Genomic DNA, 57,671 nt, shown 5'->3' on the forward strand with positions numbered 1-57,671 from the left:
GATTGTCGAGCAAGACGCAGTGGTTGAGTGGGCTCTACTAGACTGATTTCATCAGCTTTTACAGCCCTACTCAACTGTGCGGAGGTGGGACGACGAAATCGAATTCTAACGAATTACCGATTTCTGTCCCACTCTCATCTTATTGAATTTTTTTCAACATATTGTCGATATGCTGGATAGATTTTTCGCGTCCTAATAGGTAAATGGTATCTGGCAACTCTGGCCCATGCATTTCACCTGATACAGCGATACGGATTGGCATGAAGAGGTTCTTGCCCTTGATACCTGTTTCTTTTTGGACGGCTTTGATTTGTGGGAAGATGTTTTCTGTCACAAATTCCTCATCTGTCATCGCTTCCAGTTTTGCTTTGAAGGCTTCCAACACCACAGGAACAGTTTCACCAGCCATCACTTCTTTCTCAGCTTCCGTCAACTCTGGGAAATCCGAGAAGAAAAGGTCTGTCAATGGAACGATTTCATCCACTGACTTCATTTGTGGTTTGTAGAGTTCAACCAATTTCTCAGCCTTGTCTGTCAAGCGTCCTGCTTCTTCCAAGAATGGTTTTGCCATTTCAAAGATTGTCTCAAAATCTGCATTCTTGATATATTCATTGCTCATCCAGTCCATCTTTTTCTGGTCAAAGGCAGCTGGAGACTTGCTGAGGCGGTTTTCATCAAAGAGCTCAATCAATTCTTGACGAGAGAAGATTTCATGCTCACCACCAGGATTCCAACCGAGAAGAGCGATGAAGTTAAAGACTGCTTCTGGTAGGTAGCCTTTCTTGCGGTAATCCTCGATGAACTGGAGGGTATTGGTATCGCGTTTTGACAACTTTTTACCAGTTTCAGAGTTGATAATCAAGGTCATGTGACCAAACTCTGGTGCTTCCCAACCAAGTGCTTCATAAACCATGAGCTGCTTAGGTGTGTTGGCAATGTGGTCGTCTCCTCGGATAACGTGAGAGATTTGCATATCGTGGTCATCGATCACAACGGCAAAGTTGTAAGTCGGATAGCCGTCTTTCTTTTGGATAACCCAGTCACCACCAATATTGCCACCTTCAAACTCAATGTCGCCCTTGACCATGTCCGTCCACTTGTAGATACCAGCTTCATTGACAGCCAGACGAACCGTTGGAATGATGCCTGCTGCTTCACGTTCTGCGATGTAAGCTGCTTTTTCTTCTTCGCTCATACCGAGATATTCATTGATGTAGCGTGGTGTTTCACCTGCTGCTTCTTGACGTTCGCGCTCAGCAGCCAATTCTTCTTCTGTAACGTAAGATTTGTAGGCTTTTCCTTCTGCTAGCAATTGGTCAATGTATTTTTGATACAATTCCAAACGCTCTGATTGGCGGTAGTTTTCATGTGTTTCAGGGCTTTCATCCCAGTCCATGCCCAACCAACGAAGGTTTTCAAGCTGTGAACGCTCACCATCTTCGACATGGCGCTTGCGGTCAGTATCTTCAATACGGATGATAAAAGTTCCGCCATGATGACGAGCATAGAGGTAGTTAAAGAGCGCCGTCCGCGCATTTCCGATGTGTAATAGTCCTGTTGGACTTGGTGCATAACGCACTCGAATATCTTTTGTCAATTTTCGATCTCCTATTTGGGAATAGCAGGAATATCTTGCCCCTGCTTTCGTATTCAAACGTTATTATTATATCACATTCTCGACCCAGAATCCGCTGAATCGCATGATTTTTTAAGACAGTCTTTCTTCGAGGACAAAGTCAATTGGCAGCCAAGCTAAGACCTGCTCCATCTGCTTTTCCCAATAATACCACTCATGCGTACCTGGGCTATGGCTGTAAGTAATATCCAAGCCTAATTCTCGCAGATTTTTAACAGCCTCCTGATTTGCCTTGTAGAGAAAATCCTCTTCACCGCACCATGCCCAAAGCTTGGTCTTTTTATCAGATTGCTTGGCTATGCTCTCCAGCGAATGAGGACTGCTGGTCCAATCTTTAAAGTCTCCAAAAACTCCTCGCCAATAGGCTGGTGTTGCTATTTCAACATCATCTGGATGACTATCAAGAAAACTCAAAGCCCCTGAAAGACTAGCCGCGTATGAAAAACGGTTAGACTTGAGAGCCAACTTAAAGGCTCCGTATCCGCCCATGGAAAGACCAGCGATAAAATTCTTCTCTCGCTTGTCAGACATATTGGGGAAAAAGCGCTTGAGGAGCCGTGGCAGCTCTTCAGCGATGGCTTCATAATAGTTAAAACCGTATTGAGTATCGGTGTACCAGCCATTGCTGGTATTCGGCATGACAACAATCAGGTTAGTCGAGCGAACCAGACGTTCAATATTTGAACGCTTGAGCCAGCTATTGTGATTACCGTTCATACCATGAAGCAGATACAAAACAGGAATATCCTTATCATCTGGCTTGTCCACGCGCGACGCATCTGGATAGAGAACATTGACTCCCCACTCCATTTCCAAGGCTTCTGAATAATATTCGATCTGCATCACTGCCATCTTTTTTCTCCTCTTATAAAAACTACTGTTCTTGACTAGGCATCACAACCAGCCACACTCCGAAAGCAAAGCCTGTTCTGCGACCGCCAAAAGATAAGAAAAAGCCGATATTCGACTTTCTCTCTGCAAAATACTGGGAAAGTTGCTCCCTCGAGTGACTCTAGCGAACTTCCATGACAACCGGAAGAATAGCCGGTCGGCGCCTGGTCTGCTCAAAGAGGAACTTAGCCAAACTATCACGAACCGCTCCCTTGAGCTCGCCCCAGTCAAAGCTTTCCTGAGCCAGATAGTCTTCCACTGTCTTATTGATCAGGTCAGTACTCTCCCGCAGGATGTCACGACTCTTCTTGACATAGACAAATCCCCGAGTATGAACCTTGGCTTTGGAAATGATTTTCTTCTCCTTACGGTTGACCGTAAGGGCCACGATGAAGATGCCGTCTTCAGACAGAACCTTGCGGTCACGCAGGACGATATTGCCCACATCACCGATGGCATTTCCATCAATCATGACATCGCCTGCTGACACTGCTCCAGCTGGCACAAAGTCGCCATTTTCGTAGGCCATGATGCTACCACGCTTAGGTATCAAGATGTTTTCTGGTAAAATCCCGACTTCCATAGCTGCCTTGGCATGGGCGTCTAGTCCGCGGTACTCTCCCTGAATCGGGAAGAGGTACTTGGGTTGCAGTAAGTTGAGCATAAGTTGCAAGTCACGCGCATTGGCATGACCAGATACACGCAAGTTTTGGGTAATCAGCTTGACCACGCCACCAGCTTGGTAAATCATGTTTTCCACACGCGCCACAACTGCTTCCTTGGCAATAGATGGCGTTGTAACGATATAAACCAAGTCTCCGTCTTTGATTTCTACATAACGGTGACGACCAATGGACATCTTGCGCAGGCCATTAATAGGCTCACCCATCCGACCCGTCTCCAAGATAATCAGCTCATGGTCCTCAAACTTAGACATTTCCTTAGGCTTGATCAAAAGACGTTCATCCGCCAAGGATAATTTTTTGAGGCGGATAGCTGTACGGACGATATTTTCAATATCAAAGCCTGTCAAAACGACGCGACGACCTGTTTCTGCCGCAGCTTCAAAGACCTGTTGGATCCGAGACAGGTTGCTGGCAACCGCTGCTACGATGACACGCCCATCCCAATCCGAAATCGTGTCTGTAATCTCACGACCAACCTCGCTCTCACTAGCCACTTGCACAGTGCTATCAGCGTTGGCTGAATCACTTAAGAGAGCTAAAACGCCCTCACGACCGATCTCAGCCAAACGGCCGAAATCTGTTGCATAAGATTCGCTGGCAGATTGGTCAAACTTGAAATCTCCTGTATAAACAATATTGCCTTCACGCGTCTTGACAACGATTCCCAGACTCTCTGGAATCGAGTGGGTCGTCCGGAAGAAAGAGACAACCGTTTCGCCAAACTCAATCTCGGTATTTTCATCGATAACATGAAAATCATTGAACTTCTTCACGGCGTCATTGTTTTTTACAAAGAGCTTGGCTAGCTCAATCGTCAACTCCGAACCAAAAACCGGTACCTTGGCTTCTGTCAAAAGATAAGGCAGCGCACCGATGGCATCCGCATGACCGTGGGTCAGAAAGACACCTGCAATTCGGTCTTTATTTTCAAACAAATAATCCATGTTGGGAATGACTACATCTACTCCCAGCTGCTCATTTTCTGGGTATTTGAGCCCAGCATCCAATACAAAAATGGAATCATCCACTTCGGCGACGTAGAGGTTTTTCCCATTCTCGCGCACGCCGCCCAAAGTAATCAGCTTAATAGTGCTTTTACTCATTTTTACTCCTATTCGATTTTAGAATCTCATGTATCAAAGATTCCTTGATTTTATTACTAACGGTCCTTGGCAAACCAAGTCGAATTACAGTTTTGCAAACAAAGTTTGCACATCTTAGTCATTATAGCATTTTTTCACGCTTTTTTCAAAACAAAGGAAACTCATAGAGCAAGCTAGAAATCTAAGAATAGGTATTTGATACAGCAAGTCTCTGGCTACTTCTTCCTTCCTGATTCAAAATGCGGAGAAAGACATCCTCCCAGTTTCATTTTAGAAGACAGCTTTTGGAAACTAGATCTACTCACAAGATAAAAAATAATAGAGGCTGGGACAAAAGTCCTAGCCTCTCAATTGTCTTTGGATTGTCGAGCAAGACGCAGTGGTTGAGTGAGCTCTACTAGGCTGATTTCATCAGCTTTTACAGCCCTACTCAACTGTGCGGAGGTGAGACGACGAAATCGAATTCTAACGAATTACCGATTTCTGTCCCACTCTCACTATTCGAGCGGGATGCCCTAAACTTAATTAAAAGATTAGTTAGGAAACTGCCCTATTATATAGGCTGAATTGGTAGACAAGCTTATTCAAAGCCATTGTTTTGGCTTAATTCTTTGAACCAGTGTCCTGATTTTTTGATAGTTCGTTCTTGGGTTTCCAGATTGAGCTCAATCAAGCCATAGCGGTTCTTATAGCTATTGAGCCAAGACCAACAATCGATAAAGGTCCACATGAGGTAACCTGTACAGTTGGCCCCGTCCTGAATGGCACGATGGAGCTGGCGCAGATGGCCTTTAACAAAGTCAATTCGATAATCGTCTTGGATCATGCCATTTTCACGGAATTTCTCTTCACCCTCGACTCCCATGCCATTTTCCGTCAGGATCCATTCAATATTGCCATAGTTTTCCTTGATATTTTGTGCAATATCGTAAATTCCTTGCTCATAGATTTCCCAGCCACGGTGGGGGTTAATCTTGCGACCAAGCATGACATAAGGCTCATAGAAATGATCTGGCAGAAGCGGCGACTCTGGATGCTTCAAATACTTAGGCGCCGCAACCCGTAGAGGCTGATAATAATTGACACCCAAAAAGTCTACTGTATTTTCCCGAATAGTCTGCAACTGCTCCTCAGTCGTAGTCGGCAAAAGATCGTGCTCGCGCAAAAGATCGACCAGCTCTGCTGGATAATAGCCCAAAACAGATGGATCCAAGAAAGACTTGGCTTGGAAGAGCTCAGCAATACGAGCTGCCTTCAAGTCCGCCGGATGCTGGCTGCGTGGATAAGCTGGTGTCAGGTTTAGGATAATGCCGATTTTGTAGTCTGCTCCAACCTCATGGCAGGCTTTCACTGCTAAAGAGCTAGCTAGCTGGGTATGATAAGCGACCTTGACCGCAGCCTGAGCGTCCACTTTATTAGGATAATGCCCATCATAGAAATAGCCAAACTCAACCGGTACGATAGGCTCGTTAAAGGTCACCCATTGGTCCACCAAGTCACCGTAGCTTTCAAAGCAGAAACGAGCATAGTCTACATAGGCATCAACTGTATCCAAGCTTTCCCAGCCTTCCTGTGCTTCCTGCAAGGCAAAGGGCAGGTCAAAATGATAAAGATTGACAATCAAGCGAATACCCTTGGACTTGATTCTTTCAAAAACCTTGCGATAGAAGTCAACTCCCACTTGATTAACTGGTCCACGACCATCTGGAAAAATCCGTGACCATTGAATAGAAGTCCGAAAGGCCGTGTGGCCTGTTTCGACTAAAAGGTCGATGTCTTGCTCCCAATTTTCATAAAAAGTGGATGCCTTGGCAGGGCCAATTTCGTTATAGAAACGATGGGGTTCTTGGCTAAACCAATAGTCCCAAAGGTTATCTCCCTTTCCATCTCCTGAAATCCGCCCCTCCGTTTGCGGACCCGATGTAGAAGATCCCCAGACGAAACCTTTTGGAAATTGAATCATATTTTATTTACCTCTCGATTTATCTTTACACCTCATTATATAAAGACCTTCTGCCAAAAGAAAGCAACAGTCTATTCAAATTTCTCCACTGATTAAAGACATTTGTGATTGCGAAAACTAAAAGTTCATTTAAAAAACGCAGACAAATTGTCTACGTTTCATCATCTTTACTGATCAATAAACTGTTTTCTCTGTTTCGAAATCAAAGAAATGCGCCTTGTTCAAGTCGAAGCCAAGGTCAATTCCAACACCTGTCTCCAAGTGGTCACGAGCATCTACACGTGCGATGAACTCGCTGTCGCCAACTTGACAGTAAAGGTGAGACTCAGAACCCAAAAGCTCAGAGACAGAAATGGTCGCATGAACCACAGAATCTGGGAAGGTCTCCAAGAAAGCAGCTTCTGTATTGATATCTTCTGGACGAATACCGAAGATCAATTTCTTACCGTCATAGCCCTTCTCACGCAGCACCTTCAGTGTTCCTTCTCACGCAGCACCTTCAGTGTTCCTTCTGGAACCGTCAAACGCAAGCCATTGGCAACAATTTGATTTCCCTCAAGTGTCACAGTGATAAAGTTCATCGCTGGGCTACCGATGAAGCCTGCCACAAATTTATTAACTGGGTGGTTGTAGACTTCTTGTGGGCTACCGATTTGCTCTACTCGACCAATCGTTCCAGTTCCAGCAGGGTTCTTGGTTGCTGACATGATAACAATGCGGTCTGCAAGCGTCATCGCTTCTGTCTGGTCGTGGGTAACGTAAATGGTTGTTGCTCCGATACGGCGGTGGATTTTGGCAATCTCAGCACGCATGGACACACGCAACTTAGCATCCAAGTTAGACAGAGGCTCGTCCATTAGGAAAACCTTTGCATCACGTACGATAGCACGACCCATGGCAACACGCTGACGTTGACCACCTGACAAGTCCGCCGGCTTGCGATCCAAGAATTCTTTCAAACCAAGGATTTCAGCTGCTTCTTGCACCCGTTTGTCGATATCTTCCTTGCTGTACTTGCGCAGTTTCAGTCCGAAAGCCATGTTGTCATAGACCGTCATGTGCGGATAGAGGGCATAGTTCTGGAAGACCATAGCAATATCACGATCTTTCGGTGCCACGTCATTGACCACTTTACCATCAATCGAAGCTGTTCCTTCTGTGATATCCTCAAGACCCGCAATCATACGCAGCGTTGTCGATTTCCCACATCCTGACGGACCAACGAAAACGATAAACTCCTTGTCCTTGATGTCCAAATTAAAGTCTTCAACAGAATAGTGCTCACTGTTTGGATACTTCTTATAAATATTTTTAGATTTAATTCAACCATAAGCTTCTCCTAACTCCTTTACCATATTGTAAGTTCTTTCTGCTTGATTATATCACGAATAGCAGGCCCTCACACTGACTCTTCTATATCTTTTTTTCTACTTTTTTTAGCATTAATATAGAAAAGAAATAAAGGTTCACTCACTTCAGCGATTTCATCACTCAACTTGCTTCCGATAGGCCTTAGGCGACTTGCCACACAGCTTCCGAAAGACTTTGTAGAAATAACCAACATTGCTATATCCAACTGCATAACAAACGTCTTCTATACTGTCATTTTTGGCAAGTAAGAGCTGCTGGGCAGCCTTGATGCGCTGCTTATTTAGCAACTCTGCAAAAGTGGAGTTGGTCTCCCGCTTGATTAGCTGCCCCAAATAAACTGGATTGATGTAGAGTTCCTTGCTGATATCTTTTAGGGATAAGTCTTTTTGATAATCACGACCAATCACCTCCAAGACATTAGCAACATTCTCATTCATTCGATACTGGGCGAACAAATCTGAGAGCTGATCTTTCATATAAGCCAGCAAGTCTGCAAAGGTGTTTGTGCTTTCAATTTTTTTGATAATGGTTGTCATATCATCTGATTTTAAATGTTGAAACAGATGGTAAACATCCATGATAAACTGAATGAACAACTGTTTGGTAATTGAAACTTCAGGCGTATTTTGCAGCACGACATCCTTGAGCAAGTCCAATTCGTCCAAAATCTGACCAATATTTCCTTGTATAATCACGCGATAAATGGGCTCATAGTAGCTAAAGAGCGGATTAGTTTCTTGCAAGCTAACTGTTCCATAAAAAAGACTTTTTTCTAGATTTAGCTTGAAAGCCTGCAGGACTTGTTTATAAGGAGCTGTGAATTCTTCCAGATAGAGCGCTTCTTCCTTTTGCGAGGATAAAAACAAATAGCCTGTCTGTCCCAAAATACTATAAGGAAGCGAAACTAGGCCTTTTTCTTGAGCAGCTGCTCCCAACCAGACACTATCGAAGGATTTGAGATAAGTAGCTATTTCATCTTCGCTTGTCTCTTCTTTAAAAATCAGCTCTAGTTGATTATTGGAAGAACGGTCAAATTCCCTTTCCAATTTTTCTAAGATTGCTGCCAGTTCGACCTTATCGACCGGCTTCACCAGATAATCTGCCACCTGCAAATTGAGGGCGGTTTTGACATATTCAAATTCTTGATAGCCTGAAAGAATGATAAAAGCTGCATTAGGCAGAGAATTCTTCATCTGCTCAATCATCTGCAAGCCATTCATCCCAGGCATATTGACATCGGTAATGACCAAATCCACAGGATTGTCCTTAATATAGGCGAGGGCCGTTTCTGCATCATTAGCTGTAGAAACAACCTGCATATTCCACTTTTCAAAAGGAATCAGCACCTTCAAGCCTTCTGTGATCATGTATTCATCATCGACTAATAATACTCTGTACATCTTTTTTCTATTCATCCTTAATTTCTATAATATAGGTCACTCCTTGGTCCTGTTGCGATTTCAGTCGGATACTGTAACGGTCGCCAAAAAAGAGCAGGAAGCGTTCATGAATATTCCGAATACCAATGGATCTTTGCTGTTCTCGATTCTGGGCATCCATTAGCTCTCGGCTGGTCAGAATGTCTTGGATTTCGGCCAAACGGTCAGCTGGGATGCCTCGACCATTGTCTTGGATCATCAACCTTACAGCGCCGTCTATCTTTTGAGCCTTGACACTGATGACATTATCCTGCCTGCGGTAGTCGATGCCATGGGCAAAGTAATTTTCAATCAGCGGCTGAATACTAAACTTGGGAATCATCATTTCTTCCAAGCCTTCTTCAATTTTGAAGCCATAGGCCACTGATTTGGGGTGCCGAACCATGCAAAGATAGCTATATTTCCGACAAAATTCCAATTCATTTTTCAAACTGCTTCTGGATTCATCTGAGATATTATTTCTCAGCAGACTGCTAAATTCATAGATAATATCTGCCAACTCTTCCTGCCGCTGCATGACTGCATACATCCTGATGAATTCCAAGGTATTGTACATAAAATGAGGATTGATTTGCGCCTGCAAGGCCCTCATATTAGCATCTTTTTGGCTAATCTCCAAACGATAAATATCCCGAATACTCTTGTCCAGACTGTCCAACATGGTATTGGTCGTTGTCGCAATCAGAAGCAACTCCTGCTCCTTGGTCTCTGTCGCAATGCGCTTCTGATTTTCACCATCCGTGATGAGATGAAGCGTATCCACAATATCAACGACCTGTCTCTGGTAATTGAGAAAGATCCTCTGCAAAGCGGCATATAAAACTCCAACCAAAACCAGACCAGAAAAAATAATCAAACCAGTGCTGAAAACCGTCTTCTCTATCACGTAATGCGCAGGCACGGCCGTCTGGATAGTATAATTGTAAATGGTTTCTTTTTTGATCCAGTCGTCTTGGCCAATTCCTTTTGTATCGCCAAAATGCAGGATTTCTTTTTTATAAGGCGAAATAACGCTGAGAGCGAGTGGAACATCGCCCCGCGTATTATCGACAACCTTGTTGAAGACCTCCTCATCAATCCGAATGTAAATCGTTCCAATGACTTGATCGACTGTCTTATCATAAATCGCAATGGGAAAGGCTTCTCGTGCAGGCCTGAATTCTTCAGCTGGAAGCTGCATGCCGCCGCGGGCTTGCCTTGTAGAAACAAAAACGGTTTTGTAATCATTTAAGGCAATATCAATGCCCATGATAAATTCATTTTCAATATAAATATCATTGATATTTTTATGAAGGGATACCTGAACATAAGTCGGTACATCCGCAGATAAGCGCCAACTCGCATACTCAGAGGGACTCATGATAAAGTAGTTATAAATCCCGTCCAACTTTGCTCGATTTTCGACCAAACTTTGAGCTAGCTGATTAGCCCGACGGTTATAATAATCCACTTCGTCAGCCAATCGAGTAGCTGCTCGCTGTGCAATCTGCTTGGTTTCATTATAGCGGCTCTGCCAACCGGAATAGGACAGGATGATACCCAAGCATCCCACAATCGCCACCATAATGACAGCATAGACTTTTAGTAAAGAATGGAGCCAAAATTTCTTCATGATTTTTCTGTTTTCAACTTAGACTGAATGGTTTGGTAAATCGGGTCTAGGACATCACTGATAAAAAAGTGCCAAAGCCCAATAAAAACAAAGAAGAGTAGAGCCGGCATAAAGTAGCTGGCAATCAATAGCAAGATTGTCCCCAATAAAAGTTTCAGCATGGCTGAAATATTGAGAAAAACACCAATCAGAGATAATTTTAAGCTATTTTTATAAGAAAAATCAAAAAAAACCTGCAATTTCAAATAGACTGCATACACTGCTGGCGCCAAAAGCAAAAAGAGCAAATTTGCAATCGTCAACAAGAGATAAAGGATCGTTTGGTGAGGAAGCTGGATGAGGAGATAAATTCCATAAGACAAAAGAGCCTGCACTGCAAACAAGGTCAAGAAAACTTTATTTGTAGCAAGGAAATTTTCCTTAAAGAGAGCCCATGCTTCTTTCCAATGATATTTCTTATAGTCATAGCCATATTGATGAAAGAGGGTCATGAGCACACAGCCCGCTGGAGCAAGCCCAAAAACAAGGCCTCCGCACAGGGCCAATACCCAAAAAATAGCGGACGCAAGCATGGCCATATAAATTCGTTGAAAAATCCACTCAACTAGTCTTCCCATTGTTTTTCCTTTCTGTTCTTTACATTCTGTACATTATAAAATTATAACACATTTCAACCGTTTCCAAAAATTCCTCTCAGTCAAAAGAAGAAAAATCCTCCTCAAAATATGACGAGGAGGATTTATGATTTTGCTTATTTCTTAGCAGCAAGGAATTCGTCGTATTGTTTTTGCATTTCTTTCAATACTTTATCGTATGCTCCTTCAGATTTCAGTTTGTCCATCATCTTAGGAATTTCAACGTCAGGATCAACTGTACCAGTGTTGATAGCAGTATCGTATTCTTTCATTGTGTTAGTGATGCTAGATACTTCTGCTTTAACTGGGTCTACATTGAAGTTAAATCCAAGAGCTGGTGATTCTGGTGCTTCTGCAAGAATCTTCTTAGAATCTTCGATTTGTTGATCTGTTACGTTTTCATTGATGTAAAGGATCCAGTTGTTACCTGTGTTCCAGCCAGACATGTGGGTGTTACCATTGTAGCCTTCCAAAGTACGAACGCGGTTTTCTTTACCTTCAACTTTTTCCCAGTTTTCGCCTTCTGGTCCATATACAAGGCCGTTCAGCAATTCAGGATTAGTGTTAAGCAAAGTCAACAATTCCATTGATTTTTCTTTGTTCTTAGAGTTGTTTGAGATAACGAAGTTCGCTACTTGAGTAGTTTGGCTCTTCTTGTAGTTCTTAGTCAGCTGGCTGATTTCGATCTTACGGTTAGCTACACGAGAAAGCAAGCTGTTACCATAGTCAGCAGGTCCTACTGTTTCTTCACGAACGAACCAAGAATCTTCAGACAATTGATACGCAGTATCGCTAGTTGCTACGTCTTTTGGAATATAGCCAGCTTGATAGTACTTATGGATGGTTCTGAGGCTATCCAAGAAACGAGGAACTTCGTAACGGTTTACAATCTTAGTTGTATCGCCTTCCAAGTCAATAACGAAAGGAAGTCCGTTCGTTACAGGATAATCAAAGTTGTCAGATGGGATAAAGTTCTTACCGATAGCGAAAGGAACAACTTTTGGATCTTTTTCTTTAGCAGCTTTCAAAACTGGTTCCAAATCTTGGTAAGAATGGATATTTGAAATATCGCTGATACCATATTTTTCAAGAAGTGGTCCGTTGAAGGCAAAGTTTTGTGAAGAAGTTACATTGGCATTAACTGGAACAGCATAGATTTTACCGTTGACAGTGTTTCCTTTGATGTAAGCTGGGTCTAAAGAATCGTAAAGTTTTTTACCTTCTTTTTTGTAGAGCTCAGTCAAGTCAGCATAAGCGCCTTTTTGGGCATTGATGACATAATTTTGAGCGAAGGCGATGTCGTAGTTTTCACCTGATGAAGTGATAACGTTCATTTTTTGTTCGTAGTCACCCCAACCGATGTATTCAATATCCAACTTAGCATCAATTTCTTTGCCGATAATCTTGTTAGCATTTTCGAGCAATTTGTCCAAATTGTCTGGTTTGTCACCGATTTGGTACATCTTGATAACTGTCTTACCATCATCAGTTTTTGATGATTTTTGGTTGTCACCAGTAAGACTACCGCAACCTGCTAGAAGTCCTGAGAAAGCTAGGAAGCTAGCAGAAGCTAGGGCATATTTTTTCCAATTTTTCATAGAAAATCTCCTTTTAATTTTTATATACAAATTTAATGATGTGAGTTTTTAGTAGTAAAAACTCTGAGACTAAAGGGGCAAGCTATTCTTTGACGCCTCCGATAGTCAATCCCTTAACAAAGTAACGTTGGAAGAATGGATAGACGCAAGCGATTGGCAAGGTTGCAATTACGACCATAGCCATACGACCAGACTCTTTAGGGAGAGATCCTGTCAAGCCTGCAAGCTGAGCACTCGCTCCCGCACTCTTAGACAAGTAGTCCATATTTTGCTGAATCTTCATCAGCAAATATTGAAGGGGAACTAAATTGTCACTGCGAATGTAGAGTAGGGCGTTAAACCAATCATTCCAATAAGCAAGGGCAGTGAAGAGAGTGATTGTAGCGATACCTGGAAGAGATAGTGGCAAGCAGATTTGGAAGAAAATCCGAGTCTCGCTGGCACCATCAATCTTAGCAGATTCAATAATCGCTTCTGGGATCGTTCTCTTGAAGAAGGTTCTCATCAGAATGATATTGAAAGGACTAAGCAGTAGCGGCAAAATCAAAGCCCACACTGTATCTCCTAAACCAAGCAAGTTGGTCATAACGATGTAAGTAGGGATCATCCCTGCTTGGAATAGCATACTTGCCATTGCAAACAAGGTAAAGAAGCGTTTGAATTTAAAGCTGCGACGTGAGATAGCATAGGCGTAAGTTGTTGTGAAAAAGACATTCAAACTAGTACCTACTACCGTAATCACCACTGTCACAAAGAGTGACTGCAAGAGTTTGTCTTTCAGGCTAAGCAAGAATTCATAGCCCGCCCAGCTAAACTGAGATGGCCAAAAGGCAAAACCATTATGAACCAAACTGCTTTCATCTGTCAGCGAGATGATGATGACAAAGAAGAAAGGCAGAACACAGGAAAGCGAGAAGATGGCAATCAAGATGTTAAAGAAAAAATCGGCTTTTTTACTAAAGGAATGAATTCCCACATTATCGACTTTCTCTTTTTGAATTTTTGGGGATTTCATAAATTCCTCCTTCTAAAAGAGAGCAGATTCTTTATCAATTCTGCGGACAATCAGGTTGCTGACGATAACGAGGATACAGCCAACAATTGATTGATAGAGACCCGCAGCTGACGCCATCCCGATATCACCTGTACCGGTCAATCCACGATAGACATAGGTATCCAAAACGTTGGTTACACTATAGAGCGATCCTGAATCATGCGGAACAGTGTAGAACAAACCGAAGTCCGCGCGGAAGATATTTCCGACTGCTAGAATGGTTAGTACTGTGATAAGAGAAGCCAAAGATGGCAAGGTGATATGACGGATACGCTGCCATTTTGTAGCACCGTCGACCGTTGCTGCCTCATAGTAAGTCGGATCAATTCCCATGATACTTGCATAGTACAAAATACTGCTGTATCCTAAGCCCTTCCAGATACCAATGAAAAGGATGAAGGCTGGCCAGAAAGAGACGACTGTGTAAAAGTTGATATTCGGATTGTGCAGTAAATTGTTCAGCAAGCCCTTGCCAGGGTTCAAGAAAGCATCTACGAAGAAACTAATAATAACCCAAGAAAGGAAATACGGAAACAGCATGGTTGTCTGATAAATCTTCACCATCTTTTTCGAACGAAGTTCGCTAAAGATAATGGCAATTCCGACAGAGAAAATCAATCCTAAAATGATGAAACCGCCATTATAAAGAATGGTATTTCGTGTAATCGTATAGGCATCCTTGGAATTAAACAAGAACTTGAAGTTATTGAAGCCCACCCATTCACTGCTCATAAGGCTATGGATGAATCCTTCGCCGCTTAGTTTGAAATTCTTAAATGCAACGACGTTTCCTAAAACTGGTATATAGAAGAACAAAACAAACCAAATAACTCCTGGTAAGACCATGAGCAAGAAAATAAAGTTTTCTTTTAGTGTTTTGATAACCTTATTCATTCAAATCTCCCTTTCTATTGTTTTGATATCGTTTTCATGTTTCTATTATATGCCTTTTTTTGTTCTCATTTAAACTCCTAATTATAGAAAAACTATACAAATTATTTATCTAATATACAGAAAAAAGTAGAGTAGAGGCATGAAAATTTTGATCAAGCAAAGTGTTTACGTTGTGTAAATCGTTGACGCTGTAGCGATAGTGTGCCATTGGTTGGCTGTTGTCGCTATCAGACCTTGCTCCTTATAAAAGTCATTGAAAGGCAAGATTTCTTGCTCTAATTCTTCTACAGAATCAAGCTGACCAGTCGTATATTGCTGCAGGCGTTCCTGCGCCCGTTTGATCCGCTTGAGCAAACCTCCAAAGCGGATATCAATCGTATCCAGACCGAAAATCTTGTTTTCTTGCTGCCATTGATGGCTGAACTGCTCGGCAAAGTCTTCCACTGTTTGATAGAGCAAAGGCAACTCTTTCTCAGCTAGTTCTGCCAAGCGATCCTTGTCTCCTGCACCATAAGCTTTTTGAATGCCAGATGTGACAGCAATCTTCAAGGCCAAGAGCGCATTCAACTGAGCCTGAGTTTCAAAGAGATAGCTATATTCACCAGCTTTGAGGCTGACTTCTTGCAAGGACTGAGCAGCAGCTTCAAAATGCTGCTTGTCTTCTTCCGGTCGGATATGGCGTTCCAGCAAAGGACATAGAATATCCTGATAGAGGATATAACGATTTGGATTGATACCGCTGAGGTTTTCTGGCAAGCCTGGCAAGAGATTGGCCAAGTCTACTTTCATAAAATCATCAAAGGCAAGACCTGTGCTAACTAAGAAATGCTCGGCTAATTTATCTAAATCATTTCGATAGGCCAGTTCTGCCCAAATCTGCAGGGCAGGCAGGATTGAGAATTGAGAGGTTTCTCCTCCATTATCCCCCCAGCCAGTCACTATCACTTCCTTAACATGATTTTGGCGACAGGCTTTATTGGCTTCGAGAGCTACCAAGCGACTGAAATGGTTGTGCGGTGTAAAGCCAATCCACTTCCAAGCACCGCCAGCAAAGGCAATGTCCTGACTGATTTTGTGATGATTTTGGAAGTTACGGTTGTATTTTTCCTCGCTATCCTGATAGTAATCCCAGTAAACCAAGGTCACACGTTCTTTGAGACGATCCAGAGAAACGCGGGTCTCCTCAGGAATTTCCACATCACGGTCGTACTGGCCATCTGCTGACATGAGCTTGAAGAACATATCGCTCCACATCTGGCAGTGGAAACCGTACTTATCAGCGATATCCAGCACGCGCTCAAGGTGTTGGCACATGAGAAGACTGCGATTTTGGAAACCATGCTGAATCAAATAGCGTCCGAGCCCAACCAAGTGGGCTTCGTCCATCCCGATATTTATCTTACGTGTACGAAGCTGGGACATCGTCTTAAACATGCCTTCGATAAGATCATAGACCTTTTCTTCCCCGATCAGTAAAATATCCTCCACATCTCGAAGTTCCTGCACTTCCTTGACACCCCATTTGACAAAAGCTGACAGATGGGCCAAGGTCTGAATGCAAGGCACGAAGGTCAAATCAAAATCTGCAGCATAGGCCTCAATCTCTTGCAATTCTGCAACAGTGTAGCGACCTCTGAAATAGCCAAAATAGGGCTGGCTTTCGATCTCATAGGTATCTTCCATGTAAAGTTCAAAAGTAGAATACCCCATCAAGGTCAAGACTTCAATCATTTTCTTAGCCGAGTTCAGATTCAAGACGGCGTTGCGAGAGCAGTCGGCCATATAGGCCAAGTCCTCATAAGCCGCTCTTTCCTCGATCTCCACTTCATCCTGCCCTTCTTTAAGGGCGGCAGACAAGAGGGCTAAAGCTCGATAGAGCTGATGAGGCTTATGATAGCTGACTTGATAACGTCCCTGGCAGCCTTCCACCTTGATCGAGACAGCCGAGTTAGGGACAAGACGGACTTCAATCTCACCTAAGTTCAAATATTTTTCTAAGCGGGCAAGAGCCTTTTCTTGCTTGCTTGATAATCCTAAGAATGTGGCCATTGGCCTTCCTCCTGTAACCAGTTTACTAAAGCGCCATAAAGATTGGCTTCCCCCTTATAGGTACACGCTAAAATTTCTGGCACCACCGAATACTCTTCATAGCGATCGACATAATAAGCAATCTCTGAGCGGACACCTTGGATGAAGTCTGGATTTTGACTGATGGAGCCGCCCAAGCTAATCACATCTGGATCAATGAGATACTGGATATTGAGCAAACCTTGTGCAAGATTGCGGTTCATCCGCTCGATGGCTTCTTGGCAAAGGGTGTTTCCTGCCGCAGCTTCTTGGTAAATCCTGCGTCCATCCCAGTCGTTTTGGCCAGATTTTTCAATAACATAACGCACCATGTTTCCAGTTGAGGCAAGTTGCGACCAGTTATTGAGTTTTTCAGCAGGTGATAGGGTTGTCATATAGCCAAACTCCCCACCCAAACTGTGGCGGCCACGATGGAGCTTGCCATTGATAATCATTGCTCCGCCAATTCCAGTGCCGATAACCACACAGGCTGCATTTTCCAGCTCTGGATGGGCCAGAAGTTCACTCAAACCAACACAGTTGGCATCATTTTCTAAGTGAACCGGCAAGCCGTAAGACGCCAGCTTATCATACCAAGAAAAACCATGAACATAAGGAACAGCGCTAATTCCACCAATGACTCCTGTTTCTCGGTCAACCGCCCCGGGCACACTCATGGCAATGCCTTGGTAAGCTCGCTTGGAAAGGCAAGAATCCAGCCAAGTCAGCAAGTCATCTAAATTGTCTGGTGTAGCAAGCTCTTGCTTTTCCCGTATCTCTCCTTCTTTGGACATAGCCGCAAACTTGATACCTGTACCGCCTATGTCAATTGTTGCAATAAGCATCTTTTCTCCTTTCTCTGTTTTCTAGAACTTGCAAGGCAATAGGGCAAGGAACTAAATTTTTAAATATTTAGTCCATTGCCCTAGCCTCCTCTTTTTAATCTTTTTCCAAGAGCTCTGTGCGAATTTCCTGTGGCCCTAAGGTTCCATCCTTTTCTGGAAGCACTTCTTCCAAAAGGTTGACTAGGGTTTGGGAAGCAGTTGTTACTTCTTGCTCTTCTTGGGTCATATTGTAGTAACGAAGTACGATACCTGACTCATCTTCAGCCACTTTCAGGGCTGTCGGGCAGATTTCTGCTAGGTTCAAAGCAGGGTGATCCAAGGCTTGTCCAGCTGCCGCAACACTTCCTTCTTGTTTGGCAATTTGCAGAGCTGTCAATGGTGTTTGAAAGGCTTTGGCCCGACGGTAAGCAGCAAATCGCTCTTGTGGTTGGTGGCATTCTACTGTGTATTCGACTTGGAAATCACGCAAGCACTGCGCTTCTGGCGTTGGGAAGTAGCCCCAGTCGCCCAGCTCACCTGTTGCCCGCAGAATAGTGACCGCAATCGTATCGTCGTCTAAAATCTCGTATTCATTTAGACCCTTATTAGCAACTGTGACTGCTTTTTGGTCATCATAAAGACTGACGAAGGCTTGTTGGTGCTGTGGATTTTCTGGATTTTCCCATGAGGCAGCTGGTTGGTTGTTGCGACGAACCACTTCGTAAATACTGTCTGAATCGTTGGTTTTACTGCTATTGTGAGTCCTGAAGAGAACACGGATGCGGTGATCCTTAGCGGTATTGGTAAAGCGAGTCTTAAAGCGCAATTGCGGACTGTCCGCAAAGACTGTCAGCTCAGTTGTCAAGATCATAGTTGTCAATTCTGACGAACGACCTGCTGAGCGCTTCATAAACTCAACGATGCCCTTTTGTTCCTGATTCAATAGTTCGTCTGCGCTTACTGGCAAGGTCAATTCATGGCTTAATTCCACCTTGGTATAGCGGGCATTGTTTTCCAACACCTTAACGCCAGCCAGTTTTGCATAGATTGGCTCTGTATTTTTTGGTTGGAAGTAAATATACTCATTTCCAATGTCGCCCCGATCTTCAAATCGGAGGAAGTCTTCATAGGCTTCGTGGGTCGTCTTATCATAGACGGTCAAGTCTTCATCAAAGCTGATAGTCACAAATGGAGTGTCAATCACGCCATTGCGGTAGAGGCCTTCATGCTCTTCTTTTGCACCAGGAAGCAATTGGAAAGTTTTCCAAGCCAGAGGGGCTAGATGAATCGGCAAGGTCACGCGCAACTGACGAGCAATATAGGCCTGACGAAAGCGGTCTTTCGGTAGGTCATATTGGAAATTAGCTCCCAAATCCTCGATTTTAGCTTCGACATAACGACCATCCAAATCCTTAACAATCAAGTCTGGAATCGTCAATTCTGCCATTCTTCGATAGGCTTCTGTCGGATGTGCTTCCTTGAAATCACAAGTCGCAAAGGTCACATCCACAGAAACCGTATCAATCTTATCATGGAGCCCAGTATTGACAACGGTGAAGAGCAGGTCACTCTCAGCTTGGCGGCTATCTAGCTCTTGCTTCCATTCTTCCAGCAGGTTGCCTTTGACAAATTCGCCCACTTGGTTGACCTTGGCGAAGCGGATCTCCATTTCGCGGTGAACTTCGTCGACACTGCAGCCACAAATACTATCGTGCGGAGCATTTTGCAAGAGGGTCTTCCAAGCATAAGTCAGCTGGTCTTTGTGATTGTGACCGCCTGTGATAACAGTCAGCGGCTCAACCACCTGCTCTAGCAAATTGCTGTTTTCTTGGAAAGCCTGCTTCAGATAAATGCGGGCTGAAGAGGTATTAGCCAAAGTGTACCAACCATCCGTTTCTTGGCTGGTTAACTCGCCTTGAACTGTAGACAATTCCTCAGGCAGAGCAGCTTCCACAGCTTGCATATAGTCATCAAAAGAACTGTGGACAAAGTTGATTTCTGGATAAAGCTCATTGGCTACTCGGATGGCTTGGCTGAGGTCGCGCTGAACTGGCTGGTGGTCACAGCCATTCATCATTAGCCATTGATTGGTAGAAGCATAGCTCTTCACGTCAGCCAGCTTCTGCTCCCAGAAAACTTTCGCTTCTTCTGGATCTGTTGGGATTTCATTCCCATTGCTGTACCAGTTGGCAAAGAGGATGCCTAGGACTTTACTGCCATCGGCACCTTGCCAGTACATTTCAGAATACTGAGAAGTGAATCGCTCGTCCTCCAAAACTTGGTTGTCAAAGCCGATTGGCTTCACCCCACGACCGAAAGCAGCTATATGAATGCCTGATTGCTGCAAGAGCTGAGGCGCTTGTCCCATATTTCCAAAAGTATCTGGGAAATAACCAATCTGAGTGGACTTGCCCCATTTCTTGCACTCTTGCTGACCAATCAAGGTATTGCGGACATTGGCTTCGCTAGAAATCAAATAATCATCCTGCAAGATATAGAAAGGCCCGATCTTCAGCTTGCCCTCGTCAATATAGCGCTGCAGTTTGTCGCGATTTTCCGGACGGATTTCCAGATAATCATCCAAGACAATGGTTTGCCCGTCTAGGTGGAAGCTTTTGAATTCTGGATCATGTTCAAACAAATCAAAGAGATTGTCAAAAAGCTCGACCAGCTGCATACGGTGGGATTCAAAGGGGAGATACCATTCGCGATCCCAGTGGCTGTGAGAAATGATATGTACAGTAATATTTTCCATTTTTGTTCCTTTATTTATTAATTCTAAACCTCAATTTTAAATCATAATAATCTAATACCAGTTCGCAGAACATCATGTTGGCCCAGCTGAACCATTCACGAGAATATTTGGTTGGGTCGTCCACATGGAAGCTTTCGTGCATGACACCTGTGCCACCATCGCAGGCCACGAGCAAGTCCAAAATTCGACGTTTTTCTTCCTTATCGTGTGTAGTCAAGCCTTGAATGGATAGAGCAATCGGCCAGATATAGCGGTAGAAGGTGTGCGAGCTACCAAGTCCTGCAGCATATTTACCCTCATAATAGTAAGGATTTTCTGGGCTCAGGATGGTGCGGCGTGTCGCTTGGTAGACTTCGTCGTCAATGGAGCAAAAGCCTAGATATGGAGCTGCCAAAAGACTTGGTACATTCGGATCGTCCATAATGCTGGCATTCCCCAGACCGTCTACCTCAAAAGCGTAAATCTTTTCACCCTCGGCATTTTGGGTGTAGGCGTAGTTTTCAATTCCTTCCTTGATTTCCTTTTGCAGGCGCTGCGCATGCGGAACAATCTCCTCAGCACCCTCTAAGTTCAATTTTTCAAAAATTTCTGCCACATAGCCCAAAACAACTGTTGCAAACATATTAGACGGTACCAGATAGCTGTAGATACAAGCATCATCACTCGGACGGAAGGCTGACCAAGTCATGCCTGTCACTGCAAAATCAGGTCCTTTGCCATCATTGACCAAGGTATCTTCCTTGCGATCTGTATCACGGACAAAGCGATAAGAAGACTGGCTATGATCCTGCTCGATCGTCCAAACTCGTAGAATTTCTCTTACTCCAGCAACAAAGGTAGCGTCTAGATGACTCGTTTCCCCAGTTTCTTTCCACAAGAGATAAGCTAGCTGCAGAGGATAGCAGAGAGAGTCCACTTCGTACTTGCGTTCCCAAATCCAACCAGACAACTCTGTATGGTCTGTTTCATGGTGACCTTTCCAGTTGTCAGCGATATTAAAGGCATTGGCATAAGGATCTTTGAGAATTAGCGTCATCTGACGTTTGACCAAGCCAGCAATCGTTTGACGAATTTTTGGATCTTGCTTGGCTACAAAGAGGTAGGGCTTGAGCTGAGCAGTCGAATCCCGTAGCCACATGGCTGGAATGTCGCCTGTCAGCACAAAAGTAGACCCATCCTCTAAAATTTCGACCGTGTTGTCCAAGGTATCCGTATAGCAACGCTCAAAAACAGAGACCCAAGTCGGATGATCTTGAGCTAACTGGGCGATAGACTCCAACCATTTCCCAACAATTTCTTTAGAATAAACCATATTCATTCTCCTTTTTCATACTCGTTTACATTCTCTAGTATAGGCTAAACAGTTTTTAAAATATATACACAAACTAAAGGCCTTTCGATAATATATTTTTGCCTTGTCCGCTGCTTCCTGATTCATGTTATAATCAAGACAAAGCAAGCCGGATTGAAGGAGATTTTCCATGAAAACAATACTAGAAACGATTGATACCCGCTATGGAACAGACAATTCCCATAGCTTTTCCCACGGCAATACCCTACCCTATACAGGGGCACCATTCGGCATGAATTATTTTGTTCCTCAGAGCAGCCATACAGACGGCGCTTGGTTCTTTAAACCAGACTTGCCCATTTTTCAAGGCATTCGTCTGACCCACCAGCCCAGTCCTTGGATTGGGGACTTCTCTTGGCTCTTGCTCACACCTGTCACCGAAAAGATCAGCAAGCCTGATATCTATCACCGCCAGTCGTCATATCGAACGGACGAGAGCATTTTTCATCCACATTATTTAAAAATTCACTCCAACCGTTATCAAGTCCGCACGGAACTGACTCCGACTACTTACGGAGCCTGCTTTCGCCTCACAAGCCAATTGGCCCAGCCTATCAGCCTTATCCTGCACAGCGAGGCTCAGACTCATTTTCATATGCTGGACGCCTACACGCTTATAGGCAGTTTGAAAGAAGAAACCAATCCAGCCAAGCAAGCTCTGACCATGCATGTCTGCCTGCGCTTTGACCAGCCCATTCAAGCCAGTCATGCCCTTGGAGAGGACTTGGTTCTAGACTTTGAGCAGGGACAACTACAATTCGTCCTAGCAACGTCCTTTATCTCGGAAGAACAAGCCGTGACGAATCTGCCCCAAGCTGACTTTGATAGGGTGAAAGAGCAAACCAAACAAGCCTGGGAAAGCTATCTCCACCGATTTGATGTTGTGGAGCAGGAGAAAGTTGACCGCCGCATATTCGACCAGACTCTTTACCGCCTCTTCCTCTTTCCTCAGACCTTTTATGAAATAACTCCTAAAGGACAAGAAATTCATTGGGACTTTACCCATCAAACTGTCCAGTCTGGCAAATTCTATACTAATATCGGTTTTTGGGATGGTTTTCGTACCAATTTTCCTCTACTAGCTCTTATTGCACCAGACATCTATCATGACTTTCTAGAAGGATTTCTGAATTTCTACAAAGAAACGGGCTATCTACCCAAGTGGCTAGCTCCTGATGAACGGGGCATGATGCCAGGCACCTTGATTGACGGTGTTATTGCGGATGCCGCTGCGAAACATCTTATTCCCGATCTAGAACAGGAATTGTTCCAAGCCATGCTAGACACAGCCGAGAAAGAAGATCCTTCCAAACGTTACGGCCGATACGGGGCTAGCGACTACCGAGCCTTGGGCTACCTGCCAACAGATTATCATGAAAGCGTCAGCCACACGCTAGACTATAGTTACAGCGACTTTTGCATTTCCAGCCTAGCCAGCAAACTCCACGAGGAACAAGTAGCCCAGCGATACGGCCAGCAGGCACGCCATTACCAAAACCTTTTTGACTCAGAAACGGGCTATATGCGGGCCAAAGACCGACAAGGACAATTCCGAGCCAACTTTTCTCCTTACAGCTGGGGACGAGATTACGCAGAATGCTCTGCTATTCAAAATACGCTCAGCGTCTTCCATGATATCGAAGGCTTAAAAGAGCTCATGGGCGGTGAGGCAGCCTTTACCGATTATCTGACTAGGCTCTGTCAGGATCAGCCTTATTTTGATGTCAGAGGCTACGGCTACGAAATTCATGAAATGAGCGAGATGGCGAATGCCCACTTTGGCCAGCTAGCCATTTCCAATCAACCTAGTTTTCATATCCCTTATCTTTTCCGCTATAGTGCCAAGCCAGAATATACTAGTCTCCTAATCAAAAGCTTGAGAGAAGAGGCTTTTCAGGCTAGTTGGCAGGCTTTCCCTGGTGACGAAGACAATGGCAGCCTCTCTGCTTGGTATATCTGGAGCGTCTTGGGGCTCTATCCGACCTGTCCTGGCAAGCCTCACTATGACTTAGGTATTCCTCTCTTTGACCATCTGCGTCTCTACCTGCCACAAAGTCAAAAATGGCTTGATATTTACGCTCATGATAACTATCCCCACTTCCAGTTTGTGAAAAAGGCAGAATTAGACGGACGAAGCCAGCAGCGAATTTCCCATGAGGACTTACTGGCTTCTGACAGACTGGACTTCTACCTGTCTTGGTTGCCAAATTCATCCTCTACACAATCATAAAAACAGCAAAAGGAGGCTAGGACAAAAGTCCTAGCCTCTCAATTTTCTTTGGATTTTCGAGCAAGACGCAGTGGTTGGAGTGGGCGTCTATTACGCTGATTTCATCAGCTTTTACAGCCCTACTCAACTGTGCGGAGGTGAGACGACGAAATCGAATTCTAACGAATTACCGATTGCTGTCCCACTCTCTTTTCTCATTCTAACTCCCCTTGACCTCAATCTTGAGTCTGCTTTGACGACCATCCTCTCGGCTGGCGCAAAGGTAAAAATTCAATTCTTGCTGACCCGTAAAAGGCAAGGTTGATAAAGTCAACTCTTTGTCGCTCTCGCCCGAAGCAAAGCTCACATCCCAGATTTGATCCTCATAAGCCGTTCCGTGCGTTCCTGTTCCAGGCTCCGTAACCAGTCGGATCTGCTCCGCCTGTTCCAGCCCATCTAAACGACGCAGACGAATCTGATTTGATTGCCCCCCGATTACTGTGTCCTCTGCTTGTGAAAGCACCAAACCAGAAGGCCTCTTCTCTTCCTCCATGATCGCTGGTGTCCTGTACACGCCCAGCTTACTCAACAGTGGCAAGGCTTGGAAATCCGTCAAAATCAAGCGTAAGTGACGAGCCTCGACCATTTCGCCCAAAAGCAGACGCTTATAGCCAATCGTCTGACCACGGGCAAAGACAGTCCAACCATCCTCTTTCTTCACTTCCAGGATAAAGCCTGCGACCCGTTGCCCTTTGGCAATCGGTTCTCTGATTTCTAGCAGATTAAAAGTGCAGCTGCGACCTAGGTCGATCTCCAAGACATAGGAACCCTCCTCCGAATTCGGAGCCCAGAAGGTCTCCCTTTGGCCGTCCGTCAAATTGCTTGCTGGATAGCCTGCCCTTTCACTGCTACTTGTGACTTCAGCCTCCGCAGCCAAGTCTTGATCGTAAAGGCTAGAGATAACCTGATGAAATTCCTGCAGGCGCTGGACATCGACTTCCGCTAACAAGCCCTCCTTGGTCGGAGGCACATTGAGCAAAAGCGGTGTCCCCCGCCCCACCGAAGCCAGATAAATATCCAACAAATCCGCCAAGGACTTGGGTTGCTGACTTTCATGATAAAACCAACCCGAACGCAGGGAAACGTCTGCTTCTCCAACAGAATAGTGCGTACCGTCTGGATCGCCATGGCAAAGATAGACAGGCGGTGTCTGCTCACTCAGCTTTTCCGGTCGAATCTTCTGCCACAAGGGATCGCCAGCTCGGCCACTTTCATTGCCAATCCAACGCAATTCAGTCGCTTCAGTTGAAAAAATGACAGCGTCCTTTTGATAGTGGCGAATGGTTTCAAACCAAGCGTCAAACTCATAGGAAAGCTTTTGAGCCCCTTCTCCACGCGCCCCATCCATCCAGATTTCGACAAATTTTCCTTTATTGCCATAAAGCGGATTACTCAATATTTCTTCTAATTGCTGTTGATAGTACTCATTGTAGGCTTTTTGAGTATCTACGTGATAGAGCGGACTGTGGGCATCCCAAGGCGACAGATAAAGCCCCAAATCCATATCATACTGACTGGCTGAGCGTGAAATCTCAGCCAGGAGATCACCCTTGCCATCTCTCCACGGACTGGCAGCCACCGTATAGTCTGTATAACGACTTGGATAAAGAACAAAACCATCATGATGTTTGACCACGACAATGACTCGTTTAAAGCCTGTTTCTTTCAGAACCCTGATCCACTGGTCTGTATCTAGTTTAGTCGGATTGAAACGCTTGGGATCTTCTTGACCATTTCCCCATTCCTGCTCGTAAAACGTATTGATACCAAAATGGATAAAAGCTGCCAATTCATCTCGATGATAAGCTAGCTGGGCTTCCGAAGGCAAGGGACCAAAATCCGCAATCTCTTCCATTTTTTTCATAAGTCTCGCTATTCCTCATTTCTTCCTAGTCAATCTCTTCTCTAGCTCCACTATAGCAAAAAAAGAAGACGCTAGCAACGCCTCCTTTCCGATTTCCTAAAAAGCCACTCTTTCTTCTATAATTTGTGGAAGACTGAAAATCCTGACCTAATCCTTGCAAATCGTTTTACTGATATCTCAGAACTTCAAATTCCTTTGAGTGTCTTTAAGATCCCCTAGCATGATAATCTTGACAAACCTTAGTCAAAGACAATCAAGGACTTAATAGTCTTCCGCTCATCCATATCTTTATAGGCTTGGTCAATCTCTTCCAGTTTATAGCTGGAAGTAAAGACGCGGCCTGGATTGATGTCGCCATCAAGGACTGCTTTCAGTAAGAGTTGCTTGTCATAGGTAGTGACAGAGGCTGCACCACCTGCCACTGTGATGTTTTGAGCAAAGGTGGAACCAATCGGATGCTTTTCGCAATGAGGAACACCAACAAAACCTAACCGACCACCATTATGGAGGACACCAAGGGCTTGGTCGACAGACGCTTCCGTTCCGACACATTCAAGCGCAGCATCGGCTCCGCCACCGAGGAGTTCGCGCACCTTGGCAATGCCTTCTTCACCACGCTCTGCAACAACAGCTGTCGCTCCTGATTCAAGCGCCATCTTTTGTCGGTCTTCGTGGCGACTCATGAGCACAATTTGAGAAGCTCCCCGCATCTTAGCCGCGATAACAGCACATTGTCCAACAGCGCCATCCCCGATGACAACTACCTTGTCGCCCGGTTTAACATCTGCCACACGCGCCGCATGGTAGCCTGTTGGCATAACATCAGCCAGCGCCAAGAAGGACTTAAGCATCCCCTCTGAATAATCGGACGGCTGACCCGGAATCTTCACCAAAGCCCAGTTGGCATACTCGAAGCGCATATATTCCGCTTGCACCCCATCTGACCAGTTATTGCCAATATGCCGGTCACAAGTCCCGTCATATCCTGCTCGGCAAGCGTCGCAGTCCCCGCATCCATGGGTAAATGGAGCAATGACAAAATCGCCTGCTTTCACAGTCGTTACTGCATCACCGACCTCTTCGACAATCCCGATCGCCTCGTGACCACTGTTCATGCGCCCAGGCTTCACCTGCTCATTTCGATAACTCCACAGGTCAGAGCCACAGACACAGGTACGAACAATGCGGATAATGGCATCATCTGGATCTAGAATTTGCGGATGATCCATTTCTACTAGTCCAACTTGACCAGCCTTGAGATAAACTGCTGATTTCATTGCATTTCTCCTTGTATTTTTCTAACTATATTATATCACCTTTCAGATAGATAGACGAAGAAAAGCCCAAGGAGCTGTGGGGAAATTTTCTTCTCCAGCAAGTGCTCAATCCCTACTTTATCGCTTTTTAAAAGCTGCTTTCTTGGTCTTTACTAGCTGAAGTCCAAACTCCACTAACAACTGCCCGAATCCATCAAAATGACCTCTAGCTTGACTCGGCTAGAGGTCTGACTTACCTTGCTGATATGGGAGCAATCAGTTTATCCTATTCGGAACTGACTAACAATTGATTGTTGATTATTTAATTTATTAAATTTATTAAATTTTTAATTCCTTTAAGCGCTAATGATTTTCTTTTATCTTAGCATTAGAAATATTAATCACAAAGCAACTATCGGTTAACATCTCGAAGTCTGAAAACCATCTAAAAAGCTTCTACTTTCTATCCCACTGTCATAATCAGATAGGCTAAGCAGGCCTACCCAACGATTTAACCAATAGTCCAGTAAAGCAACGACTTATATGTTACAAATAAATATATCAGCAAAGCAAATCGAATGCGAAATTTAGTTTTTCCTTTCCCTATCTTTACTTATATTATACTCCTTCTAGCAAAAGATTGCAAGCGTTTACACCGTGTAGATTGAAAATATTTTAACTAAAAAGAATGAATATAAAAGTAAAAGAGACCCTAAAAGAGGTCTCCTTTAAACTGTAGATGATTTCTAGCCCCTACTATATATTAGCCTAGGCTTATTTATCATCGTCTTTATGAAGCATGTTTTTTACACCTTCAATAGCGCCTTCAACTGCATCTTTTGCATCTTCAGCAACTTCTTTGACTTTAGAAACAACTTTTTCAGCTGCTCCTTCTTTTTCAAGTTTTTCGTCACCGATTACTTTCCCAACACCTTCTTTGACAGCGCCTTTAGCTTGGTTGAATTTTTCTTCTGTTGACATAACTATGTCCTCCTTTATTTCTTTTTGTTTTAAATTAATGTACGCGAGCTTTTTCATTTGATGAAGCAGCATCTTTAACAGCTTCTACACCTTCACCAACTTTTTCTTGAACGGCTGAAAAACCACCGCTAAGACCAGATTTTGCTTTTTCGAATTGCTCTGAAGCAAATTCTCCTGTTGATTCAGCAACATCTGTCACTCGATCTTGAAGGCTAACTGAGTCAGCTTCATGTTGTTCTTTCGTTTTAATATCAACAACATTGACATTTACTTCAACAACTTCCAAATCAGTCATCTTAGAAACTTCCGCCACAACAACATCTTTAATTTCCTTGTACAAGGCAGGAACATTCTTTTGATATTCCACTACTACGTTCAAGTCAACAGCCACTTGTTCTTTACCAACTTCAACATTAACACCATTCGTTACGTTATCAGTGTTTATCAATTTATCTGCTAAATTAGAGAAGAAGCCACCATCAACAGCTAGCAAACCTGAAACTTTCTCTAAAGAGAGACCAATGATTTTTTTAATGACCTTATCTTCGTAAGTCAATTCACCTTTTACTTCATGAGTTGCTTGCGCAACTTCCTTTTTAGCAACATCTTTGAAATCTTTATTTGTATTTGACATAAGAAACTCCTTATTATTTATTTAATATATTTTTTGTTGTATATAATATCCGATTCCTGCTCCTATGGCAGCGCAAATCAAGACAAATAGCGTCTTAAAGAAGCCAAAGGATAGGATAAAGCAGGCTAGAACACCGCCCGCTAATCCAGATAGGATTAGATATTGATATTTTTTAAACCATTCCATTTTGGTACTTCCTTACTTTACACGACTAGTATTTTTTTCTAGCCTTCGATTTTGGTTTGAAATCTGATACAGATATTTGAAGCTTGACATCATGATTGAGACCGAAGAATTCTGTTAATCCAGTAGCAATTTCATCCTGAATCAACTGACTTCTCTTGATGATATTTTCTGACGGAACAATTGCTCCTTTAACAGAAACTATACACTTGTTTTTCCAGCTATTTACGGATACTGTAGGATCTTTGATAAAACCATGGTCTGTTACCAGACTGCGAACAAATCCTTCAATCGCTGAATTTTTCAGCATTAGTTTACCATCCGCATCAGCTAACTGAATTTCCAAACGTCTCTTAGGATAAAAAATTATCACTAACATCAGCAACAATATTAAGCTTGCTAAAACCAGTGTCCCCCAGAAAACATATCTAGATAGATAGTATCCTACAAAAGGAATATTCTTCCAGGTAAATAACTGAAGATCTAAACCGCTAACTTTATGAAAATCTAGCAAAACAGGAATCAAAATAGTCAAGATTAAAATACAGATAATAAGAAAAAGTATTTTTCTTGATTTTGACATATTGAATCCTTTCATAATTCAAATAAAATTGTATATAATTGTATATAAAAAGAATTCTTATGCCTTTTTACCTACAAAAAACGATACAACTGCAACTACAATAACCGCACCAATGATAGAAGGAATCAAAGCCATGCCAGCCAAACTAGGCCCCCAAGTTCCTAAAAGAGACTGACCAACAGCTGAACCAACTAAACCTGCAACAACGTTGGCGACAATTCCCATAGAACCGCCTTTTTTTGTTATTGATCCAGCAACCAGACCAATAAGCCCACCGATAATAATTGACCACAACATAGTGATGCTTCTTTCTATATCAAAATTATTTAATATTATTTTTGATTAATATAATTATATAATTTTTCTTAAAAAAAGTATAATCATTCAACTTGGAATTGTTCCCAAATTTATGTATTATGGGTACTGAAAAATAATAGAACGCTTTCATTGTTTATTTAAAAGCGTATCGCGTTTTTTCTTTTTTTAAAAATACTATTGAATAAGTATAATCACTCATAATATGATATAATTGCCTAATAAAAAACAATATATGAACCGTATATATGAAAGAAAAAATATTATGAGAGAATTATTGTCTAAAAAAAGCCTCAGGCAATTAGAATTGTTAGAATTACTCTTTAAAACTAAACGTCGGTTTTATATTTCTGAACTAGCCGAACGATTGAACTGCTCAGAACGGTTGGTAAAAGATGACCTATCTTATGTCAAGTCCTCTTTTCCTGACCTAATCTTTCACTCTTCTAATAGTGGTATTCGTATCATGAATACGGATGACAGTGATATTGAGATGGTCTATCATTATTTTTTCAAGCACTCAAGTCATTTTTCCATTTTAGAGTTCATATTCTTTAACGAAGGGTGTCAAGCTGAGGATATTTATAACGAGTTCTATATTAGTTCTTCCTCGCTCTATCGTATCATCAGTCATATCAATAAAACGATAAAAAAACAATATGATTTTAAAGTTAGTCTGACCCCTGTTCGAATCGTTGGGAATGAGATTGATATCCGTTACTTTTTTGCACAATATTTTTCGGAAAAATATTATTTCCTGGAATGGCCATTTACAGATTTTCCCAAAGAGCCTTTGTGTCAGTTGTTAGAGATTGTTTATAAAGAGACTAGCTTCCCTATGAATGTATCCACTCATAGGATGTTAAAGTTGCTGCTCGTTACGAATCTCTATAGAATACAGTTTGGACATTTCTTGGAAGTTGAGAAAGATTCTTTCAATGAACAATTGATGGAATCTTTTATGCAGGCTGAAGGGATAGACGAAGTAGTAGATAGATTTGCTACAGATTACGGTATTTCTTTGACTAAAGAAGTAATCGGTCAATTATTTGTTTCCTACTTCCAAAAAATGTTTTTCATTGATGAAACACTATTTATGGACTACGTAAAGTCTGATAGGTATGTGGAAAAGTCCTATCATTTATTAAGTGATTTCATTGACCAGATATCATCCACATACAATTTTAAAATAGATAACAAGGACAATCTGATTTGGCATCTACATAATACCGCACAACTGCATCGGCGGGAATTATCAACAGAGTATATTTTGTTTGATCAAAAGGGCAATACAATCCGAAACTTTCAAAATATTTTCCCTCAATTTGTTTCAGAAGTAAAAGAGGGAATCTTAAATTATCTTGAAACCTTGGGTATCCATAGTAACCAAATGCATGTCAATCATTTATCCTATACCTTTATAACTCACAGTAAGCATTTGGTTTTGAATCTGTTGCAAAATCAACCTAAATTAAAGGTGCTAGTGATGAGTAGTTTTGATCAACATCATGCAAAATCCATAGCAGAAACCCTTTCATATTATTGTAGCAACAATTTTGAACTGGAAGTTTGGAACGAATTAGAATTATCCATCGATTCTTTAAAAGAATCACCCTATGACATCATCATTTCTAATTTCATTATCCCACCGATTGAAAACAAGAAGCTGATTTATTCCAACAACGTTAATACGGTTGAGTTAATATCCTTACTTAACGCCATGATGTTTATTCAAATAGATGAGTGAGTCAGATTTTCACAAGATAAAAAACCGCAATCTAGCGGTTTTTCTTGATTTGTTTGAGAAAATGTTAAAAAGATACAGTCCTGTGGAAAACAGAACTATATCCGTTTAATAACTATTCACTGCTTATTCCCTTTGTCAGCCTTACAAGAAACTGGTCAACTTTACTCAAACAAGCCATAATAGTCCGCTATGGTCATCTTGGCTTTTTCTTCCTGCTTGAGGTCTTGGATGATCCGGCCTTCCTTCATGACAATCAGTCGGTTGCCGTATTTGAGGGCATCCTCCATTTGGTGGGTAATCATGAGGGCCGTCAGCTGGTCTCTGCGGACAAAGTCATCAGTTAGCTCCATAAGAGCTACACTGGTCTTGGGATCCAGCGCTGCTGTATGCTCGTCCAAAAGAAGCAGTTCCGGACGTTTAAGCGTCGCCATGAGCAAACTCAAAGCCTGTCTCTGACCACCTGAGAGAAACTCAATCGGCGTATCCAGATGTTTTTCCAGACCATTGCCAATCTTATCAATCGTCTCCTGAAACTCCTGCCGATAGCTATTCAGCCGACGAGGGACTAGGCCGCGCGATTCACCACGAAACTTGGCAATCAGCAGGTTTTCTGCCACTGTCATCCGAGGAGCCGTTCCCATCTTGGGATCTTGAAAGACCCGCGACAGATATTTGGCTCTCTTTTCAGGTGAAAAGTTGGTCACATTTTCGCCTAGTATATAAATGCTTCCGCTGCTCAGAGAGAGCGTCCCAGCAATCACATTAAAAAGAGTTGACTTCCCTGCTCCATTGCCACCCAAAATCGTGATAAAATCATGCTCATGAATCTCCAGCGACACATCGTTTAGGATGACCTTTTCTTCATCAAAGCCGTTATTGACCCGCTTGCTGGCATTTTTTAATTCTACAATCGCTGTCATTTGCTTAACTTAGCTCCTTTAAAGAATTTATTTTTCAAGGTCGGAATCATGAGGCAAACTGCCAAGATAACCGCACTGTAGAGGCGGAGATAGCTCGTGTTGAAACCAAGAGCGATGACACCCCAAATCAGAAACTGATAGGCAATAGCACCAACTACAATAGTAATCAGGCGCTCAGCCAAGGTCAGGCTCTTAAAGAGAACTTCCCCGATAATCAGACTCGCCAAGCCGACGACGATAACCCCAATCCCGCGGGATACATCTGCATAGCCTTCCTGCTGGGCAATCAGAGCACCAGACAAGGCAATAACGCCATTAGACAAGATCATGCCCATCAATTCCATGCGGCCAGTATTGATACCGAAACTACGTGCCATATCAGGATTATCCCCAGTCGCGATATAGGCCTGCCCTAGCTTGGTATCTAGGAAAAAGAGCAGGGCTGTAATGACCAGACTAACAAAAATCAAGCCTGTCAGGAGATTGTTAATCTCCCCCGAGAAAGGCAAAAAGTCCTGAATCTGCCGAGTTCCCAGCAGACCTAGATTAGCTCGCCCCATGATCATGAGCATGATGGAATGGCAAGAGGTCATGACCAAAATCCCTGATAGCAGGGTCGGAATCTTGCCCTTGGTATAGAGAAGACCTGTCGCCAAACCTGCCAGACAGCCCGCCAACACCGCAGCTGCCGTTGCCAAAAAAGGGTTCACCCCTTTGGTAATCAAGGTGACGGCTACCGCCCCACCTAGAGGGAAGGAACCTTCAGTCGTCATATCCGGAAAATTCAAAATCCGAAAAGTCATGAAAATCCCCAAACCTAAAATGGCCCAGACCAGACCTTGTGAAATAATGGAAAGAATCATCTTATTGTCCTAACTAAATTAAAATCGTATTCTATTTTAACATAAAAAAGCAGCCAATTTCAATGCCGAAATACCGACAGACAAATTGGCTTTCCTAGGTAATTACTGAACGACGGTCATTCGCCCTGTAGCAACGTCATACACTGCTCCTGAAATCTCTACATCATCTGGGATTAGGGGTGATTGGCGGAGAAGCTCCACGTCTTCCCGCACACTTTCCTCCACATCTGTAAATGGAAGAAAATCTTGACCGCTGACATCAACGCCCAGCTCTTGATTGAGAAAAGCAGCAAATTCTTCATTTTTGAAAGTCTGTGCTCCACAATCCGTATGGTGCAGGACTACGATTTCCCGCGTACCCATCTGCTGCTGCGAAATAACCAGCGAGCGAATCATGTCCTCTGTCACCCGACCTCCAGCATTACGCAAGATATGAGCATCTCCCAGCGCCAGACCCAGAGCCTGAGCCACGTGGAGTCTTGAGTCCATGCAGGTCACGATTGCCACCTTGGTCTTGGGCTTAATCGGCAGGTGGGAGGTTCCATGCAGGTCCACATAGGCTTGGTTGGCCTTCATAAAATTTTCAAAATAGGACATTCTTTCCCCTTACTAGAATTTATTTGATGGGCAAATTATTTCCTACCATCTTATCATCTTTTAGGTATTTTGTCAGTTTTTAACTCCCTATAAAACAAAAATGTCCGTTTTTTATGAAAAAAATGAAAGAAAAATTTAAAAAAGGTGCGGAAATTCATCCGCACCTTTTTATGATCCTTTTGCGATATAGCGACTGAGTGAGCCTGCAAAGCTTTGAAGATTGAGACTTTGAACATAGATTTCCCCAGTTCCTCGGAAGGTGTTCACAACACCCTCTCCCGTTCCGATAGACTGCCAGAAACCATTTTCCAGATGGATATTATAATCCAAGGACTGACTCCAAGCTACGACATGGGCATTGTCAATGGTTACTTCTTGGTTATTTAGTTCAATTTTCCTAATCGATCCATATGCATTGGCCAAAAGTGTGCCTTGCCCCTGAGTCGTCATGACGAAGAGACCGCCTTGACCGCCAAATATCGCCTTGCCAACAGATTGGCGCTCCATGGTATAGTAAGCCGTACCATCCAGAGCCAGAAAGGCACCGTCATTGAGCCGGTACTGCTTTTCTCCCAGATAAAGAGGAATAACTTGGCCGGGAACTTCTGGTGCTAATGCTAGAAAACCGTTATCGGACTGGGCGACAGCCTGAGTGATGAAGGTACTTTCACCCGACACCATGGAACGGCCGACTGCCTTGACAAAGCGGCCCAAACCTGAACCGTTAGCATTGAGCTGAGTATTCAAGGTCACATTAGGGGTGTGATAAACCATACTGCCACGCTGGATAAAGACTGTCTCTCCTTGATTGAGGTAGAGGTCAACGAGTGGAAATTGCATGTTGCTATCCATGGAAAATTGCATAAGAGTTCCCTCCTTGTTTTTTAAGAAAATTATAGCAATAATAAAATATTTTTGCAATCTAAAACAAAGAAATCATCAAGCAAAGACTTTTTTCAAGACTTCCCCAATCGTCGTCACACCGATGACTTGGATATTGTTTGGAACCTTGAGGCCATTCAGAGAGTTTTTGGGAGCATAAATCTTGGTGAAGCCCAGTTTTGCTGCTTCGTTAATGCGCTGCTCGATGCGATTAACCCGACGAATTTCACCAGTCAGGCCAATTTCGCCGATAAAGCATTCTTGAGGATTTGTAGGCAGATCCTTGTAGCTGGAAGCAATGGCTACTGCTACTGCCAAATCAATCGCTGGCTCATCTAGCTTGACGCCGCCAGCTGACTTGAGGTAGGCATCTTGATTTTGCAGGAGGAGTCCTGCCCTCTTTTCCAGAACTGCCATGATGAGGCTGGCTCGGTTAAAGTCCAGTCCAGTCGTGGTTCGCTTGGCATTGCCGAACATGGTCGGTGTCACCAAAGCCTGTACCTCTGCTAAAATCGGCCGCGTTCCTTCCATGGTCACAACGATGGAGGAGCCTGTCGCACCGTCCAGCCGCTCTTCCAGAAAGACTTGGCTTGGATTGAGCACCTCGACTAGCCCGCCAGACTGCATTTCGAAGATACCAATCTCATTGGTCGAGCCAAAGCGGTTCTTGACTGCTCTCAAGATACGGAAAGTGTGCTGGCGTTCACCCTCAAAATAAAGCACTGTGTCCACCATGTGCTCTAGTGTCCGGGGGCCAGCTAAGGTTCCTTCCTTGGTCATGTGACCAACGATAAAGGTCGCGATATTATTGGTCTTGGCCAGCTGCATGAGCTCAGCTGTCACCTCGCGGACCTGAGAAACAGAACCTTGAACACTGGAAATTTCCGGCGACATCACTGTCTGAATGGAGTCAATAATCAGAAAATCTGGCTTGATTTTTTCAATCTCCGTGCGGATGTTTTGCATATTGGTCTCGGCGTAGAGATAAAATTCACTATCAATATCACCGAGGCGTTCCGCCCGCAGCTTGATCTGCTCAGCTGATTCCTCCCCGCTGACATAAAGGACGGTGCCCTGATGAGAAAGCTGGGTGGATACCTGTAGAAGCAGGGTGGACTTCCCGATACCAGGATCCCCGCCAATCAGGACCAGACTGCCAGGCACTACGCCACCACCCAGCACACGATTGAACTCGTCCATGTCCGTCTTGGTCCGGTTGACATCAATCGAAGTGACCTCAGCCAGCTTCATAGGCCGAGTCTTTTCGCCCGTCAAGGAAACACGGGCATGCTTGACCTCAGTGGTCTCTACTTCCTCAACAAAAGAAGACCAGGAGCCGCAGTTGGGACAGCGCCCTAGGTACTTAGGCGAATGGTATTCACAATTTTGACAGACAAAGGTCGTCTTTTTCTTAGCGATGATAAACCTCTTTCTATATCTCTATATCACATTCAATCACTTGGCAAAAATCAATGGTTTCATTTGGCACAAACTGACGGATCAGCATACGATGAGCTACAAGAGCTACTGTCTGGTAGTCTCGATACTTTGCCATACAGTCTACAAAACGAGACTTCGTCTCCTCAGCCGTCTCATACTGAATAGGACTACTGGGGAGCAAGGCTCCATTATTTTCTAAAAACAGACTTCGAGCTTTTTCAAAGTTCTCTCTTCCCCTTTCATAAACCTGCCATTCGTGTAGCAAAGGCTCCACTCTCAGAGGAAGGCCAGTAGCACAAGCCACATAGGATGCCGTTTCTAAAGCCCGCGTCACTGCAGAAGACACCAGCAAATCAGCTGAACGCAGCAAAGGATGCTGACAAAGTGCCTGAGCTTGCCGTCTGCCCTGCTCGGACAAGGGCGCCAAATCTAGACCAAAGTCAGTATAAGAGCGTTCTTCTAACTCACTGTAATCGGGCTCACCGTGGCGCACAAAGATGACCTTCATCTTAATGCCCCGTCGATCCAAAGCCACCTGTTCGCACGCCATCGGCCTCATCTCCATCCGCAATCAAAAATGGTGCGAAAACAGCTTGCACAATGCGGTCACCCACTTCCAGTACAACCTCTTGGTCTGTGATATTTTGCATCTGAGCAAAGATATGCCCTTCATTTCCAGGATTGCCATAGTAATCACCGTCAATGACCCCAACGGAGTTAATCAAGACCAGACCTTTTTTACGAGGATTGGACGAACGGTCGTAAAGATAAAGCACCTCACCCGGCTGCATATAGGCCTTGACACCCGTCGGAACTAGCTTAATCTCCCCCGGCGCAATGACGGTGCGCTCTGCCACTTTCAAGTCATAACCAGCTGCGTGAGCCGTCTCTCTCTTGGGCAGCAAATCTTCATTTGGAAAGCTGGAAACCAGCTCGAATCCACGAATTTTCATACATTTCTCTTTTCTATTTTTGCTGTCCCTATTATACTAAATTCGTAAAAAACAAGCAAAAAAACCGCCGATTGGGCGGTTCTCCCTAGTATAGATCTCTGATGATCTCTCCATTATCCAGATAGGTAAACTGCTCCGTCAAATCTGATGTGAAAACTTGATACATCTCCTTAAAGCTCAAGGCCAGCGAGTGGTGATCAAGATCCTCGCGTTTAATCCAGAACACTTCTCCTTCGTCGGACGAGACCAGCTCTCCTTCAAAACGATTAGTTTTGTAAAGAAAAACGACGTAACGTTCATCCTTTTCGGTATAAAACTGCTTGACGCCGCACAAGCGAGGTTCGTATATGGTCAGTCCTGTTTCCTCTTTGACTTCACGAATCACTGACTTAACAAAGGATTCACGATGTTCAACATGACCGCCTGGAAAGCAGAGTCCAGTCCAATCATCATTCACTTTATTTTGCACTAAAATGCGGTCTCCATCATAAACCATACACATATTTGTTAAAATAACTCGCTCCGCTCTTGACATCTCTGCTCCTCCATCTACCGACCGATTCGCTCGGCCTACTTGTGACTCATTATAACATAAAAGATATCCAATTGATGAAAATCTAGATTTCTTAGCCTTTCCAGCAAAAAAACCGCCGATTGGGCGGTTCTTATAGGGAGATTATTATGAAAAAGAAAAGTTTTAGGATTTCATCAAACAAAGTTAGGAGGTCTTCATTTGATGCTTATATTATATAAAGCTTATCTTAAAATTAGCTAAAAATAATTTAAGAATTTATAATTCTTGCAAAAGATATTGAAATAGTTCTAAATTGCCCTTTTCTTCGTTGATCAAAAACTCTGGATGCCACTGAAGGCCGATGATGCGGCGGCCATCCACAGCCTCAATCGCTTCGATGGTATTATCCCTTGGGTCAAAAGCGGTTGCTCGAAAATTGGGTGCCAAGTCCTTAATACTTTGGCGATGGACAGAATTAATCTGGCTGGCCTGACCAAATAAACGCTCCACGACGCTGCCTTTCTCTGTACGAATGGAGTGCGAAGTACCAAATGGCTGCCCCTGCCAGTGATTGTCAATCTGCTGATTGAGTGTGCCACCAAAAGCGACATTGACCAGCTGTAGACCGCGGCAAATGGCCAAGACTGGCTTATCTTGACGAATAGCCTCCTTCAGGAGAGCCAACTCAAACTCATCACGAGCCAGATTGTAATCATCGCTATCAATAGCCTTTTCCTCTCCATAAAACTGCGGATGAACATTTTGACCACCTGATAGGATCAGCTTATCAATGGTTTCTATATAGTCCTTGACCAGACTTTTATCCCCAACAGGAATCACCATGGGCAGACCGCCGACTAGCTTGATGCTTTCGGCAAATTTGCAAGATACAGATGAATGAATGTTTTTGCCCGCCTGATCCACTGGACAAAGATTAGCTGACACTCCAACAATCGTTCTGCACATAGATGATCCCTCCTTAACTTGATATAGAATATCTTACCATTCCACCTCTTAGCCGTCCAATAGTATTTTTTTAAGCTGGCCATAAAAATTTTTTATGTCAAGAACCGTTTTCCACAAAAAGGGATATAGTAGCGACAGACAAGAAAAAATCAGCAGAAGCCCGCTGATTTCATTTTTCTAATTCAAGCATGACACTGACTGCGGTCAAGGCATAAAGCGGAGCTGTTTCAGCCCGCAGGATACGTGGACCCAGACCGGCGGAGACAGCACCTGCTTGGCCAAAGGCTGCTATTTCATCTGGCGATAGACCGCCCTCCGGTCCGAAGATAAAGAGCAGTTTGTCTCCCCTATACAAGCCTTTCACAGCTTGCACTAAAGCAGCAGCTTCGCCTTCCTTAGCTGCTTCCTCATAGGCTACGATGATGGTGTCAAAGTCTGCCAAGGCCGCCAGAAAGTCTGCCTTTTTATCAAAGAGCCGAACCTCTGGTATCAAATTGCGCTTGCTCTGCTCAGCTGCTCCCTGAGCAATTTTCTCCAGCTTTTCACTCTTTTTAGCCAGTTTTTTGCCATCCCACTTGGCCACCGACCAGTCAGCTGGAAAGGCCCAGATAGCACTCGCCCCCAGCTCCGTTGCCTTCTGAGTGATAAATTCTAACTTATCGCCCTTGGGGAAGCCCGAAGCAATGGTCACTTGGACAGGTAACTCGGTATTGTCCGCCAGCTCCTCTATGATTTCCAAACTCTGCTGGGCTGGATCTAGCACCTGCGCCAGCCGTTTCACACCGTCATCAAAGACTAATGTGACTTGGTCGCCCGCTTTGAGCCGCATGACCGAAAACATATGTTTGATCGTGTCCTTGTCCGTGATGACCAGAGGAGACTGAGGTTTACCTTTTATAAAATACTGCTGCATCTAACCACCTATCACGCCTGAAATGTCCTGCGTTTTCTTAAAGACACAGGCATTCCATTCGCCCTGAATCATATGTGTTTCCAGGAAAAATCCTGCTGCTTCTGCTGACTCGCGCACCATTTCCCACTTCTCAGAAATAATTCCACTCATAATCAGATAGCCCTCATCCTTGACCAGACGATAGGCATCCTCAGTCAGATGGATGAGAATATCGGCCAAAATGTTGGCAACAATGACATCCGCCTTGATTTCTACGCCTCGGAGAAGATCGCCCGGCGCCACATGGATATTCTCCATACCAGGGTTGAGCTCAATATTTTCCTGCGCCACGCGCACTGCCACCTCATCCAAATCATAGGCGTAGATATCCTTAGCGCCTAAGAGAGAGCTGGCAATGGAGAGGACGCCACTGCCTGTGCCTACATCCAGCACTGTTTCTCCGCCCCGAAGGACCTGCTCCAGAGCAAAGAGGCTCATCTTGGTCGTCGGATGAGTGCCTGTACCAAAGGCCATGCCAGGATCCAGCTTGATAATCTTCTCACCAGCCGTCGCCTCGTAGTCCGTCCATGACGGCACGATGGTCAAGTCATGGGTGATACGAGCCGGCTCAAAGTATTTCTTCCAGTTGTCCGCCCAGTCTTCCTCAGCCAGTTCCTGCCGAGTTAGCTTAATATCTCCTGTCTCCAAGCCGAAGCCATCCAGCTCAGCCAGTCGCGCATTGGCCTGCGCTGCAATGGCATCTATATCCACCGAAGCTGGGTAATAGCCAGTAATCCTGACCCGCTCGCTCTGCTCAACTTCTGGAAAAAGCTCACCATACTGGTCAACCTGCCCCAGATAATCTGCGCTATCATCGATAGCCACACCCTGACTGCCCAGCTCAATCAGAATATTCGAGGCCGCTTCCTCCGCCTCACGCTTCACTTCAATCGTTAATTCCTGCCATTTGTCCATCATTAAAATACCAAGCCCGTAAAACACAAAGCCAAAATAGGAAATTCTCTGAAGAAGCTTGCGTCTAAGAGAAACTTAACTTTTTAGCACAGTGTCTAGGGCGGGTTCAGTTTAGAAATTTAACTGAACAATCCTTTCTTTGTTTATTTCATTGTCTTCGTCATGTAAACCATATCCATGCCCTCTTTTTCAGGCTCTGTATGCGTTTGATGGTAGCCGTTTTTCTCATAAAAGGCCACCATGCCTTTATCTTGGAAAACCGTGCACAAATCCCATTGCGTAATAGTAGAGAATTTCTCCTCAATCAGACCGAGCCCCTCAGAGCCATATCCTTTGTTCTGGTACTCTGGCAAAATCGCCACTGTCCCAATCCAGCCTGCTGTCTGTTCGTCATTTGTATTCAAGCGGATAAAACCAAGAATCTTCTCGGCGTCTTTCACAAAATAATAAAAACTATTAGGCCGCTCAACCAGCTTCCAGCGAATCCGCTCTCGCTCCTCCAGATAGGGGTCGTATTGATCCTGATATTTCTCATAAACGGCCTTAAAGCTCGCTTGCTGAATGGCAATAATGGTTTCTAAATCCTCAGCTCCCGCCCGTTCAATATAAATCATGCTCGCACCTCCAAATAGTCTCCCAATCTACTTTTCAACTGCGGGATGACGTTTTCATCCGCTAATAATTCTTCTATATTTACCAATTTGTAGCCCTGCCCTTCGTCACCAAAGACAATCTGATCTATCAGTTCTTGACAAATAGAAGCCACCATGAAAATAGAAACTTTCTCAGGATGAACAAATCCTTGATAACATTTGATCCATGTAATGGATTCCTCTTTGAGTTCAATGCCCAGTTCCTCAAAGACTTCTCTTTTGATGCACTCAAAAGGCGTCTCATCCTTTTCTCTCCCACCGCCAGGAAAATCCCACATATTCGGGTAAGGAATTGTCGGAATATCGTCTCTTAAAATGGTCAAAATTGTATTGCCATACAGCAAAGCAATTTTACAGCCTGAGAAATCTAGTTTTTTCTCCAATAATTCACGTGTCATGGCTTCCTCCTCTTCTTGTCCCCTTCCTCTCTTTTTTTGTAAAGAGGGTCCCAAAAGCCCTGCCATGAACCCTCTCTTTAAGCCAAATAGATGATAGACTCAGCATTGACATGGATAAGAAGCAAAGATACTTCTTATCCTACTTTCCTGGTCTCAGGATACAAACGAACTGTTAGCTCATTCAAGTGTTCATAGGTTTCCCTACTGGTCATAGACACTTCAACTCATAAATCCATCTATCTATTTTTTCTTTACATACTTCAAAAATTTTTTCTTCGAGCTCTTTGTTATCTTTTTCAAAACACTTCTCCCATAAATCGTTATCTTCTATCTCATAAACTGGAATGTTTTGGTTCTCTAATTCTTCTTTAAACTCTTGTAAATAAGATGGTTTATGAGAATGCAAACCGATATAACCAACGTATGGATATAAGACCACTTCATCGAAATCATTCACAGTCACAATAATACCATTCCGCAATGGTTGATGGGTGGGGTCTGCTTTTTCAGAATAATCGTATGGATAAAATAAAATGACTCCAACTGTATTTTCTCTTTTTACAATATCTCTTGCATCACTAACGCCTCTAGAAGGATTATAAAATTTATTCGCAAAACGATAACTCATACTATTAGAAAGGCTCCTCTTCCTTGGTTCAGATAGTTGTAACAGGATATTTCTGAAGATTTTATCATCAAATCCCAATTCTTTTAGACAAATTAAGAGTTCTTTATTAAAATTATATAGTTTATTTATTTTCAAAAAAGCAGTATCATCTGAAAGTATCGTTGGCTTCAAAGCCATCTGTTCAAAATAATCAGCAATGTGCATTTTTTTATTATGAAACTCAGTTAATTCTTTACTATTTCTAAATCTACTTCTATAATCTTCAAAAATAAAGAAATACTCAAATGAGTGTATCACCAACTGTCTTATCAATTTATGGATAATAAATTTAACTTTTAATGATTTTAATTCGTATTTTTCAAAAAAGCTATCCTCAAACTGCTCGTACTCTTCTTGTGATAACTCCCCAACGAAATCTAATAATTCAAGTAATTCCCAATAAAACTTCAATACTATTGGTTGATATAATTGATTTAAATTCCGATAGAAAGAAGTATTTATAAATTTATATAGTTCAAACCCTTTTGAAAAACCTATTTTACCAACATATTTTTTACTGTAATTCAATTCTCTATTATTCATTTTATTTACGAAATAGGAATCTAAAATATCAATAAAATCATAGCTAAGATCCATTCCTTTGCTATTAATTCTGTAAATATAGTCCAAAACAGTCAAATCAGGAACAACAATAATATTCGATTCAGAAATATAATCCGATCCCTCCTCCAAGGATATCGCAGCAGACACATCTGTAATCAACAAGGTAGAAACATTACAGTCAAAGAATAACCTCTTATTTTTGACAATCATATCAATAACTGTTGATGTGCTACATTTATCTAATTCGTCTATAGAAAAAGTAATATTAAAATATGCTGACATATTTTTCAAAAGCCTCAATAATTGACGCTCTTTTAATTCCTCAGTAACAACACTTTTTAATTCCCGAGACAGCTCCCCACTCTCATTAAATCCCAGATTTCCTTTTAACTGTGTCCCCAATTTTACTATTCCCAAATCAGTACTCAAATCGATAGACGACTCAGCTGACACCTCTGAGGTCGTTGATTCCAAATATTTTTTTGTATCTGTTATTTCTACATCAAAAGAATTTAGTTGTTCTTCAGATATAGATAAGAATTCACATAATCTTTCTAACTCAATCGATGCTCTTTCAAAGTTTTCAATCTTTTTATCTAATTCGTCTATATTTTCTCGGAATTTGGAAATATTTACTCTGTTGTTTTTAAAGAGAACCCATCTACTTTTTCGGGATTCATATTGCTTATTCAAAGATTCAAACTCTTCAGCTAATTCTTGAATTTCTTTTAATAACGGATCATATAAACTTTGAAGATTTAAATTCTTTTTACAATTAATTTTAACCTTGTCTATCGTTTTGTAGAAACTTGAAATTCTTTTTTCTATTTGATACCTTTCTGATAAACTGTAATCCTTTACTTCTTCCTGTTCATTCCATACTGGAGTTGTTAAATCGTACATTCTCTGCTCATTATTAACAATAGCATCCAACCTGTTTTCAATCTCTTTAATCCTTTTATCAATTGCACTAGGAGTTTGCATCAAAATTTCTCTGTAAAAATCTTTATTACCACTAAAAAAAGAGATATTAATTACAAGAATTTGCTTATCCTCATTTGCATAATATTTTGCAGGCTCTAAAGAAATATTTTTCAGACTAGATTTCCCAGCTCCTCTATTGCCACAGAGAATAAAAATTCCCTTTTCATTCCTATAAATATTTTTAATTTCTCTATTACCTCTTGCTCAGTGGGTAATAAAGAAAAATAATCTCTAGCCTCTCGGCTATAAGCACCAACATATTTTTATCTAAGGTCAAGAGCTACCTCCTTTTGAATCTACTTTAAACAGCCTCTATTCCTAATACCTCGGATATGGATAGAAATCCGTCTCAATCAAATCCGCTCTGCCATTTTCAAAAGCCTCAGCATTCCAAGCCAGCTCAAACTCTGCTGCCTCTGGATCTGCTAAGAAGTCCATGAGTGCATCGAGACCAGACTCAGCTGTTTGGGTTAGGAAATCCACAAAATAGGCCAGAAACTCCCGTGACAGACCCTTCTTAGGCTCATAGGGAAGAACCGCCAGATAGTCCTCGGCATCAAAATGAGACTTGACCGGATTGTAGAAAAGTACAGCTTCCTCAAAGTAAATATCCTCAGCCGAGGCATTGCCCTCAGCATCAATAGTCTCAATCCCGCCTGGATTTTGAACCTCAAGGAGGAAGGCCACTTCCACTGCGTGATTTTTCTTATCCCAGTTAATCTCATAGTCAAAAGGAAAGTTCTTCTCCATTTCCTCGTCTAATATATCTAAAAAACCGTACTTAGCCATGATTTCCTCTTTTCATTGTGATAAAATATTACTATCTATAATAGTAACACAAAACGCTAAGAAAAACACTTGCAGAAAGGAAATCTTATGCCAGAAAACCTCGCCCTACGCATGAGACCGACCAGTATTGACCAGATCATCGGCCAGCAGCATCTGGTCGGACCTGGGAAAATCATCCGCCGCATGGTTGAAGCCAACCGCCTGTCCTCGATGATTCTCTACGGGCCACCCGGCATCGGTAAAACCTCTATCGCCTCGGCTATTGCCGGCACAACCAAATATGCCTTTCGGACCTTTAACGCCACCGTAGATAGCAAGAAGCGCCTGCAGGAAATCGCTGAAGAAGCGAAATTTTCCGGCGGACTGGTGCTCCTGCTGGACGAGATTCACCGCTTGGACAAGACCAAGCAAGACTTCCTGCTGCCGCTATTAGAAAGCGGTCTGGTCATCATGATTGGAGCGACGACAGAAAATCCTTTCTTTTCTGTCACCCCTGCTATTCGAAGCCGGGTTCAGATATTTGAACTTGAGCCCCTCAGCAACGACGACATCCGGACAGCCATTCAGCTAGCCTTGACGAATAAGGAACGAGGATTTGATTTCCCAGTGGAGCTAGACGATGAAGCTCTAGACTTCATTGCTATCTCTACCAACGGAGACCTGCGCTCCGCCTATAACTCGCTGGACCTAGCCGTACTCTCTACCCCAGAAGATGGCAAGGGCATCCGCCACATCACGCTCGATGTCATGGAAAACAGCCTGCAAAAGAGCTATATCACCATGGATAAGGACGGAGACGGCCATTACGATGTCCTCTCTGCCCTGCAGAAGTCCATCCGTGGCTCCGATGTCAATGCCAGCCTCCACTACGCAGCTCGGCTCGTTGAGGCAGGAGACCTCCCTAGCCTAGCTAGACGCCTGATCGTTATCGCTTACGAAGATATTGGCCTGGCAAATCCAGACGCTCAAGTTCATACCGTCACAGCTCTGGAAGCAGCCCAACGAATCGGCTTTCCTGAAGCCCGGATCCTCATTGCTAATATTGTCATTGACTTGGCTCTATCCCCCAAATCCAACTCAGCCTATCTGGCCATGGACAAGGCCTTAGCTGACTTACGAAAGAATGGAAATCTGCCCATCCCCCGCCACTTACGAGATAGCCACTATGCCGGCAGTAAGGAACTGGGCAACGCACAGGACTATCTCTACCCTCACTCCTATCCTGGCAATTGGGTCAAGCAGGACTATCTGCCCAACAAGATAAAAGACGCCAATTATTTCACTCCTAATGAGAATGGCAAATACGAGCGAGCCCTTGGAATGACCAAGGATAAGATTGATGACTTAAAAAAATGATGACATCGTTTGCAAAAAATCACATTTTTCTCTTGAATTTTTCAAAATTTATGGTATTATAATTATAGAAACGCTGTGGTGTACGACTTCACACTTAAGTGTTGACCGACTATTTTTTGTATTATTAGGGAAACAAAAGACTTCTAACAGCATGCAAGCCGTGTCACGCGGAAGCAGCTTCAGTTAGAGCGAGTTGCCCACCTGCTTAATTGCGCGGGTTCAATACAAATCGTGAAGGTCCGGCACCAATACAGCTTTTTCTATTGCCTCCTTAGCTCAGCTGGCAGAGCAGCGGACTCTTAATCCGTGGGTCGCAGGTTCGATCCCTGCAGGGGGCATCTAAATCAATAGGAAAAAGCCTTGATTTATAAGGCTTTTTTGCTTGTCTATAACTGATTTGCCCCATCATTTGCCCCACATTTTTTTATGAGCAATCTTTCCAGACATCTCTAATTTGATTAAATTCCTCAAAAATTTTCTCTTCTAAAGTGTGTCCATATACTTCTACTAACATTGAAATATCTCTATGCCCTAGAATTTTTGCAATAACTCCAAGGTCAAATCCTTTGTGCCAGAGGTAGCTTCCATAGGTATGACGTGCTCCTTTTGTCGTGATAATTGGATAAATATCTAATTCATTTAAAAGAACACTCAAAGCTTTATTGACACTTGCAATGTCTGGTACCAAGTGAATATATCCATAATGCTGAAAAATCATTTTATACCTATTCTTGATTCCTAGCTCTTTATTAGCCTTCTCTTGTTCAATTTTTAGGACTTGTAATATCTTAATACATTCTTCGTCTATCGGTACCATCCGAATAGACGTTTTGTTTTTTGGAGGGACAAATTTATGAGAAAGGGTATTAAACCTCCTATATGTTTTTAGCAGTCCTCTGTCAAAGTCAACTTCATTCCAAGTTAACGCTATTAACTCTCCAAACCTCATGCCTGTTTTTAATAGAAAATAGACGATATAAGGAACAATTGAACGTTGGTAATCAAATTTTCTCTTTACTGCTAAAAGTAAATCCAGATAGTCCTTTTCTGTATGTAAATATTTCTCTTCTGTCATCTGTTGTTCTTTGGATGAAAATAACTCGACATGTTGTGTAAAATCATCTATTAGAACTTTGTCGGCAATTGCCATTTGGATGCTCTGATGAATCCCAGTATTCAATCTACCAAGAAAATTTCTACCAACTGTTTGTCCATACTTATTCATAATTCTTTGGTATTCACTCGCACGAATTTGAGTGACTTTTTTATTTCCAAATAATCTTTCAATTGTGTTTTTACGGAGAAGATATTTTTTCTTTGTCTCTTCCGATCTACTACTCGGTAGAATTTTTAGTTCAAGCCATTCTTGATATAGATCGACAAGAGAAATATCTCTAGAAATTCTTTTCCCTAAACGAAGTTCTTGCAGAATCGGTTCAGCTTCTGACTCTGCAAGTTTTTTTGTTTTAAAACCGCTATTATGAGCAACAGTTTTTCCTTCGTTACGAATTTCATAGGTCCATAAGTTACTATCTCCTCGCTTTCGATAACGAACACTTGCCATATTACGCCACCTCTGTTCCTAGAATCTCATTTACAACACTTTTTGGAACAACCATCAAACGTTTGCGATTATAAAATGTATAGCCTCGTGATACAAGTAATTCTCTTGCCTGATGAATGATATCATTCGCTGTATGAGGGCGATAGCCCATTTCAATTAATTCTTTGTTACTAATTAAATTATGATCCATAGTTATCCTCCTTATTTATTTTCTAAATTCAGAAACTCGCCTACAAGTAGTTGTAATTCTGCATTTAATTTAGGGAGATTCTGTATTAATACTTCTTTTAATTCTTCCGCAAATTGATTCGTTTCTTCTCTCAATAGTTTGCGGACTCTTGTTTTTTTCTTTTTGATGCTGTCTGATTTTAAATTTGGAAAAGCCAATGATAACAGTTCAGGATTGTTTAGAAAGATAATTGTAAATGCTCTTTGCTCCACTCGAATATGATCTAGCTTATAAAACCCGAAATTATCAAGTCTACTCATAATATCTTGGACCATCTCCTCCCCAATCGCTTTGGTTCTGAGTTGGAACTCTAGTCTCCACCAAAACGGATTTACATCCAAATCTAGCTTCTCTTCTCGCTTGTGAGCAATGATTTCTTTATTCTTATCATATAACCTAACTTGTACATTACTACCGCTAGAACCCCAATATTTCGTCTCTAATTCGCCCCCTCGACCATAGAAGACCTTATGTGTAACACCACCTTTAATATGTTGCAAATTAACGATTTCAGGCCTGTTGAAAATGTCAAATGCCAAATCAAAACGAGACAAACGTACCGTCAATGAATTCAATCGAGCAAAGTACATTAATTGCCTCCATACTTTCATTCCATCAAATTCTTTTAAAGTATTAGGATTGAAATCAATTCGAATCAATTGTTCACCTCCATAAATGGATAATTGAAAAAATATAATATTGATCGAATCATACTCATTAAAAACTTTAGCTAAAGTAAAGACATCATCTCGAACATTATCATATATTTCAAATGAATCAACTCTTGTACTTATTGCCTGTTTCAGATTCTTGAAAATCCGTCTTAGGGAACCAGTATCTGTATCCCAGATAACCGTTAGTCTATCAATACTGACATCTAACCTCTGTACTAATTCTCCTACATCACATCGTTCTTGAATGCTTCTTAAATCTTGTATAGAAACCAACAAAATTGTCCCCCCCTTCTTTTAGATTTTTTAGGCCTCAGAAACACCGTCAAATCAACGTTTGCTCGTTCCGTCGTTCTTTGGACGTTGTCCTAAGTGTCCCTTTTTGCTGGCTGTTAGAATAGCCAGCTTTTGCTTGGCTAGAAATTGTCTGGACGGCAGTCCGCAGGACTTCGCCTGACTTCCCGTCAGGCTCGTCCCTTGTCCTTGTCCACACAATTTCTAGCTCCAAGGCTTCGAATAGTCATAAGTCATAGTCTCGTCTTCAACTTCCTCCTCACTCACTATTCCTAAACATATGAGCTATTTTGTATCATTTATAACTTATTTATAAGTTATAAATATATTTTATAAAAATATTTGGGGTAGTCAACTAAAAACTTGATTTGTAAGTTTACAGGTGATAAAATAAGTTAAAAATAAAAACAGGAGTTTCCCATGACCTTTATTATTCAAAATTTTGGACCCAATTTGGCACGACTACGCATAGAAAAAGGAGTAAGTCAAACTCAACTAGCTGAAGACTTAGGAATTGGTAAACAGTCCATCTCTGATTATGAAAAACAAAAAAGCTATCCTACCTTTGCAAATTTAGATAAGATAGCAGAATATTTTAATGCAACTCCAACCCAACTATTTGGAACTAGTAAAGAGATTGAGTTAGAAAAGAGTGTTCTTGAATCTAATGAATACTCTGATAAAGTAAGTGAGATTTTAAAAGCTGTCAAATACATCGAAGATTTTCTAGAAACTGATGGACAGTACTTAGAGGATTTACTTTACTTAACAAGAGGCAACCAACTATACACAGAAGATGGAGATGAGTTGTATATTGATCCAACTTCTCAGAAAAGAACACTTCATAACCAATATGAACCTGGTTTTATTGAAGCAAGGGATAAATCTCCACTAGAACTCTTAATTGAAAATAAGGAATTGTTTGATAAATAGAAAAAGCGAGGATAACCTCGCTTCAGATTGAAGTTAAAATCTTTAGAAGACACTTTTATAAGGACTTTGTCTTCAATCTGTGAAAAGGAGTGAAAACTCCTTTTCTTTTTGTAAGTCAGACTGAAACTTCCAAATTGTTTATTTATTTTATTGACATTTTCTATAAAAATAAGTACAATAGTTTTATTAGAAACTATACTATATAGGGGGTATTGAAATGAAATTTTCTAATCGTTTACTGCTATTCCTTGCAGGAGTTGTTTTTGTCCTTTTAGGACTTTTCCTATTTACAAACCCAGTAGCTAATCTTGTTGCTTACAGCTGGTGGATTTCATTTGGTTTACTGGTTTCTTCTATAGCAGCTATTTTAGGCTATTTCTCTGCACCAAAAGAGCTTCGCTCACCTGTTTATCTTTTCCAAGGATTTGTTAGTCTTCTCTTAGCTCTTTACCTCGTTGCTTATGGCTTTGTGACCCTGCCGGTCGTCATTCCGACCATTGTAGGAATTTGGTTAATTGTAGAAGCCATTATTGCTTTCTTTAAAGGCAATCGTCTAAGATTGATTTTCCCTATTATTGGTAGCAATATCATGTGGGTAGCCTTGCTTGAATTTTTACTAGGTCTAGTGATTCTGTTCAATCCAGTGGCTACAGGTGTCTTTGTCGTTTATGTCATTGCCTTTTCATTTTTAGTTACTGGCTTCACCTACATTATTGAGGCCTTTCGTAAATAGTCTAGTTGCTATTTCTATCGCATTCAAAAAAGCTGGGAAATCATATTCTCAGCTTTTTCGTCTCTTTAATTATCACTTTTTCGCATTCCATTAGAACTTTTAATTGAAAATAAGGAGCTATTAGATTAAATAAAAAAAGCGAGTTTTAGGCTCGCTTTTTCTATTGTATAATCTTATTCTTCAGTTCTTCCGGTTGCTTAGTTGCATTGAACTCAACTCGTTTTGTTGTTCCATCTTTCTCAGTATGATAATAACTTGAATGTTTCAACACCCATTCTTTATTACCAAGCATCAAACACTCCGCCTGTAAGTTGGTACATGAGGTAAATGTGTCCAAGGTTTTTACAATTCGCGCCACATGAAATTATTTAAGCATATCCTTTTTCTCTCATTACCATTTTCTGTTATAATGAATTGTATTTCTAAAGTAGAAAGGTATTAATATGACAACTCTTATTAAGCATAAACGTGTAGAATTTTCAGAACTATTTTATGACCTAGTTTTTGTTTTTGCAATTTCAAAAGCAACTACTTTAATTGAGCATCTTCATAACGGTATTTTGACTTGGAATTCTTTCCTTGATTTTTTCATGGCTGTTTTGGTTCTCACTGATTCATGGATGATTCAAACCATTTATACCAATCGCTATGGAAAGAACTCTTTATTTAACATGGTAATCATGTTTATCAAAATGGGACTTTTACTCTTTATAGCCAATATGATTGGACCTGATTGGCAACAATATTTTCATTATCTTTGTTGGGCTGTTGGTACATTAACCTTTACCTTATTTTTACAATATTTGGTTGAATTTTTTAGAAAATCAACCGATAATGTTGAACGGGAAAGTATCAAAGATTTTCTATGGATAACAGGTCTAGGAAGTTTAGGAGTCTATCTAGCAGCTCTTCTTCCTATTTACGTTGGAGTCTCTGTCTTATTTGCTAGTATTCTGCTAACATTTATTGTGCCAATTTTCTTGATTACTAAAGATAAGCATTACCAGGTAAATCTCCCCCATTTAATCGAGCGCATCTCCCTTCTTGTCATTATTACGTTTGGAGAGATGATTATGGAGCTAGCTAACTTCTTTACAATCGAGAATTTCTCGATTTATTCGGTTCTTTATTTCATTATTATGCTTTCTCTGTTCTTGTTTTATTTTGGTCAATTCGACCATGCTATTGATGAAGAATCTAATCAAAAGGGACTATTTCTAATTTACAGTCACTATCCTATTTTCATTGGACTTATTATGATGACCGTTTCGATGAGTTTTCTTCTGAATCCTGAAGCTAATCTTCTCTTTGCAACCAGCTTCTCTTATATCGGATTTGGCCTCTTTCAAGCTGCTGTCCTAGTAAATGGGCCCTATAACAAACACTATCTTCGCTATTCGAAAAGTTACTACTGTGTCCAAGCGACACTCTATCTGGCTGCCTTGATTCTCTCTTTAATCTTTGCTTCTAATCCTATAATAGTAGTGAGTATAACAACCATTTTAGCTCTAGCTATAGCCATTCATTTTATTTATTTTTATGTGACACAGAATAAAAAATATTCCAAATCTAACTGGGAGTTATTTTAATGAGTTTATAACATAAAAAAGCTTTGGGAACCAAAGCTTTTTTACTTTCTATCTAAACTTTTTCATGATGTATTTTCGTACAGGTTCTTCAACCATTTGAACGATTTCAAATCCTTCTTTTTGGTAAAGATTCTGAGCTCTTTGATTTGCCTCGTAGACATTTAGAGAAACACTATCTATGTCTCCATTTTCCAAGGCCAAACTAACAAATTTCCTTAAAGCCTGGCTACCTAAGCCTTGCCCCTGTTTCTGGGGGTTGATAAAAAATCTCCCGATATGAAGATTTCTGTCTTCCAGCCTGATTTTCTGGATAAGCCCCACAAACTCTTGTCCATCAAAGATTGAAAAGATTCCTTCCAAATCTTGCAAGACTTGAATTGTCAAGGGAAAAGGAATCATTGTTCCCATCCATTGTTCTTGAAAGGATTTGCCAAGGGAGTTGGACCATTGGCATACGAATTGAGCGTTTTCTATACTCACATTTTCTTCAAAACGAATTGTCATCTTGACCTCACCATCTTATCTGTGTTTCTCCATTATACTACTTCTCCTATTTTTTACGAATAGATAAGTGTATTATCTCACATTGTCAGAAGAAATCAGGGGTTTGACTGGCTACTATTTTAATGAGAAGAAAGTGAAGTCAGTATCTGAAAAAGCTAAAACTTTAATCACTTATTGTAATGATAGAATTGAGTTGTTCCAAAACAAGTCTGAAATAGTTTAGCTTTCTTACTCCTTGCTAAACAGCGTTAATTTTCAAAACTAAAGTATTCTCTACTGCTATAAGATTATTTGCCCCATTTTGAAATAATCACATTTACAATCACTCCAAACAGCTTTCGAAAATCATTTACATTTCAAACTTTTCATTATTTTACAAGTTTTCATTTCATTATCAACACAATAAAAAGACTTCAAACCATTGTTTTTGATCAATAGTTTGAAGTCTTTTTTACTTTATTGATTTCAAAAAAGTTGTACTTTCTTCTATGTGTCTTACATCATTCCGCCCATCATGCTTGGATCCATAGCTGGTGCTGCTGGAGCAGGTTCTGGTTTATTGGCCACAACAGCTTCTGTTGTCAAAATCAAGCTGGCTACAGAAGCGGCATTTTGCAAGGCTGAGCGCGTCACCTTGACTGGGTCAATGATTCCAGCCTCAATCATGTTGACCCATTCGCCAGTCGCGGCATTAAAGCCTGTACCTGCTTCAGAATTTTTCAGACGGTCAATGACGATTGAGCCTTCGAATCCTGCATTCAGAGCGATTTGACGGACAGGCTCTTCCAAGGCACGGAGAACGATGTTACGGCCTGTCGCTTCATCTCCTGTCAATTCAAGAGCAGCTACTGCACCCAGTACGCTGACAAAGGCTGTACCCCCACCGGAGACGATTCCTTCTTCCACTGCGGCACGAGTTGCGTTAAGGGCATCTTCAATGCGGAGTTTCATTTCTTTAAGTTCGGTTTCGGTTGCAGCTCCGACCTTAATCACCGCCACACCACCGGACAATTTAGCCAGACGTTCTTGCAGTTTTTCCTTGTCAAACTCAGAAGTTGTACTTTCGATTTGTGACTTGATAACGGCCACACGATTGGCAATGGCTTCAGGATTGCCAGATCCTTCGACAATCACAGTGCTGTCCTTGTCAACAGTGACTTTAGAAGCTTGTCCAAGCGCTTCAATGGTCGCATCTTTGAGCTCCAGACCAAGGTCTTCTGTAATCACTGTACCGCCTGTCAAGATGGCAATGTCTTCCAGCATAGCCTTGCGACGGTCACCGAAACCTGGTGCTTTAACAGCCACTACATTGAAGGTACCACGAATCTTGTTAAGAACCAATGTTGGCAAAGCTTCACCATCCACATCATCTGCAATAATCAAGAGCGGACGGTTGGTTTTCAAAATACTTTCCAACAATGGCAGAATCTCTTGAATATTAGAAATTTTCTTGTCTGTAATCAAGATATAAGGGTTATCCAGATCAGCCACCATTTTTTCACTATCCGTCACCATGTATTGAGACAGGTAGCCACGGTCAAACTGCATTCCTTCTACGACATCCAGCTCTGTTTCCATACCTTTGGACTCTTCGATGGTGATAACGCCATCATTGCCAACTTTTTCCATAGCTTCAGAGATGTACTCGCCGACTTTCTCGCTGCGAGAAGATACGGCAGCAACCTGAGCAATCGCTTCTTTGTTAGAAACCGGAATCGCAGTTTCTTTCAGAGCGCTGACAGCAGTCGCAACTGCTGCTTCAATCCCGCGGCGGATACCGATTGGATTAGCACCAGCAGTGACGTTTTTGATTCCTTCTCGAACAATAGCTTGGGTCAAAACAGTAGCAGTCGTTGTTCCGTCCCCAGCAATATCATTGGTTTTTGAAGCAACTTCTGATACCAACTTAGCACCCATATTTTCGAAATGATCTTCCAATTCAATTTCCTTGGCAATGGTCACACCGTCATTGGTGATGAGGGGTGAACCAAAAGATTTTTCCAAAACAACATTGCGGCCTTTAGGACCCAAGGTCACCTTGACAGTATCTGCTAGAATATCCACACCACGAACCATTGCACTGCGTGCATCTGATGAAAATTTAATATCTTTTGCCATTTTTAAACCTCTTTCTTAGATTTTTACTCCACAATTGCAAGAATGCTTGCTTCTCCAACAACCAAGAATGTCTCATCCTGATCTTTGACTTCAATGCCAGCATGGCTTTCAACTAAAACCTTATCACCTGGCTTGACACTTGGTGCGACCAGTTCTCCGTTGAGCGTACGGATGCCTTGGCCGATTGCGATGACTGTCGCTTCTTTTGTCGCATCTTGCCCTGCACCAGCAATAACAAAGCCACCAACTTTCTGTTCTTTTTCTTCTACTTTTAAGACCACACGGTCACCTAATGGTTTTAACATGGTTTTCCTCCAAAGATTGAATTTTAGCACTCTATTATAGCGAGTGCTAATCTATAGTTAATATTGTATCACTTGGTCAGAAATAGTCAAGAAAAAAACTTTGCCAAATGACAAAGTTTTTGGGAGGAAAGTTAATTGGAATCCTTATTGAGCTAACTTCAGCTTCTCTTCAAAATCATCAATGACCTTTTGTAAATTCAGTCGACCCTTGTAGATGCCATAGCCAAAAACTAGCATGGCAAGGATGCCCAAAATAGCCAAGATAACACCGATGATGAACAGAAGCAGATTGGTTCGATGAAAGAGATAGATCAGGACAAAAGCGATTGGCTTCTTCCAGACAAAAAACAAAGGCATTGTCATAAAATACCTTCGTTTCTGTAAACATTTATTCAAATACAAATTGATTGTGGTAGAGTTCAGAATAGAAGCCGCCCAGTTGTAGCAGTTCCCGGTGGTTACCTCTTTCAATGACTTCGCCGTCTTTTAAGACAATGATTTGGTCAGCATTTAGTATAGTCTTTAAGCGGTGAGCGATGACAAAGCTGGTTCGGCCTGCCACAATAGCCTCCATCGCGCTCTGGATCTTGCTCTCGGTTACCGTATCAACGTTGGAGGTAGCCTCATCCAAGATTAGCACTTGAGGATCGGTCAAAAGGGTTCGAGCGATTGAAATCAATTGCTTTTGACCTGTTGAAAAGATGTTTTGATCATCATCTACGATTGTATCGTATTTATCAGGCAAGCTTTCAATATACTCGTGAATATGGGTTGCACGCGCAGCGATTTCAACCATCTCCTGACTGGCATCCGGCACTCCAAATCTAATATTGTCTCGAATGGTTCCGCTGAACAAAACAGAATCTTGCAAAACGATACCGACATGACTGCGCAAGCTATCTAAGTCATAGTCTCGGATATCGCGTCCGTCAAATTCGATACTGCCCTTATCCACATCGTAAAAACGATTGATCAAGTTCATGATGGTCGTCTTGCCCGATCCTGTCGGTCCTACAACGGCAATCATCTTGCCTTTTGGCGCTGAGATGGAAACATCTTTCAAAATCGACTTACCTTCGACATAAGAGAAATCCACATGTTTTATCTCGACGCCTTCTCTCAGCTCGGTAAAGGCTGGTGCATTCTGCGGACGCACTTCCTCAGGCGCATCAAACATTTCCTGAATCCGATCCGCACCAGTGAAAGCCAGCTGCAGACTTCCCCAGCTTGCCGCAACCTGAATGATAGGCTGATAGTATTGTTGAGAAAACTGTGTAAAGGTTGAAATCAGACCAATGGCTACTGAGGTCTTCACATTAGGATCATTGAGCATAATGGCTGAACCTACAAAAATCACGATAGCCGTATTGATCAGGCTCATTCCGTTCATGACAGGAAAGAGCAAGCCAGCAAAAGCGCGTCCTTTGAAAGTAGCTGACCGAACCTTATCATTTTGCTGGACAAAGCCTTTGATGACTTCTTCTTGCATCCCCTGCACAATAACTGCCTTCTGGCCGGAAATCGTCTCATCCATGTAAGCATTGAGCTGACCGACTTCTTTTTGCTGCAAGTCTGTATACTTGCGAGCCAGCTTGACGATGGATACCAAGACAATGATGGCTACTGGCGTACTGGCAATCGTCACCCAAGCCAAGGTCGCATGCCGCATAAACATAATGATAATCAGGCCGATATAGAGAGCGATATTGCTCATCACTTGGACTAGACTCTCGTTGAAAGCTTGCAAGATATTATCTAAATCGCTGGTAAAACGCGACAAGATATCCCCGTCTTGATGGCGGTCAAAGAAGGAAACGGTCAAGCGAGCCAATTTTCCAAAGAGCCCCTTACGCATTTCATTAGTTGAGTAGGAGATAATCCGACTCATCAGCAGCATGTAGATCAAGCTAGATAGCGAAAGGAAGATGAAAGCCAGCGCCAAATTCCACATAATTCCTTGAAAAGCGGCAAAGGCAGAAACGTCGCCTGAAGCCAGCTTGCCATTCGCAAAAGCACTGCCCAACTCCACCAACTCACTAATGGCTAGACCGGTAAAAATCGGAAAGAGAACCTGTAAAACCGTCGAGATGATAATCATAATCATAACGATCAAAAAGGCCAGTTTATACTGTTTAAAATATTGCCAGAAAAATTTCGCTGTCTTCATCTTAGTCCTCCTTTCCTTTTTGAGTCTCATAAATTTCTCGGTAGACATCATTTGTAGCGACCAAGTCTGCGTGTCTACCTTGGCCAATCAAGCGTCCTTGATCTAGCACCAAAATCTTGTCCGCATGAACCACGGAGCTAATCTTCTGAGCAATAATGATGGTCGTTGTTCCCTTCAAATCCTTGTTCAGCGCCTCTTGAACCAGTTTTTCGGACTTGGCATCCAGAGCGGAAGTCGAGTCATCTAGGATAAGAATATTGGGATTGCTGACGACACCACGCGCGATGGACATTCTTTGCTTTTGTCCGCCGGAGAAATTATTTCCCCGTTCTTCGACTTGGCTGTTGTAGGTATCTTCCATGCGATTGATAAACTCACTCGCCTGAGCAATGCGCGCCGCCTGTTCTAACTCTGGCAGGCTAGCATTTTGCTTTCCTTGA

The 57,671-nt window shown here is 42.4% G+C and carries 51 protein-coding genes, 1 tRNA gene and 3 pseudogenes (1 of these 55 only partly in view); 8 read left to right on the plus strand and 47 right to left on the minus strand.

Features of this window, described 5'->3' with window-relative positions; translation table 11 throughout:
* Nucleotides 1-139 precede the first annotated feature (139 nt).
* From gltX to I872_RS09345, 15 genes and pseudogenes are all read right to left on the minus strand, one after another.
* Nucleotides 140-1,597: a glutamate--tRNA ligase gene (gene gltX, locus I872_RS09270; RefSeq protein WP_015605832.1), complete on the minus strand. Its 1,458-nt coding sequence runs from the start codon at nucleotides 1,595-1,597 to the stop codon at nucleotides 140-142.
* Between the two features lie 111 nt (nucleotides 1,598-1,708).
* Nucleotides 1,709-2,488 (minus strand): alpha/beta hydrolase, encoded by a 780-nt coding sequence (locus I872_RS09275; RefSeq protein ID WP_015605833.1) that lies wholly within the window; start codon nucleotides 2,486-2,488, stop codon nucleotides 1,709-1,711.
* 160 nt (nucleotides 2,489-2,648) lie between these two features.
* Entirely contained in the window at nucleotides 2,649-4,316 is a 1,668-nt protein-coding gene (locus I872_RS09280; RefSeq protein WP_015605834.1) for a ribonuclease J, read from the minus strand.
* Between the two features lie 580 nt (nucleotides 4,317-4,896).
* Entirely contained in the window at nucleotides 4,897-6,279 is a 1,383-nt protein-coding gene (locus I872_RS09285; protein WP_015605835.1) for a glycoside hydrolase family 1 protein, read from the minus strand.
* Nucleotides 6,280-6,453: 174 nt separating this feature from the next.
* Nucleotides 6,454-7,609, minus strand: a pseudogene (locus I872_RS09295) (ABC transporter ATP-binding protein).
* Nucleotides 7,610-7,766: 157 nt separating this feature from the next.
* Nucleotides 7,767-9,050, minus strand: a complete 1,284-nt coding sequence (locus I872_RS09300; RefSeq protein WP_015605838.1) for a response regulator transcription factor — start codon at nucleotides 9,048-9,050, stop codon at nucleotides 7,767-7,769.
* 7 nt (nucleotides 9,051-9,057) lie between these two features.
* Complete coding sequence (locus I872_RS09305; protein ID WP_015605839.1) at nucleotides 9,058-10,701, minus strand: sensor histidine kinase; 1,644 nt, start codon at nucleotides 10,699-10,701, stop codon at nucleotides 9,058-9,060.
* Nucleotides 10,698-11,318: a DUF624 domain-containing protein gene (locus I872_RS09310; protein WP_015605840.1), complete on the minus strand. Its 621-nt coding sequence runs from the start codon at nucleotides 11,316-11,318 to the stop codon at nucleotides 10,698-10,700. Before I872_RS09310 ends, I872_RS09305 begins: the two co-directional genes overlap by 4 nt.
* Before the next feature lie 134 nt (nucleotides 11,319-11,452).
* Complete coding sequence (locus I872_RS09315) at nucleotides 11,453-12,934, minus strand: ABC transporter substrate-binding protein (RefSeq protein ID WP_015605841.1); 1,482 nt, start codon at nucleotides 12,932-12,934, stop codon at nucleotides 11,453-11,455.
* Nucleotides 12,935-13,016: 82 nt separating this feature from the next.
* Complete coding sequence (locus I872_RS09320) at nucleotides 13,017-13,949, minus strand: carbohydrate ABC transporter permease (protein WP_015605842.1); 933 nt, start codon at nucleotides 13,947-13,949, stop codon at nucleotides 13,017-13,019.
* Between the two features lie 12 nt (nucleotides 13,950-13,961).
* The gene (locus I872_RS09325) at nucleotides 13,962-14,882 is read right to left on the minus strand and encodes an ABC transporter permease (RefSeq protein WP_015605843.1); all 921 of its coding nucleotides are present in this window, start codon (nucleotides 14,880-14,882) and stop codon (nucleotides 13,962-13,964) included.
* A 165-nt stretch (nucleotides 14,883-15,047) separates the two neighbouring features.
* Nucleotides 15,048-16,931 carry a family 20 glycosylhydrolase gene (locus I872_RS09330; protein ID WP_015605844.1) on the minus strand — a complete coding sequence of 628 codons (1,884 nt, stop codon included), beginning with the start codon at nucleotides 16,929-16,931 and terminating at the stop codon, nucleotides 15,048-15,050.
* Nucleotides 16,916-17,794, minus strand: coding sequence for an ROK family protein (locus I872_RS09335; RefSeq protein ID WP_015605845.1), 879 nt, complete (start codon nucleotides 17,792-17,794; stop codon nucleotides 16,916-16,918). The genes I872_RS09330 and I872_RS09335 overlap by 16 nt, the downstream gene beginning before the upstream one ends.
* 94 nt (nucleotides 17,795-17,888) lie before the next feature.
* Nucleotides 17,889-20,528 carry an alpha-mannosidase gene (locus tag I872_RS09340; protein WP_015605846.1) on the minus strand — a complete coding sequence of 880 codons (2,640 nt, stop codon included), beginning with the start codon at nucleotides 20,526-20,528 and terminating at the stop codon, nucleotides 17,889-17,891.
* A 10-nt stretch (nucleotides 20,529-20,538) separates the two neighbouring features.
* Entirely contained in the window at nucleotides 20,539-21,840 is a 1,302-nt protein-coding gene (locus I872_RS09345; protein ID WP_015605847.1) for a glycoside hydrolase family 125 protein, read from the minus strand.
* A 169-nt stretch (nucleotides 21,841-22,009) separates the two neighbouring features.
* On the opposite strand from I872_RS09345, the gene I872_RS09350 reads away from it, so the two are divergent.
* On the plus strand, nucleotides 22,010-24,109 hold the full coding sequence (locus I872_RS09350) for a GH92 family glycosyl hydrolase (RefSeq protein WP_015605848.1): 2,100 nt from the start codon (nucleotides 22,010-22,012) through the stop codon (nucleotides 24,107-24,109).
* A 199-nt stretch (nucleotides 24,110-24,308) separates the two neighbouring features.
* Here I872_RS09350 and I872_RS09355 read toward each other — a convergent pair whose 3' ends face one another.
* The 7 genes from I872_RS09355 to I872_RS09385 all read right to left on the minus strand — a co-directional run bounded on the left by I872_RS09355 (nucleotide 24,309) and on the right by I872_RS09385 (nucleotide 29,946).
* Entirely contained in the window at nucleotides 24,309-26,003 is a 1,695-nt protein-coding gene (locus tag I872_RS09355; protein ID WP_172456460.1) for an alpha-L-fucosidase, read from the minus strand.
* 248 nt (nucleotides 26,004-26,251) lie between these two features.
* A complete protein-coding gene (locus I872_RS09360; RefSeq protein ID WP_015605851.1) occupies nucleotides 26,252-27,289 on the minus strand; it encodes a zinc-binding dehydrogenase in 1,038 nt (345 codons plus the stop codon).
* A 753-nt stretch (nucleotides 27,290-28,042) separates the two neighbouring features.
* A complete protein-coding gene (locus I872_RS09365; protein ID WP_015605852.1) occupies nucleotides 28,043-28,249 on the minus strand; it encodes a CsbD family protein in 207 nt (68 codons plus the stop codon).
* A 34-nt stretch (nucleotides 28,250-28,283) separates the two neighbouring features.
* The gene (locus I872_RS09370; protein ID WP_015605853.1) at nucleotides 28,284-28,883 is read right to left on the minus strand and encodes an Asp23/Gls24 family envelope stress response protein; all 600 of its coding nucleotides are present in this window, start codon (nucleotides 28,881-28,883) and stop codon (nucleotides 28,284-28,286) included.
* Between the two features lie 21 nt (nucleotides 28,884-28,904).
* Entirely contained in the window at nucleotides 28,905-29,069 is a 165-nt protein-coding gene (locus tag I872_RS11155) for a DUF2273 domain-containing protein (RefSeq protein ID WP_015605854.1), read from the minus strand.
* Between the two features lie 25 nt (nucleotides 29,070-29,094).
* Complete coding sequence (gene amaP, locus I872_RS09380; protein WP_015605855.1) at nucleotides 29,095-29,649, minus strand: alkaline shock response membrane anchor protein AmaP; 555 nt, start codon at nucleotides 29,647-29,649, stop codon at nucleotides 29,095-29,097.
* A 57-nt stretch (nucleotides 29,650-29,706) separates the two neighbouring features.
* The gene (locus tag I872_RS09385) at nucleotides 29,707-29,946 is read right to left on the minus strand and encodes a GlsB/YeaQ/YmgE family stress response membrane protein (protein ID WP_015605856.1); all 240 of its coding nucleotides are present in this window, start codon (nucleotides 29,944-29,946) and stop codon (nucleotides 29,707-29,709) included.
* A gap of 283 nt (nucleotides 29,947-30,229) precedes the next feature.
* Between I872_RS09385 and I872_RS09390 the strand changes: the two genes are divergently transcribed.
* Nucleotides 30,230-31,711, plus strand: coding sequence for an AcpB/EbpR/MafR family transcriptional regulator (locus I872_RS09390; protein ID WP_015605857.1), 1,482 nt, complete (start codon nucleotides 30,230-30,232; stop codon nucleotides 31,709-31,711).
* Nucleotides 31,712-31,872: 161 nt separating this feature from the next.
* On the opposite strand, the gene I872_RS09395 is transcribed toward I872_RS09390, so the two are convergent.
* The 15 genes from I872_RS09395 to I872_RS09465 form a co-directional block, all read right to left on the minus strand.
* Nucleotides 31,873-32,631 carry an ABC transporter ATP-binding protein gene (locus I872_RS09395; RefSeq protein WP_015605858.1) on the minus strand — a complete coding sequence of 253 codons (759 nt, stop codon included), beginning with the start codon at nucleotides 32,629-32,631 and terminating at the stop codon, nucleotides 31,873-31,875.
* Nucleotides 32,628-33,494, minus strand: coding sequence for an ABC transporter permease (locus I872_RS09400; RefSeq protein ID WP_015605859.1), 867 nt, complete (start codon nucleotides 33,492-33,494; stop codon nucleotides 32,628-32,630). The genes I872_RS09395 and I872_RS09400 overlap by 4 nt, the downstream gene beginning before the upstream one ends.
* A gap of 102 nt (nucleotides 33,495-33,596) precedes the next feature.
* Complete coding sequence (locus I872_RS09405; RefSeq protein ID WP_005591608.1) at nucleotides 33,597-34,091, minus strand: beta-class carbonic anhydrase; 495 nt, start codon at nucleotides 34,089-34,091, stop codon at nucleotides 33,597-33,599.
* 168 nt (nucleotides 34,092-34,259) lie between these two features.
* On the minus strand, nucleotides 34,260-34,955 hold the full coding sequence (locus I872_RS09410) for a TIGR00266 family protein (RefSeq protein WP_005591607.1): 696 nt from the start codon (nucleotides 34,953-34,955) through the stop codon (nucleotides 34,260-34,262).
* Nucleotides 34,956-35,030: 75 nt separating this feature from the next.
* A complete protein-coding gene (radA, locus tag I872_RS09415) occupies nucleotides 35,031-36,395 on the minus strand; it encodes a DNA repair protein RadA (protein ID WP_080638495.1) in 1,365 nt (454 codons plus the stop codon).
* A 10-nt stretch (nucleotides 36,396-36,405) separates the two neighbouring features.
* Nucleotides 36,406-36,963, minus strand: a complete 558-nt coding sequence (locus I872_RS09420; RefSeq protein ID WP_015605861.1) for a histidine phosphatase family protein — start codon at nucleotides 36,961-36,963, stop codon at nucleotides 36,406-36,408.
* Nucleotides 36,923-37,366 (minus strand): dUTP diphosphatase, encoded by a 444-nt coding sequence (locus I872_RS09425; RefSeq protein ID WP_015605862.1) that lies wholly within the window; start codon nucleotides 37,364-37,366, stop codon nucleotides 36,923-36,925. The genes I872_RS09420 and I872_RS09425 overlap by 41 nt, the downstream gene beginning before the upstream one ends.
* 85 nt (nucleotides 37,367-37,451) lie before the next feature.
* Nucleotides 37,452-37,901, minus strand: coding sequence for an 8-oxo-dGTP diphosphatase (locus I872_RS09430; protein ID WP_015605863.1), 450 nt, complete (start codon nucleotides 37,899-37,901; stop codon nucleotides 37,452-37,454).
* A 255-nt stretch (nucleotides 37,902-38,156) separates the two neighbouring features.
* Entirely contained in the window at nucleotides 38,157-38,846 is a 690-nt protein-coding gene (locus I872_RS09435; RefSeq protein WP_015605864.1) for a gamma-glutamyl-gamma-aminobutyrate hydrolase family protein, read from the minus strand.
* A 169-nt stretch (nucleotides 38,847-39,015) separates the two neighbouring features.
* Nucleotides 39,016-39,759, minus strand: coding sequence for a 16S rRNA (uracil(1498)-N(3))-methyltransferase (locus I872_RS09440; RefSeq protein ID WP_015605865.1), 744 nt, complete (start codon nucleotides 39,757-39,759; stop codon nucleotides 39,016-39,018).
* On the minus strand, nucleotides 39,760-40,713 hold the full coding sequence (gene prmA, locus I872_RS09445; RefSeq protein ID WP_015605866.1) for a 50S ribosomal protein L11 methyltransferase: 954 nt from the start codon (nucleotides 40,711-40,713) through the stop codon (nucleotides 39,760-39,762).
* A gap of 143 nt (nucleotides 40,714-40,856) precedes the next feature.
* Nucleotides 40,857-41,327, minus strand: a complete 471-nt coding sequence (locus I872_RS09450) for a GNAT family N-acetyltransferase (protein WP_015605867.1) — start codon at nucleotides 41,325-41,327, stop codon at nucleotides 40,857-40,859.
* Nucleotides 41,324-41,764: an NUDIX hydrolase gene (locus I872_RS09455; RefSeq protein WP_041826920.1), complete on the minus strand. Its 441-nt coding sequence runs from the start codon at nucleotides 41,762-41,764 to the stop codon at nucleotides 41,324-41,326. The genes I872_RS09450 and I872_RS09455 overlap by 4 nt, the downstream gene beginning before the upstream one ends.
* A gap of 208 nt (nucleotides 41,765-41,972) precedes the next feature.
* Entirely contained in the window at nucleotides 41,973-43,979 is a 2,007-nt protein-coding gene (locus I872_RS09460; protein WP_015605869.1) for a coiled-coil domain-containing protein, read from the minus strand.
* A 318-nt stretch (nucleotides 43,980-44,297) separates the two neighbouring features.
* On the minus strand, nucleotides 44,298-44,768 hold the full coding sequence (locus I872_RS09465) for a DUF3013 family protein (RefSeq protein WP_015605870.1): 471 nt from the start codon (nucleotides 44,766-44,768) through the stop codon (nucleotides 44,298-44,300).
* An 87-nt stretch (nucleotides 44,769-44,855) separates the two neighbouring features.
* Between I872_RS09465 and I872_RS09470 the strand changes: the two genes are divergently transcribed.
* A complete protein-coding gene (locus I872_RS09470; RefSeq protein WP_015605871.1) occupies nucleotides 44,856-46,124 on the plus strand; it encodes a replication-associated recombination protein A in 1,269 nt (422 codons plus the stop codon).
* A 265-nt stretch (nucleotides 46,125-46,389) separates the two neighbouring features.
* Nucleotides 46,390-46,462, plus strand: a tRNA-Lys gene (locus I872_RS09475).
* Between the two features lie 86 nt (nucleotides 46,463-46,548).
* On the opposite strand, the gene I872_RS09480 is transcribed toward I872_RS09475, so the two are convergent.
* From I872_RS09480 to I872_RS11170, 4 genes are read right to left on the minus strand one after another with little or no spacing between them, the layout of a single operon-like run.
* Complete coding sequence (locus tag I872_RS09480) at nucleotides 46,549-47,688, minus strand: site-specific integrase (protein WP_015605872.1); 1,140 nt, start codon at nucleotides 47,686-47,688, stop codon at nucleotides 46,549-46,551.
* Nucleotide 47,689: 1 nt separating this feature from the next.
* Nucleotides 47,690-47,878, minus strand: coding sequence for a DUF3173 domain-containing protein (locus tag I872_RS09485; protein ID WP_002903611.1), 189 nt, complete (start codon nucleotides 47,876-47,878; stop codon nucleotides 47,690-47,692).
* Nucleotides 47,879-47,889: 11 nt separating this feature from the next.
* Complete coding sequence (locus I872_RS09490) at nucleotides 47,890-48,867, minus strand: replication initiator protein (RefSeq protein WP_015605873.1); 978 nt, start codon at nucleotides 48,865-48,867, stop codon at nucleotides 47,890-47,892.
* Nucleotides 48,868-48,913: 46 nt separating this feature from the next.
* A complete protein-coding gene (locus I872_RS11170) occupies nucleotides 48,914-49,096 on the minus strand; it encodes a hypothetical protein (RefSeq protein ID WP_080551212.1) in 183 nt (60 codons plus the stop codon).
* Nucleotides 49,097-49,302: 206 nt separating this feature from the next.
* On the opposite strand from I872_RS11170, the gene I872_RS09495 reads away from it, so the two are divergent.
* The 3 genes from I872_RS09495 (at nucleotide 49,303) to I872_RS09505 (ending at nucleotide 52,137) form a co-directional block, all read left to right on the plus strand.
* Nucleotides 49,303-49,815, plus strand: coding sequence for a helix-turn-helix domain-containing protein (locus I872_RS09495; protein ID WP_003013606.1), 513 nt, complete (start codon nucleotides 49,303-49,305; stop codon nucleotides 49,813-49,815).
* Nucleotides 49,816-50,032: 217 nt separating this feature from the next.
* Entirely contained in the window at nucleotides 50,033-50,548 is a 516-nt protein-coding gene (locus I872_RS09500) for an HdeD family acid-resistance protein (protein ID WP_003004261.1), read from the plus strand.
* A 443-nt stretch (nucleotides 50,549-50,991) separates the two neighbouring features.
* Nucleotides 50,992-52,137: a low temperature requirement protein A gene (locus I872_RS09505; protein WP_015605874.1), complete on the plus strand. Its 1,146-nt coding sequence runs from the start codon at nucleotides 50,992-50,994 to the stop codon at nucleotides 52,135-52,137.
* A gap of 48 nt (nucleotides 52,138-52,185) precedes the next feature.
* On the opposite strand, the gene I872_RS09510 is transcribed toward I872_RS09505, so the two are convergent.
* On the minus strand, nucleotides 52,186-52,641 hold the full coding sequence (locus tag I872_RS09510) for a GNAT family N-acetyltransferase (protein ID WP_015605875.1): 456 nt from the start codon (nucleotides 52,639-52,641) through the stop codon (nucleotides 52,186-52,188).
* A gap of 70 nt (nucleotides 52,642-52,711) precedes the next feature.
* Between I872_RS09510 and I872_RS12350 the strand changes: the two are divergent.
* Nucleotides 52,712-52,864 (plus strand): annotated as a pseudogene (locus I872_RS12350) (SDR family NAD(P)-dependent oxidoreductase); the annotation flags it as partial.
* Between the two features lie 272 nt (nucleotides 52,865-53,136).
* Here I872_RS12350 and groL read toward each other — a convergent pair.
* The 5 genes and pseudogenes from groL to I872_RS09535 form a co-directional block, all read right to left on the minus strand.
* Nucleotides 53,137-54,759 (minus strand): chaperonin GroEL, encoded by a 1,623-nt coding sequence (groL, locus tag I872_RS09515; protein WP_015605876.1) that lies wholly within the window; start codon nucleotides 54,757-54,759, stop codon nucleotides 53,137-53,139.
* Between the two features lie 23 nt (nucleotides 54,760-54,782).
* On the minus strand, nucleotides 54,783-55,064 hold the full coding sequence (gene groES / locus I872_RS09520) for a co-chaperone GroES (protein ID WP_015605877.1): 282 nt from the start codon (nucleotides 55,062-55,064) through the stop codon (nucleotides 54,783-54,785).
* 144 nt (nucleotides 55,065-55,208) lie between these two features.
* Nucleotides 55,209-55,391 (minus strand): annotated as a pseudogene (locus I872_RS09525) (PTS subunit); the annotation flags it as partial.
* A 61-nt stretch (nucleotides 55,392-55,452) separates the two neighbouring features.
* Complete coding sequence (locus tag I872_RS09530; RefSeq protein ID WP_015605879.1) at nucleotides 55,453-57,231, minus strand: ABC transporter ATP-binding protein; 1,779 nt, start codon at nucleotides 57,229-57,231, stop codon at nucleotides 55,453-55,455.
* A gap of 1 nt (nucleotide 57,232) precedes the next feature.
* Nucleotides 57,233-57,671, minus strand: partial view of an ABC transporter ATP-binding protein gene (locus I872_RS09535; RefSeq protein WP_015605880.1) — the 3' portion only. Its footprint extends 1,268 nt past the window's final position; only the last 439 of its 1,707 coding nucleotides appear in the window; its start codon lies off the right edge, out of view; the stop codon is at nucleotides 57,233-57,235.

It is taken from the genome of Streptococcus cristatus AS 1.3089, assembly GCF_000385925.1.
Lineage (GTDB): Bacteria > Bacillota > Bacilli > Lactobacillales > Streptococcaceae > Streptococcus > Streptococcus cristatus_B.

Bases quoted from the DNA above. Each gene is read 5' to 3' on its own strand.
- I872_RS09280 (WP_015605834.1), bottom strand. From the start codon at position 4,316: ATGAGTAAAAGCACTATTAAGCTGATTACTTTGGGCGGCGTGCGCGAG.
- I872_RS09275 (WP_015605833.1), bottom strand. From the start codon at position 2,488: ATGGCAGTGATGCAGATCGAATATTATTCAGAAGCCTTGGAAATGGAG.
- I872_RS09370 (WP_015605853.1), bottom strand. From the start codon at position 28,883: ATGTCAAATACAAATAAAGATTTCAAAGATGTTGCTAAAAAGGAAGTT.
- I872_RS09530 (WP_015605879.1), bottom strand. From the start codon at position 57,231: ATGAAGACAGCGAAATTTTTCTGGCAATATTTTAAACAGTATAAACTG.
- I872_RS09305 (WP_015605839.1), bottom strand. From the start codon at position 10,701: ATGAAGAAATTTTGGCTCCATTCTTTACTAAAAGTCTATGCTGTCATT.
- I872_RS09410 (WP_005591607.1), bottom strand. From the start codon at position 34,955: ATGCAATTTTCCATGGATAGCAACATGCAATTTCCACTCGTTGACCTC.
- I872_RS09460 (WP_015605869.1), bottom strand. From the start codon at position 43,979: ATGCAAACTCCTAGTGCAATTGATAAAAGGATTAAAGAGATTGAAAAC.
- amaP (WP_015605855.1), bottom strand. From the start codon at position 29,649: ATGTCAAAATCAAGAAAAATACTTTTTCTTATTATCTGTATTTTAATC.
- I872_RS11155 (WP_015605854.1), bottom strand. From the start codon at position 29,069: ATGGAATGGTTTAAAAAATATCAATATCTAATCCTATCTGGATTAGCG.
- I872_RS09350 (WP_015605848.1), top strand. From the start codon at position 22,010: ATGAAAACAATACTAGAAACGATTGATACCCGCTATGGAACAGACAAT.
- groL (WP_015605876.1), bottom strand. From the start codon at position 54,759: ATGGCAAAAGATATTAAATTTTCATCAGATGCACGCAGTGCAATGGTT.
- I872_RS09310 (WP_015605840.1), bottom strand. From the start codon at position 11,318: ATGGGAAGACTAGTTGAGTGGATTTTTCAACGAATTTATATGGCCATG.
- I872_RS09345 (WP_015605847.1), bottom strand. From the start codon at position 21,840: ATGGTTTATTCTAAAGAAATTGTTGGGAAATGGTTGGAGTCTATCGCC.
- I872_RS09455 (WP_041826920.1), bottom strand. From the start codon at position 41,764: ATGACACGTGAATTATTGGAGAAAAAACTAGATTTCTCAGGCTGTAAA.
- I872_RS09390 (WP_015605857.1), top strand. From the start codon at position 30,230: ATGAGAGAATTATTGTCTAAAAAAAGCCTCAGGCAATTAGAATTGTTA.
- I872_RS09335 (WP_015605845.1), bottom strand. From the start codon at position 17,794: ATGCTTATTGCAACAATTGACATAGGCGGTACAGGTATCAAGTTTGCG.
- I872_RS09470 (WP_015605871.1), top strand. From the start codon at position 44,856: ATGCCAGAAAACCTCGCCCTACGCATGAGACCGACCAGTATTGACCAG.
- I872_RS09315 (WP_015605841.1), bottom strand. From the start codon at position 12,934: ATGAAAAATTGGAAAAAATATGCCCTAGCTTCTGCTAGCTTCCTAGCT.
- I872_RS09360 (WP_015605851.1), bottom strand. From the start codon at position 27,289: ATGAAATCAGCAGTTTATCTCAAGGCTGGTCAAGTTGGACTAGTAGAA.
- I872_RS09420 (WP_015605861.1), bottom strand. From the start codon at position 36,963: ATGGCGTGCGAACAGGTGGCTTTGGATCGACGGGGCATTAAGATGAAG.
- I872_RS09510 (WP_015605875.1), bottom strand. From the start codon at position 52,641: ATGACAATTCGTTTTGAAGAAAATGTGAGTATAGAAAACGCTCAATTC.
- prmA (WP_015605866.1), bottom strand. From the start codon at position 40,713: ATGGACAAATGGCAGGAATTAACGATTGAAGTGAAGCGTGAGGCGGAG.
- I872_RS09500 (WP_003004261.1), top strand. From the start codon at position 50,033: ATGAAATTTTCTAATCGTTTACTGCTATTCCTTGCAGGAGTTGTTTTT.
- I872_RS09505 (WP_015605874.1), top strand. From the start codon at position 50,992: ATGACAACTCTTATTAAGCATAAACGTGTAGAATTTTCAGAACTATTT.
- I872_RS09320 (WP_015605842.1), bottom strand. From the start codon at position 13,949: ATGAAATCCCCAAAAATTCAAAAAGAGAAAGTCGATAATGTGGGAATT.
- I872_RS09480 (WP_015605872.1), bottom strand. From the start codon at position 47,688: ATGGCAAGTGTTCGTTATCGAAAGCGAGGAGATAGTAACTTATGGACC.
- I872_RS09325 (WP_015605843.1), bottom strand. From the start codon at position 14,882: ATGAATAAGGTTATCAAAACACTAAAAGAAAACTTTATTTTCTTGCTC.
- I872_RS09340 (WP_015605846.1), bottom strand. From the start codon at position 20,528: ATGGAAAATATTACTGTACATATCATTTCTCACAGCCACTGGGATCGC.
- I872_RS09495 (WP_003013606.1), top strand. From the start codon at position 49,303: ATGACCTTTATTATTCAAAATTTTGGACCCAATTTGGCACGACTACGC.
- I872_RS09430 (WP_015605863.1), bottom strand. From the start codon at position 37,901: ATGTCAAGAGCGGAGCGAGTTATTTTAACAAATATGTGTATGGTTTAT.
- I872_RS09300 (WP_015605838.1), bottom strand. From the start codon at position 9,050: ATGTACAGAGTATTATTAGTCGATGATGAATACATGATCACAGAAGGC.
- groES (WP_015605877.1), bottom strand. From the start codon at position 55,064: ATGTTAAAACCATTAGGTGACCGTGTGGTCTTAAAAGTAGAAGAAAAA.
- I872_RS09405 (WP_005591608.1), bottom strand. From the start codon at position 34,091: ATGTCCTATTTTGAAAATTTTATGAAGGCCAACCAAGCCTATGTGGAC.
- I872_RS09465 (WP_015605870.1), bottom strand. From the start codon at position 44,768: ATGGCTAAGTACGGTTTTTTAGATATATTAGACGAGGAAATGGAGAAG.
- I872_RS09440 (WP_015605865.1), bottom strand. From the start codon at position 39,759: ATGCAGCAGTATTTTATAAAAGGTAAACCTCAGTCTCCTCTGGTCATC.
- I872_RS09435 (WP_015605864.1), bottom strand. From the start codon at position 38,846: ATGTGCAGAACGATTGTTGGAGTGTCAGCTAATCTTTGTCCAGTGGAT.
- I872_RS09425 (WP_015605862.1), bottom strand. From the start codon at position 37,366: ATGAAAATTCGTGGATTCGAGCTGGTTTCCAGCTTTCCAAATGAAGAT.
- I872_RS09365 (WP_015605852.1), bottom strand. From the start codon at position 28,249: ATGTCAACAGAAGAAAAATTCAACCAAGCTAAAGGCGCTGTCAAAGAA.
- I872_RS09355 (WP_172456460.1), bottom strand. From the start codon at position 26,003: ATGGAAGAGATTGCGGATTTTGGTCCCTTGCCTTCGGAAGCCCAGCTA.
- I872_RS09330 (WP_015605844.1), bottom strand. From the start codon at position 16,931: ATGGCCACATTCTTAGGATTATCAAGCAAGCAAGAAAAGGCTCTTGCC.
- I872_RS09385 (WP_015605856.1), bottom strand. From the start codon at position 29,946: ATGTTGTGGTCAATTATTATCGGTGGGCTTATTGGTCTGGTTGCTGGA.
- I872_RS09285 (WP_015605835.1), bottom strand. From the start codon at position 6,279: ATGATTCAATTTCCAAAAGGTTTCGTCTGGGGATCTTCTACATCGGGT.
- I872_RS09400 (WP_015605859.1), bottom strand. From the start codon at position 33,494: ATGATTCTTTCCATTATTTCACAAGGTCTGGTCTGGGCCATTTTAGGT.
- I872_RS09485 (WP_002903611.1), bottom strand. From the start codon at position 47,878: ATGGATCATAATTTAATTAGTAACAAAGAATTAATTGAAATGGGCTAT.
- I872_RS09450 (WP_015605867.1), bottom strand. From the start codon at position 41,327: ATGATTTATATTGAACGGGCGGGAGCTGAGGATTTAGAAACCATTATT.
- I872_RS09395 (WP_015605858.1), bottom strand. From the start codon at position 32,631: ATGACAGCGATTGTAGAATTAAAAAATGCCAGCAAGCGGGTCAATAAC.